Annotated in this window: 58 protein-coding genes and 1 pseudogene (2 of these 59 cut by a window edge); 31 read left to right on the forward strand and 28 right to left on the reverse strand. The window is 56.2% G+C overall.

Translation table 11 applies throughout. The features are described from left to right. The 4 genes from A6F49_RS05800 to A6F49_RS05815 all read right to left on the reverse strand — a co-directional run. Nucleotides 1-39, reverse strand: partial view of a hypothetical protein gene (locus A6F49_RS05800; protein WP_052504813.1) — the 5' end (the start) only. It extends 594 nt beyond the left edge of the window; only the first 39 of its 633 coding nucleotides appear in the window; it begins with the start codon at nt 37-39; the stop codon falls past the left edge of the window. Continuing rightward, nucleotides 29-445 (reverse strand): hypothetical protein, encoded by a 417-nt coding sequence (locus tag A6F49_RS05805; RefSeq protein WP_043057627.1) that lies wholly within the window; start codon nt 443-445, stop codon nt 29-31. Before A6F49_RS05805 ends, A6F49_RS05800 begins: the two co-directional genes overlap by 11 nt. A gap of 93 nt (nt 446-538) precedes the next feature. Further along, nucleotides 539-1,030: an SRPBCC family protein gene (locus tag A6F49_RS05810; protein ID WP_043057626.1), complete on the reverse strand. Its 492-nt coding sequence runs from the start codon at nt 1,028-1,030 to the stop codon at nt 539-541. Nucleotides 1,031-1,133: 103 nt separating this feature from the next. Next, nucleotides 1,134-1,703, reverse strand: coding sequence for a hypothetical protein (locus tag A6F49_RS05815; RefSeq protein WP_043057625.1), 570 nt, complete (start codon nt 1,701-1,703; stop codon nt 1,134-1,136). A gap of 112 nt (nt 1,704-1,815) precedes the next feature. On the opposite strand from A6F49_RS05815, the gene A6F49_RS05820 reads away from it, so the two are divergent. The 4 genes from A6F49_RS05820 (at nt 1,816) to A6F49_RS05835 (ending at nt 4,674) form a co-directional block, all read left to right on the forward strand. After that, a complete protein-coding gene (locus A6F49_RS05820) occupies nt 1,816-2,511 on the forward strand; it encodes a CDP-alcohol phosphatidyltransferase family protein (RefSeq protein WP_162840618.1) in 696 nt (231 codons plus the stop codon). Beyond that, nucleotides 2,508-3,218, forward strand: coding sequence for a lysophospholipid acyltransferase family protein (locus tag A6F49_RS05825; RefSeq protein WP_043057623.1), 711 nt, complete (start codon nt 2,508-2,510; stop codon nt 3,216-3,218). The genes A6F49_RS05820 and A6F49_RS05825 overlap by 4 nt, the downstream gene beginning before the upstream one ends. Next, nucleotides 3,215-4,204 carry a phosphatidate cytidylyltransferase gene (locus A6F49_RS05830; RefSeq protein ID WP_043057622.1) on the forward strand — a complete coding sequence of 330 codons (990 nt, stop codon included), beginning with the start codon at nt 3,215-3,217 and terminating at the stop codon, nt 4,202-4,204. Before A6F49_RS05825 ends, A6F49_RS05830 begins: the two co-directional genes overlap by 4 nt. Nucleotides 4,205-4,362: 158 nt before the next feature. Further along, nucleotides 4,363-4,674 (forward strand): hypothetical protein, encoded by a 312-nt coding sequence (locus A6F49_RS05835; RefSeq protein WP_043057621.1) that lies wholly within the window; start codon nt 4,363-4,365, stop codon nt 4,672-4,674. Between the two features lie 12 nt (nt 4,675-4,686). Here A6F49_RS05835 and A6F49_RS05840 read toward each other — a convergent pair whose 3' ends face one another. The 7 genes from A6F49_RS05840 to A6F49_RS05870 form a co-directional block, all read right to left on the reverse strand. Then, the gene (locus A6F49_RS05840; RefSeq protein ID WP_043057620.1) at nt 4,687-5,115 is read right to left on the reverse strand and encodes a hypothetical protein; all 429 of its coding nucleotides are present in this window, start codon (nt 5,113-5,115) and stop codon (nt 4,687-4,689) included. 188 nt (nt 5,116-5,303) lie between these two features. Further along, nucleotides 5,304-6,056 carry a glucosamine-6-phosphate deaminase gene (locus A6F49_RS05845; RefSeq protein WP_043057619.1) on the reverse strand — a complete coding sequence of 251 codons (753 nt, stop codon included), beginning with the start codon at nt 6,054-6,056 and terminating at the stop codon, nt 5,304-5,306. 141 nt (nt 6,057-6,197) lie between these two features. Then, on the reverse strand, nt 6,198-6,791 hold the full coding sequence (locus A6F49_RS05850) for an energy-coupling factor transporter transmembrane component T family protein (RefSeq protein WP_043057618.1): 594 nt from the start codon (nt 6,789-6,791) through the stop codon (nt 6,198-6,200). Between the two features lies 1 nt (nt 6,792). Beyond that, on the reverse strand, nt 6,793-7,461 hold the full coding sequence (locus tag A6F49_RS05855; RefSeq protein ID WP_043057617.1) for an energy-coupling factor ABC transporter ATP-binding protein: 669 nt from the start codon (nt 7,459-7,461) through the stop codon (nt 6,793-6,795). After that, on the reverse strand, nt 7,458-8,498 hold the full coding sequence (locus A6F49_RS17680; protein ID WP_052504812.1) for a thiolase family protein: 1,041 nt from the start codon (nt 8,496-8,498) through the stop codon (nt 7,458-7,460). The genes A6F49_RS05855 and A6F49_RS17680 overlap by 4 nt, the downstream gene beginning before the upstream one ends. Next, nucleotides 8,495-9,568 carry an AMP-binding enzyme gene (locus A6F49_RS05865; RefSeq protein WP_043057616.1) on the reverse strand — a complete coding sequence of 358 codons (1,074 nt, stop codon included), beginning with the start codon at nt 9,566-9,568 and terminating at the stop codon, nt 8,495-8,497. The genes A6F49_RS17680 and A6F49_RS05865 overlap by 4 nt, the downstream gene beginning before the upstream one ends. Continuing rightward, nucleotides 9,543-10,112, reverse strand: coding sequence for a biotin transporter BioY (locus A6F49_RS05870; protein WP_043057615.1), 570 nt, complete (start codon nt 10,110-10,112; stop codon nt 9,543-9,545). Before A6F49_RS05870 ends, A6F49_RS05865 begins: the two co-directional genes overlap by 26 nt. Nucleotides 10,113-10,248: 136 nt before the next feature. Between A6F49_RS05870 and A6F49_RS05875 the strand changes: the two genes are divergently transcribed. From A6F49_RS05875 to A6F49_RS05890, 4 genes are read left to right on the forward strand one after another with little or no spacing between them, the layout of a single operon-like run. Beyond that, nucleotides 10,249-10,758: a TetR/AcrR family transcriptional regulator gene (locus A6F49_RS05875; protein ID WP_043043972.1), complete on the forward strand. Its 510-nt coding sequence runs from the start codon at nt 10,249-10,251 to the stop codon at nt 10,756-10,758. 41 nt (nt 10,759-10,799) lie between these two features. Continuing rightward, nucleotides 10,800-11,171 carry a hypothetical protein gene (locus A6F49_RS05880; RefSeq protein WP_043057614.1) on the forward strand — a complete coding sequence of 124 codons (372 nt, stop codon included), beginning with the start codon at nt 10,800-10,802 and terminating at the stop codon, nt 11,169-11,171. Beyond that, nucleotides 11,161-12,690 carry a sensor histidine kinase gene (locus A6F49_RS05885; RefSeq protein ID WP_043057613.1) on the forward strand — a complete coding sequence of 510 codons (1,530 nt, stop codon included), beginning with the start codon at nt 11,161-11,163 and terminating at the stop codon, nt 12,688-12,690. Before A6F49_RS05880 ends, A6F49_RS05885 begins: the two co-directional genes overlap by 11 nt. Beyond that, nucleotides 12,683-13,357 carry a response regulator transcription factor gene (locus A6F49_RS05890; RefSeq protein WP_043057612.1) on the forward strand — a complete coding sequence of 225 codons (675 nt, stop codon included), beginning with the start codon at nt 12,683-12,685 and terminating at the stop codon, nt 13,355-13,357. The genes A6F49_RS05885 and A6F49_RS05890 overlap by 8 nt, the downstream gene beginning before the upstream one ends. Nucleotides 13,358-13,461: 104 nt before the next feature. On the opposite strand, the gene A6F49_RS05895 is transcribed toward A6F49_RS05890, so the two are convergent. Beyond that, nucleotides 13,462-14,268, reverse strand: a complete 807-nt coding sequence (locus tag A6F49_RS05895) for a polyphosphate polymerase domain-containing protein (protein WP_082911621.1) — start codon at nt 14,266-14,268, stop codon at nt 13,462-13,464. Between the two features lie 3 nt (nt 14,269-14,271). Then, on the reverse strand, nt 14,272-14,982 hold the full coding sequence (locus A6F49_RS05900) for a DUF4956 domain-containing protein (RefSeq protein WP_082911622.1): 711 nt from the start codon (nt 14,980-14,982) through the stop codon (nt 14,272-14,274). Between the two features lie 402 nt (nt 14,983-15,384). Between A6F49_RS05900 and A6F49_RS05905 the strand changes: the two genes are divergently transcribed. Continuing rightward, a complete protein-coding gene (locus A6F49_RS05905; RefSeq protein ID WP_043057611.1) occupies nt 15,385-15,696 on the forward strand; it encodes a cupin domain-containing protein in 312 nt (103 codons plus the stop codon). 265 nt (nt 15,697-15,961) lie between these two features. After that, nucleotides 15,962-17,371 carry an NAD(P)-binding domain-containing protein gene (locus A6F49_RS05910; RefSeq protein WP_043057610.1) on the forward strand — a complete coding sequence of 470 codons (1,410 nt, stop codon included), beginning with the start codon at nt 15,962-15,964 and terminating at the stop codon, nt 17,369-17,371. 72 nt (nt 17,372-17,443) lie between these two features. On the opposite strand, the gene A6F49_RS05915 is transcribed toward A6F49_RS05910, so the two are convergent. From A6F49_RS05915 to A6F49_RS05925, 3 genes are all read right to left on the reverse strand, one after another. Continuing rightward, nucleotides 17,444-19,153, reverse strand: a complete 1,710-nt coding sequence (locus A6F49_RS05915; RefSeq protein ID WP_043057609.1) for a sulfate adenylyltransferase — start codon at nt 19,151-19,153, stop codon at nt 17,444-17,446. A gap of 312 nt (nt 19,154-19,465) precedes the next feature. Continuing rightward, on the reverse strand, nt 19,466-20,263 hold the full coding sequence (locus tag A6F49_RS05920; protein ID WP_043057608.1) for a carbon-nitrogen hydrolase family protein: 798 nt from the start codon (nt 20,261-20,263) through the stop codon (nt 19,466-19,468). A gap of 69 nt (nt 20,264-20,332) precedes the next feature. Then, nucleotides 20,333-21,118 (reverse strand): IclR family transcriptional regulator, encoded by a 786-nt coding sequence (locus A6F49_RS05925; RefSeq protein WP_043057607.1) that lies wholly within the window; start codon nt 21,116-21,118, stop codon nt 20,333-20,335. A gap of 150 nt (nt 21,119-21,268) precedes the next feature. On the opposite strand from A6F49_RS05925, the gene A6F49_RS05930 reads away from it, so the two are divergent. Genes A6F49_RS05930 through A6F49_RS05940 form a run of 3 tightly spaced genes read left to right on the forward strand, consistent with a single transcriptional unit; the run spans nt 21,269 to nt 23,792 of the window. Next, nucleotides 21,269-21,979 (forward strand): CoA transferase subunit A, encoded by a 711-nt coding sequence (locus A6F49_RS05930; RefSeq protein ID WP_043057606.1) that lies wholly within the window; start codon nt 21,269-21,271, stop codon nt 21,977-21,979. After that, entirely contained in the window at nt 21,976-22,626 is a 651-nt protein-coding gene (locus A6F49_RS05935) for a CoA transferase subunit B (RefSeq protein WP_327019947.1), read from the forward strand. The genes A6F49_RS05930 and A6F49_RS05935 overlap by 4 nt, the downstream gene beginning before the upstream one ends. Then, nucleotides 22,623-23,792 (forward strand): acetyl-CoA C-acyltransferase, encoded by a 1,170-nt coding sequence (locus A6F49_RS05940; protein WP_043057604.1) that lies wholly within the window; start codon nt 22,623-22,625, stop codon nt 23,790-23,792. Before A6F49_RS05935 ends, A6F49_RS05940 begins: the two co-directional genes overlap by 4 nt. A gap of 86 nt (nt 23,793-23,878) precedes the next feature. On the opposite strand, the gene A6F49_RS05945 is transcribed toward A6F49_RS05940, so the two are convergent. After that, nucleotides 23,879-24,262: a DUF2267 domain-containing protein gene (locus A6F49_RS05945; RefSeq protein WP_052504810.1), complete on the reverse strand. Its 384-nt coding sequence runs from the start codon at nt 24,260-24,262 to the stop codon at nt 23,879-23,881. Between the two features lie 195 nt (nt 24,263-24,457). Continuing rightward, a complete protein-coding gene (locus A6F49_RS05950; protein ID WP_043057603.1) occupies nt 24,458-25,768 on the reverse strand; it encodes an MFS transporter in 1,311 nt (436 codons plus the stop codon). Between the two features lie 47 nt (nt 25,769-25,815). Between A6F49_RS05950 and A6F49_RS05955 the strand changes: the two genes are divergently transcribed. The 6 genes from A6F49_RS05955 (at nt 25,816) to A6F49_RS05980 (ending at nt 34,082) form a co-directional block, all read left to right on the forward strand. Next, entirely contained in the window at nt 25,816-26,655 is an 840-nt protein-coding gene (locus A6F49_RS05955; protein ID WP_043057602.1) for an IclR family transcriptional regulator, read from the forward strand. A 209-nt stretch (nt 26,656-26,864) separates the two neighbouring features. Continuing rightward, nucleotides 26,865-28,181, forward strand: a complete 1,317-nt coding sequence (locus tag A6F49_RS05960) for an SLC5/6 family protein (RefSeq protein ID WP_235604881.1) — start codon at nt 26,865-26,867, stop codon at nt 28,179-28,181. A 222-nt stretch (nt 28,182-28,403) separates the two neighbouring features. Beyond that, nucleotides 28,404-29,879 (forward strand): aldehyde dehydrogenase family protein, encoded by a 1,476-nt coding sequence (locus A6F49_RS05965; protein ID WP_235604883.1) that lies wholly within the window; start codon nt 28,404-28,406, stop codon nt 29,877-29,879. A gap of 46 nt (nt 29,880-29,925) precedes the next feature. Continuing rightward, the gene (locus A6F49_RS05970) at nt 29,926-31,182 is read left to right on the forward strand and encodes a D-arabinono-1,4-lactone oxidase (protein WP_043057601.1); all 1,257 of its coding nucleotides are present in this window, start codon (nt 29,926-29,928) and stop codon (nt 31,180-31,182) included. Nucleotides 31,183-31,212: 30 nt separating this feature from the next. Beyond that, nucleotides 31,213-32,445 carry an ethanolamine utilization protein EutH gene (locus A6F49_RS05975; protein WP_043057600.1) on the forward strand — a complete coding sequence of 411 codons (1,233 nt, stop codon included), beginning with the start codon at nt 31,213-31,215 and terminating at the stop codon, nt 32,443-32,445. A 233-nt stretch (nt 32,446-32,678) separates the two neighbouring features. Then, nucleotides 32,679-34,082, forward strand: coding sequence for a GntR family transcriptional regulator (locus A6F49_RS05980; RefSeq protein WP_043057599.1), 1,404 nt, complete (start codon nt 32,679-32,681; stop codon nt 34,080-34,082). Nucleotides 34,083-34,107: 25 nt separating this feature from the next. Here A6F49_RS05980 and A6F49_RS05985 read toward each other — a convergent pair whose 3' ends face one another. Both A6F49_RS05985 and A6F49_RS05990 read right to left on the reverse strand, forming a co-directional pair. Beyond that, entirely contained in the window at nt 34,108-35,598 is a 1,491-nt protein-coding gene (locus A6F49_RS05985; protein WP_043057598.1) for a SulP family inorganic anion transporter, read from the reverse strand. Nucleotides 35,599-35,729: 131 nt separating this feature from the next. Next, nucleotides 35,730-36,111 (reverse strand): annotated as a pseudogene (locus A6F49_RS05990) (DUF2267 domain-containing protein). A 129-nt stretch (nt 36,112-36,240) separates the two neighbouring features. Between A6F49_RS05990 and A6F49_RS05995 the strand changes: the two are divergent. The 4 genes from A6F49_RS05995 (at nt 36,241) to A6F49_RS06010 (ending at nt 41,000) form a co-directional block, all read left to right on the forward strand. Further along, on the forward strand, nt 36,241-36,738 hold the full coding sequence (locus A6F49_RS05995) for an SRPBCC family protein (protein ID WP_043057596.1): 498 nt from the start codon (nt 36,241-36,243) through the stop codon (nt 36,736-36,738). Beyond that, nucleotides 36,731-37,327, forward strand: coding sequence for an LOG family protein (locus A6F49_RS06000; RefSeq protein ID WP_043057595.1), 597 nt, complete (start codon nt 36,731-36,733; stop codon nt 37,325-37,327). The genes A6F49_RS05995 and A6F49_RS06000 overlap by 8 nt, the downstream gene beginning before the upstream one ends. 165 nt (nt 37,328-37,492) lie before the next feature. Further along, nucleotides 37,493-39,217 carry a tannase/feruloyl esterase family alpha/beta hydrolase gene (locus tag A6F49_RS06005; RefSeq protein WP_052504809.1) on the forward strand — a complete coding sequence of 575 codons (1,725 nt, stop codon included), beginning with the start codon at nt 37,493-37,495 and terminating at the stop codon, nt 39,215-39,217. Between the two features lie 127 nt (nt 39,218-39,344). After that, the gene (locus tag A6F49_RS06010) at nt 39,345-41,000 is read left to right on the forward strand and encodes an HNH endonuclease signature motif containing protein (protein WP_043057594.1); all 1,656 of its coding nucleotides are present in this window, start codon (nt 39,345-39,347) and stop codon (nt 40,998-41,000) included. Nucleotides 41,001-41,166: 166 nt separating this feature from the next. Here A6F49_RS06010 and A6F49_RS06015 read toward each other — a convergent pair whose 3' ends face one another. Further along, on the reverse strand, nt 41,167-42,447 hold the full coding sequence (locus tag A6F49_RS06015; protein WP_201120258.1) for an aminomethyltransferase family protein: 1,281 nt from the start codon (nt 42,445-42,447) through the stop codon (nt 41,167-41,169). Nucleotides 42,448-42,475: 28 nt separating this feature from the next. Further along, nucleotides 42,476-43,480 (reverse strand): ABC transporter substrate-binding protein, encoded by a 1,005-nt coding sequence (locus A6F49_RS06020; protein ID WP_043057593.1) that lies wholly within the window; start codon nt 43,478-43,480, stop codon nt 42,476-42,478. A 173-nt stretch (nt 43,481-43,653) separates the two neighbouring features. Here A6F49_RS06020 and A6F49_RS18400 point away from each other — a divergent pair, with 173 nt between their 5' ends. From A6F49_RS18400 to A6F49_RS06060, 8 genes are all read left to right on the forward strand, one after another. After that, nucleotides 43,654-44,592 carry a LysR family transcriptional regulator gene (locus tag A6F49_RS18400; protein ID WP_043057592.1) on the forward strand — a complete coding sequence of 313 codons (939 nt, stop codon included), beginning with the start codon at nt 43,654-43,656 and terminating at the stop codon, nt 44,590-44,592. Between the two features lie 182 nt (nt 44,593-44,774). Next, complete coding sequence (locus tag A6F49_RS06030) at nt 44,775-45,176, forward strand: cupin domain-containing protein (protein WP_052504807.1); 402 nt, start codon at nt 44,775-44,777, stop codon at nt 45,174-45,176. Between the two features lie 28 nt (nt 45,177-45,204). Then, entirely contained in the window at nt 45,205-46,194 is a 990-nt protein-coding gene (gene speB / locus A6F49_RS06035; RefSeq protein WP_043057591.1) for an agmatinase, read from the forward strand. Nucleotides 46,195-46,197: 3 nt separating this feature from the next. Further along, nucleotides 46,198-47,871: a thiamine pyrophosphate-binding protein gene (locus A6F49_RS06040; protein WP_043057590.1), complete on the forward strand. Its 1,674-nt coding sequence runs from the start codon at nt 46,198-46,200 to the stop codon at nt 47,869-47,871. Nucleotides 47,872-47,988: 117 nt separating this feature from the next. After that, nucleotides 47,989-48,588 (forward strand): 3'-5' exonuclease family protein, encoded by a 600-nt coding sequence (locus tag A6F49_RS06045; protein WP_043057677.1) that lies wholly within the window; start codon nt 47,989-47,991, stop codon nt 48,586-48,588. A 63-nt stretch (nt 48,589-48,651) separates the two neighbouring features. Next, the gene (locus tag A6F49_RS06050; RefSeq protein ID WP_043057589.1) at nt 48,652-49,320 is read left to right on the forward strand and encodes a hypothetical protein; all 669 of its coding nucleotides are present in this window, start codon (nt 48,652-48,654) and stop codon (nt 49,318-49,320) included. Further along, on the forward strand, nt 49,317-50,054 hold the full coding sequence (locus A6F49_RS06055) for an RES family NAD+ phosphorylase (RefSeq protein WP_043057588.1): 738 nt from the start codon (nt 49,317-49,319) through the stop codon (nt 50,052-50,054). Before A6F49_RS06050 ends, A6F49_RS06055 begins: the two co-directional genes overlap by 4 nt. A 196-nt stretch (nt 50,055-50,250) precedes the next feature. Then, entirely contained in the window at nt 50,251-50,469 is a 219-nt protein-coding gene (locus A6F49_RS06060) for a hypothetical protein (protein WP_052504806.1), read from the forward strand. Between the two features lie 3 nt (nt 50,470-50,472). On the opposite strand, the gene A6F49_RS06065 is transcribed toward A6F49_RS06060, so the two are convergent. The 6 genes from A6F49_RS06065 to A6F49_RS06090 all read right to left on the reverse strand — a co-directional run. Next, entirely contained in the window at nt 50,473-52,116 is a 1,644-nt protein-coding gene (locus A6F49_RS06065) for a thiamine pyrophosphate-binding protein (protein ID WP_043057587.1), read from the reverse strand. 136 nt (nt 52,117-52,252) lie between these two features. Continuing rightward, the gene (locus tag A6F49_RS06070; protein WP_052504805.1) at nt 52,253-53,737 is read right to left on the reverse strand and encodes a 2-hydroxycarboxylate transporter family protein; all 1,485 of its coding nucleotides are present in this window, start codon (nt 53,735-53,737) and stop codon (nt 52,253-52,255) included. A gap of 11 nt (nt 53,738-53,748) precedes the next feature. Further along, nucleotides 53,749-54,621 (reverse strand): hydroxymethylglutaryl-CoA lyase, encoded by an 873-nt coding sequence (locus tag A6F49_RS06075; protein WP_043057586.1) that lies wholly within the window; start codon nt 54,619-54,621, stop codon nt 53,749-53,751. After that, on the reverse strand, nt 54,618-55,874 hold the full coding sequence (locus tag A6F49_RS06080; RefSeq protein ID WP_043057585.1) for a CaiB/BaiF CoA transferase family protein: 1,257 nt from the start codon (nt 55,872-55,874) through the stop codon (nt 54,618-54,620). Before A6F49_RS06080 ends, A6F49_RS06075 begins: the two co-directional genes overlap by 4 nt. 127 nt (nt 55,875-56,001) lie before the next feature. Beyond that, entirely contained in the window at nt 56,002-56,649 is a 648-nt protein-coding gene (locus A6F49_RS06085) for an IclR family transcriptional regulator (protein WP_043057584.1), read from the reverse strand. A gap of 64 nt (nt 56,650-56,713) precedes the next feature. After that, on the reverse strand, nt 56,714-56,728 hold the end of the coding sequence (locus A6F49_RS06090) for an Lrp/AsnC family transcriptional regulator (RefSeq protein WP_043057674.1). The gene runs 459 nt beyond the window's last position; the window shows 15 of its 474 coding nt (coding positions 460-474); its start codon lies off the right edge, out of view — the gene reads right to left on this strand; the stop codon is at nt 56,714-56,716.

Consider the following 56,728-nt stretch of genomic DNA (forward strand, 5'->3'; position numbering starts at 1 on the left):
GCTGGAGTGCCATAATGCATCGGAGCGTTCAGTCGTCACTGTGGGTTCCTCGATCCTCATCATGCTGTGCCCGTATTGATACCCGCTGAAATCGCTGTTGAGCTGCTTGCGGGGACTTCACGCCAAGCTGCTCGGCGATATCTGACCACGTGAGCCCCTCCGCTCGAGCGATCAGCATGAGTCCAGATTCAAGGCCATCCAGCTCCGCCTTGGCTGATTCAACCAGTCGAAGGGCTGCCCTAATTTCGTCATGAGAAGCTTCACCCACTGAAGAGTTTGCTCGCCACATTGCGAAACGGAGCAGACTCACGTCGTCTGGCGGAATACTTGACGACGCCTGCCATGGACTCCGTGGCAAATCTTCGGCGCCGGCATCGAGCAATCGACGCCGCGCCGAGCCTAACTCCTGGAACTCTTCGAACTCATGTGGGACAGCTGGGAGCATGAAGCCATCCTAGAATTTCAATATTTTGTTGTCAACATAATGTTGAAAGGCAGATGCGTGGCATGACGTCGGGATACCTCTCTTGACTGCGGGTCACCCGTGAACTTCGCGGACGTCAGTTCCGTGCTCGGCAAATGCCTTAAAGTCGCGCATGTGCACCACCGACTGCTTACGGAAGGCACCGCGCATGAACACCGCAGCCATTCGCATCAGAACGCTGCTAAACCGATATTCATTCTCGCTATCCCAAAGCGTCGTCTCCGGACCGACCGCAAGCAAACGTTCTCGTGCGATACTCCACATACCAGGCACAACGAGTTCTCGTTCGTAGTACACCACGCTGTCGGCCGGGATTCCTTCGAGGTTTTCTGGTTCACGCCGCGTGACGATCTCGGTGGCCTCGATAGTCTGCTGATCCATCTGCATGACAACACGCGACTCGGTCCCGTACTGCCCGTGTTCCCCATTGAGTGGTTCGTGAACGACGACGCCGCGTAGCCACATTGGCAGATAGACCGGATCCGAGAGAAGATCCAATACCTTTTCCCGTGGTAAAGCGATTTCGATCGATGCCGTGTATTTCATAAAGGAATGCTCCAGACTCGCTAGCTAAAGGGGTGAAACGCGCATCGACCACCACGGACAGCGTTGGCTGACCATAGGGTAGTTCGTGTGCGCGTCAGGTGGGTTATCGATCGCTCTTGCCGGGTCCGGCTGTAAAATACCAGATGTAGAACGCCGTCCAACCGCCCACGAATATCAAGGACTTGGCCCTAGGGCTGTAGCCCCGTCGATCTGCCAGTTTGCCCAGCGCTGCGACACCACCGGTGACGGCGAGGAAGCGTCCCATTCTGGCAGGCACCGACAGCGCCATGAATTTGGTGAAGGACTCATTGCCGTGGGCCAAGGTGCGCGCGTAAATCTTATATGGCACACCGCGAGTTGGACCTAACACCAAGGCTGACCAGCCCTTCTCGTCGAGTTCGTGTTCGACGTCGGTAATCATCGACTGAGAAATGCCGGGGATCGCCGTCAAAATTTTCTCAGTTTCTTCCGGTGACATGCGCTGCGTGACCAGGTAGTTCGTCGCACCCCCGGCCAATGCGCCGGCGAGCGCTGAGATCGTGGTGGCGAATCCACGGCGTGGGTTGTGGAGTGCTAGCCAGCTGGTCCAGAGATCCGGCACGATGAAAAAGACGGTCGCCTCTGCCGTACCCCAGGCGGCGGCGACGCCGTGATCCAAATATTTACGGAACATCTGGCACCAACTCCCAGGTTGTGAGGTCATCAATATCTAGGTTTAGCCTAACCCACCGCCTACACTGGAGCAGTACTTCCACCGCTGCAACTGACGAGGAACGATGTCGGAAATGAACTCTCCGCAGGGGACTGATCGGCGTGCGATCCCCCAGCGATCAACGACGTGGGCGGCCAAACTTGCCGATGTTATGTATGCCGCAAGACTTACGCCAAATAGAGTATCTGTGGGGTCAGTCCTCTTCGCCACACTTGGTGCCGCAGCGTTAATCGCTTCTGCATTGGTGACCACCGACGGCGCTCGAGCGGTTTGGTTGATCGTGGCAGTGGTGTGCATTCCGCTGCGGTTACTCTTGAACATGCTCGACGGCATGTTGGCCGTGGAGAGGGGCATGCACACACCCACCGGTGATCTATTCAATGAAGTTCCTGACCGGGTGGCTGACCTCATGCTGTTGGCAGCTGCCGGGTATGCCACGCTTGGGATCTGGGCTACCAGCAGTATCGATTGGGGTGTCGTGATTGGATGGGCGGCGGCATCGGCAGCCGTTATGACCGCTTATGTGCGCACTCTGGGTGCTGCGAACGGAGTAGGTAATTTCTTTGGCGGTCCGATGGCTAAGCCCGCACGCATGTGGGTGTTGGTCGTGGCTAGCCTGGCATCGCTTTTCGAACCGCTCTTTGATGGGCGGGGGTTATTTCTTGCCACCGGTTTAGTCATCATTCTGGTGGGTTCGGTTGTCACTGTGATCATGCGGCTCAAACGAATCGCCGCGGCCCTGCAGGTTCGAAAGGCCGATGTGTCATGAGTAAACCATCGAATCTCTTCAAACGTGGCCTGTCGAAAACTATTCTTACGGCCACCGGTGCCAATCTCGTTGCCCAGGGTGACGACGGTTCCGAACCGTATTTCCCCGACCAAGCGATTTACTATGCCAACCACTCATCACACCTGGATTTTTTGATGCTGTGGGCCATTATGCCCGCCGAGCTGCAGCCTCGGGTGCGTCCCATTGCGGCAGATGACTACTGGGGTTCAGGTATTCGACGTTCGATTGCTCGCGGCGTCTTCAACGCGCATCTGGTGCAGCGCTATAAGGATCGCCCGTATACTCGGGCCGATGAGAAATCGACGGTAAAGACCGATTCGGGCAGCTCACCGAAACAGGGTCAGCTTGCCGGGATGACCACGATCCTGGATGAGGGTGATTCACTGATCATCTTCCCTGAAGGCACGCGTGGACCGGCTGATGAGGTCGCGACATTCCATGCGGGGCTGTACCGATTAGCACAACACGCACCACATCTGCCGGTAGTGCCGGTGACGTTGAAAAACCTTGGCAGGGTGCTCCCCAAAGGCGAGCTGATTCCGGTCCCCCACCTGTCAACCGTTGTGGTGCATGATCCGATCTATCTACAAGACCATGAAACCCAAGAAGCGTTTCTCAACCGTGCACGCAGTATTATTGCCGAGGAGCTCAAGGCCAAGGACACTGCTGAAGGAGACACTGCATGATCGGACTCTTCAATGAGACCGTAGTCAACCTATTTCTCGGTATCGGTGGAATCCTTGTTCTCGCCACCATCGTTGCGATCCTGCTGGGACTGCGCCATCGTGGCAATGACAGCGCCACACTAAAGAATCTCAATCAGCGCATCGGTGCCTGGTGGATCATGGCGATCGGGCTGGCGGTCACGTTGCTGATCGGCGAGACCGCCGTCATCGTGTTATTCCTGGTGCTCTCATTCCTGGCGTTGCGTGAATTTCTGACGATTGCCCCAACGCATCGTTCGGATCATAAGACGCTGGTCTGGTTGGTCTACATTATCCCGCTGATCAACTACTGGTTTTTGTGGGAGCACTGGTACGGCGCGTTCTCCGTGCTGATCCCGGTGTATGCGTTCTTGTTCTTACCGATCCGCAATGCGCTGGTTGGCGATACCGACAACTTCTTGCAGCGTGCAGCACTGATTCAATGGGCGCTGATGGTTTGTGTGTATGCCATCAGCCACGTGCCAGCGATCATGCAATTACCAGTCATGATGGACGTGGGACGGCAAACAGCCGAAGGCGCACCCTTGGGCTCTGGTGGTGCTGAAGGCGCGCTGCTGATGCTGTTCCTTGTGGTGGTGGTCCAACTGTCCGATGTGTTCCAGTACATCTGGGGCAAGACGTTGGGCAAACACCCGGTCGCGCCGAAAGTCTCACCAAATAAGACCTGGGAAGGGTTGGTCGGTGGCGTACTGACGGCGACGGCGATTGGTGCCGGCCTATGGTGGATCACACCGTTTACCTGGTGGCAGGCCGCACTGTTAGCCTTCGTCTCGTGTCTAATGGGCTTTTTCGGCGGACTGGTGATGTCGTCGATCAAACGCGACCGCGGGGTCAAAGACTTCGGAGCCACAATTGCCGGTCACGGTGGGATCATGGACCGGCTAGACTCTCTGAGTTTCGCCGCGCCAGTATTCTTCCACTTGGTCCGATTCTTCTTCACCACTTAGTTTTCGCATTCCACAACTTTAGTCAAGGAAGACGGGCCCGCGGTCCTGACCGAACAGACTTGTCCACATCTGGAGACGGCGCAACTGCGGAAGTAGGGATCATCTCCTAGATTTGCTGGAAACAGTTGTTCCCTATGGTGCAGAATAGGAATGTGTATATGTCGGTAGAAACACTTGCGATTATCATTTCCGCCGCCGGCTTGCTCGTCACACTGGGCGGTGGGATTTTTGCTGGCTTCGCATGGATGATCCGACGCACGGACGCCCAATTCACTGAAGTACGGGAACAGTTCCGTGCAGTTCGTGGAGAATTCCGTGCAGACCTACACCAAATACGAGAAGACCTTCATCAGGTACGAGGAGACCTTCACCAGGTACGAGAAGAGCTCACCGAGGTCAAAATCGCGGTAGCGCGTTTGGAAGGTCCTCGCGAACGTCTCATCTGGCCCCGGGGTTCAACCGGCCAGTAAGAAGTCCCGTGCTTAGTTGATTTCGGCTTCACAGATCTCGATGAGGTTGCGTTCGGCTTCCATGACCTCGTTGAGACCGGATGAGCCCATCAGTTCTGTTTTTTCTTCGATCGACACGTCTGGATCTGCCAGGGTGTTGACCATGTCGAACATTGGCAGGGTCTTGGAGGCTTCTTCGACAAACGTGTCGTCTTGGGAACTATCGATCAGTGCGTTGAAGTCGTTGGTGGCATCGTCAATCATGGCACGTACAGCATCGGCGTCATAGGATTCACCGGATCCGACGAGTTGCATCGCTTCACCGATGGCCCCGGCATGGTCCTGATCAAATTCCCAATAGTCTTCACAAGAGTTTGCCAGTGCGTTGCCGCCACAAGCAGTGAGTCCTAAAATGCCTGCCGTAGCGACGGATGCTAGGGCAAGGTGACGACGAATACGCATAAAAAATGGTTCCTTCAGGGTGAGTGATCTGAGCGTGGGGCTGGGCAAGGCCCCGCCCCACGCTACCGATATTTCACTAGGAACCAAAATTTGTTGAAGATGATATCAAGCGGGTTTTTATAACTGTCGCTGACAGTTCATCGAGAATTCATATCCAACGGCGTCTTGTTGTTCACAGTTGACCGGTGCTAGTCCACTTTCAGTGGTTCGCAGTCGACCTTGGCGGCGGCTGCTTCATCCAGATAGAACACGCAATCGCTGTGCAGTTGCAGTCCGGAACCTGGGCGTTCTTCAGCAGGCGGCTCAGCCAACGAGTCACGAATCGCATCTGCTTTTGCTTCACCGAAGGCCATCAGAATGGCTTTGCGTGATTTCAGAATGGTCCCGATGCCCTGGGTGACGGCCAAGGGTGGAACTTCGTCGACGCTGTCAAAAAATCGTGAGTTGTCTTGGCGGGTCATCTCGGTGAGCCGTCCAACGTGGGTTGGCGATTCGAATGGTGTACCGGGCTCGTTGAACCCAATGTGGCCGTTGCGTCCGATGCCAAGTAGCTGGAGGTCGATGCCGCCGGCTGCTTCAATTTGTTCGTCGTAGTAGCGTACTGGGCCTTCGGTTGCGTCATCTGGAGCCTCAGGTACGTGTACCTGAGATGGATCCACACCCAGTGGAACGGTCACGGTGCGGTTGATGACGGCGTGGTACGACTCGGGGTGGTCCCATGGCAGGGCGATGTATTCGTCCAATGCAAAGAACTGCAGCTGGGAAACATCGGTGTTGTTTTCTTTGATTTTTTCTGCCAGCAAATCGTAGGCCAGTTCTGGTGTGGAACCGGTGGCGACGCCGATGACCGCGTTTGGTTTTTCCACGATCAGATCGTGCATCATCTGAGCGACCTCTTCGGAGGCGTTCTCTTTATCGGGCAGAATTTTTACTTTTACCATGCGTTATCCCCGTTCGGATTGTTTTAGGCATTAAGTGTATCGGTGATCAACGGTGTTTCCGCACTGGTTGATCACCTGCGTGCCGATTTTTTCACTTTACACTGGCTACCGGTGCCTACGGCTACATTTGGGGCACGGAAATCAGTCCAGTCCGCGAACGACTAGGGCATCTGCCATATCGTCGGCGTGTTTCAACGACAGCACCAGCACCGGGACCACCCACGCCCAGGGGGCAAGCTTTACACCGCGAGCGCGCTGTGCGTCACGAACCTGACGGATAAACCCCATGATCTGACCCAGGGCGGAGAGCATGAGTGCCACCGCCAGGGCAATCTTGTAGGGATTGGCGCCTAAGGGTTTGAACGGCGTCATGAGTTTTTCTACCGAGGCGACCAGGTGTTTGATCTTGGTGGTGCGGGTGAACAGTTGGGCGCCCAGGATGATCGTGGTGAGCCGGGCGATCACGGTTGCGGCGACTTCGGGTTCGTTGAAGATCAGCTGTGTGATGAGCAAAAAGACGAGCAGAAATGCCATGCGCAACACGTCGGTGACCATGATGCGCAGTGGCAGGCGGGCGAGCAGGTAGCCCAGCAGTGGGACAGCGACCACCAGGATGGACCAGTAGGAGTCGGGCAGAAAGAACAGGGCGGCTGAGCCGATGGCCAGCACTGCGAGTTTGAGTCCGGTGGGGGTCCGGTGGATGAACGACCAGGTGGGATAGTACAGCGAGAGCATATTAGCCGATGTGTTCCAGGTAGGCGCAGATGGCATCTGGGCCGCGGTGGGCGATGGCGGCGTCGTGGATCCAGATGATGTCCTGGCATTTGGCGGCCAGCTGGAGATCGTGGGTGATCAGGATGAGTTGGCGGTTACTCGAGGCAAAGAGTTGCTCGCCCACGAGTTTGGCGTAGCGGGCGTCCAGCATGGTGGTGGGTTCATCGGCGATCAGCACATCCGGGCGGGTGGCTAACACCGAGGCCAGTGCGAGGCGCTGGAGTTGGCCGGAGGACAGCGACAGGGCGGGCCGGTCAGCCAATTCGGTCAGATCGTGCTCGGCTAATACGGCGTCCAGGGTGGCCTGGCGTTGGTCTTTGGGTAGGTGCCGCAGGGAGAGTTCGATGTCTTCAGCAACCGAGGGCATGATGACCTGGGCTGCGGCATTGGCAATGATCATGCCCACGCGGCGGGCCAGTTGTTTGCGGCCGGTGGCGACTTCAATGTCCTGGATTTTGGCCGATCCGGTGTAGTCGAGCAGCCCGGCGAGCACTTTGGCCAGGGTGGATTTACCCGAACCATTTTCGCCAATGATCGCCGTGGTTGGCGCATTCAGCGTGGCGGAGACGTTGTCTAGCAGGACGGCGTCGTCGGGTTTGACCGTGACGGTCACGTTTTCAAGGGTGATCATAGGTTCCTGACCAGCACGGCGACTCCCATGCCACCGGCTATGGCGGCGGCGGTCAGTCCGTAGGTTCCGGCTGGGGCGGTGCGTAGTTGTTGAATGGTGGTGAGTAAGGCGATGACGCCGGATGCGGCCCAGGGGTGGCCGTGGGCCAGGGCGCCGCCGTGTTGATTGACGGTGCTGGGGTCCAGGCCGAGGCGTTGGCAGACGGCGATGACCTGCGCGGCGTAGGCTTCAACGATATCGACCACGCCAATATCGCTGATGTTCAGGCGGTGGGCGGCGAGTACGGCTTCGATTGCGGGGACTGCTGCGATGCCGGGCAGGGCGGGATCGGCACCGACCAGGCGGTAGTCGATGATTTCCACGCCGAGATGATCAGCCTCTGATTCGGGTGCCAGCTGGACTGCGGCGGCGGCATCCACAATGCGTGCTGCTGTCAGCGCGGTGACGGTGGCATTGGGGTGATCGGTGACGGTTTTCAGGCGGCCCACGAGTTTGCGCACATCGCGGGGACCGTCGTCGTCACGGCCTCCGACCAGAAATTCTGACCAGTTGGCCAGTGCGCGGCGGTGACTGGTGACCGCATAGTCCTCCTGGGCCGCACGGGTGATGCCGTAATCGACGGCCAGTTGGTCGGCCGCGTAGGTCATATCCGGGTCGGGGAAGCCCTGCGGGGCGAAGGCCGCCTGGGTGCGTTGGCCATCGGGCCAGGCGGTCGAGGGGGATTCGGTGCCACCGGCGACCACGGTTTGGCCGGTCATCTTGGCGTGGGCGGCGGCTTGTCCGACGGCCAGCAGGCTGGAACCACATTGGGCATTCAAGGTCACCGCACCGGTGGTTTCCCAGCCGGTGCCAAGCGTGGCAATGCGGGCCACGTTGCCGCCGGGTCCCACCGTGTTGCCCAGCATCACCAGATCCGGTTGGCCCGGCATGGCGGACAGGGCGGTGGCGGCGAGTTGGTCGTCGGTCATATCGGATTGGCCTCGGTGCCAGCCGGTGATTGCGGTCCGGGCACCTGCAGTGACAATAATGCGGGTCATAATACCTCCGGGGCTACTCGCCGAATCTTACCTGAAGCCGTGCGCGGCAGGGCCTCCACGCGATGCCATTGCACCGGCCGAGCCGCTTTGGGCAGCCGCGAGCGCACCCAGTGACGCAACTGCCAGATCTCGGGAGTGCCTTCAAACCAGGCGACGACGCGTTGGCCGAGCACCGCATCGGGTTGGCCCAGCACCAGACAGGCCTCAACCTGCGGGTGCGCGGTGATGGTGCGTTCGACGTCGCCGGGGACGACGGTGGCTCCTGCGGTTAGGATTGTCTCGTCACCCCGGCCCAGAAAATCTAAGACGCCGTGGGTTTGGTTGACGCGGTCGCCAACCGTTGCCCAGGCCACGCCGTCAATGGCCTCGGTGCGCAGCGTGCCGCCGATGACATCAAGAGCAATTTGTTGGCTGGCGACCCACAGCTGGCCGTCCACGATGCGTGTTACGACACCCGGAAATGGGCGCATGCCGTTGCCGGTATCCCAGGCGACAAGGCTCAGTTCGGAGGCACCCACGTAGGGCACCACGCGCAGCCCGAGCCCTTGGGCGCGTTTGGTAAGCTCCGCAGGCAGACGATCCCCGCCCACCAACACGCTGTCAATGGTCGACGGGGTGCCGGCTTCCAACAGCTGCACCAGGTGTGCCAACCACTGCGGTGTCACGTGTGCTGCCACCGCACGGTCCAGTCCGGGATCATCAGCTGCAGGAATGACCAACGCCAGTTGCGATTCCTGGGCCCAAGCTGCCGAGAACAGTGCCATCGATGACACCTGATGTACCGGCATCCACAGCCCGTCACCGGGGCGTAGTCCCAGTTGTGTGTCCAGCGGCTCAAAGGCCACCTGCCAACTCTCGGCGGTGCGCACTACGATCTTTGGGGCACCGGTGGTCCCTGAGGTGAGCACCGCCCAGGCCGCTGCATCCGGTAGCGAGACGTTGAGCTTATTGTCGAGCGGAGCTCTGGGGTCCACGATCAGCGGCACCCCGCCGTCGGCACGCACCTGCAGCGCCTGTGCCAAGGCGTCGATCGAGTGCGGCGTGTTAACTAGCGACAGGTTCCGGGGCATGCTTGGCCGTTTCTCTGACGAAGGCTCGCGGATAGGCGCGGTAGAGCCCCATCGTCACCAGGGTGGCGATCACGACTTTGGTCAGGTCACCTGGCAGGAAGACCATCGAGGTGATGATGGTTTCACCGATGCTCAGCTCGGTCAACCAGGCTTGCACCGGAATTCCGAAGAGATAGACCACCAGGATGCCGCCGACAATCGAACCCAGCGCTACGCGCCACCACACCGGACGGGACCCAACGATCAGGCCGATGACGATTGGGGCAACCACCCACCCGATCAGATAGCCGGCCGTGGGTGACATAAACACCCCGATACCCCCGCGGCCACCGGCCAACAGCGGCAGCCCAACTGCAACCCCGAGCAACAGTAACCCCATGGATGCGGCACCGCGCCACGGACCCAGCACGGCCCCGGCCAGCATCACGCCCAGGGTCTGCAGGGTTATGGGCACTGCCCCACCCACGGTGATGGCGCCAATCAGGCCCAGCCCTGCGGTCAGGGCTGCAAATACCGCGATGCGGGCTATATCTCTTGCCGACATCAGCACTCCTTTTTCAAAACTGTTGAACACTGTTCACTGAACGGTGTTCAGTTTAGCGTGAAACTGTCGTGACCGCTACATCGTGAAACGCCATACCCACCACCAATAATCCACCGGCCGACTATGATGGACCCCAATGTCTATGATTACTCGCGATGAACTCAGCCGCGTCGGGCTGCGCCTGTTGGCCGACCACGGGCTGGCTGATGTTTCCATGCGCCGGGTCGCCAAGGAATTCGACGTCGCCGTCTCCGCACTCTACTGGCACGTCAAGGACAAGCAATCGTTGCTCGGTGCCATGGTCGACCAATTGCTCACCGACCTGAATGTTGCACCGCCCACCGACAATTGGCGCGCCGATCTGATCGGCCGTGCCGAACTGCTCTATGCCAAGCTGCTCGATACCCGTGACGCCGCAGAACTGACCGCTTCCGTACTGGCGCTGGGCACCGGTGGGACGCGCATGCGCGAGGTTATCGACGAGGTCTCGCCCAATACTGTCACCACCGATGCGATCATGTCATTGCTCATCGGGCACGCGACCTTAAACCAGCAGCGCATGCAGGCCCAAGCACTGGGCATCGACGTCGCACCAACGACAACCACCACGTTCCGCCAGGCCCTGGACCTGCTGATCGGGGACTAACTTCTCATCTTCGTCTCATCTAGAACCCTCATACTAGAACCATGTCACGTCTGATACTCACCCGGCTCGCATGGGTTGCAGTTGGATTGGTTGCCATCGTCACCGCAGCCTTTGCCATCCAACCCATCATGAGTGGGCCCGAAGACCTCGATCTGGGCCCGGTCGTCTTCAACACGCACGAACCGGTGCCAACTGAGTCAGAAACCCCGGAGCTTGAGCCCTCGGAAACGTCTGCCGAGCCCACCGAAACCTCCGCGCCCGAGAGTCAGCCCGTCGTGCCCGCTCCCCCGGTGATCGTCGAAGATTACGACGATGACTGGGATGACGACGACTGGGACGACGATGACGATGATTGGGACGACGATTGGGACGATGACGACGACGATGACGACTGGGACGACGATGACGACTAACGAGTCCCAGCGTGCTGCCGGCAGTCGCTTGTCGGTTCGGGCTCGACTGCTCATCGGCATGATCCTGCTGGCCGGACTGACCCTGCTGATCACCGGAACCGTCAACTACGTGCTGGAGCGCCAGAATCTGGAATCCACCCTAGATGACACCCTGACCCGCGACGTCGAAGAATTCCGGGTACTGGCCGACACCGGCATCGACCCGGACACCCAGCAGCACTTCACCCGGGCTGCCGATCTGATGTACACGGCGATGCAGTATAACCACATCACCGACACCCAGAGCATGCTGGCCATGCAAGACGGCGAAATCGTTTGGAGTGCACCAACCAACGTCACGATGCGCCTGGAAAACGACTCCCAGTTTGTCCAATGGGCCTCCCAGCTCACCCCGGAATCCGTGTATCTGACCTCATTAGAAACCGACGTCACCCGCTACCGTTCGGCCGTCGTGCCGGTACAACTCGCCGAAGACGAAGCCCCCGCCGTGTTCCTCACCGCCTTCGACGTCGAAGCCGAACTGCACGAACTGCGCATGTCGCTATTCATCTTCACTGCCGCCGGAGCCGGGGCTATGCTCATCGGTGGCGTGGTCGCCTGGTTGTTGCTGGGCCGGATGCTGCAACCGGTTCGTGACCTGCAAGAAAACGCCCAGCGCATCTCCGAACAAGACCTCGACTCGCGCATCCAGGCCCGCGGTCACGACGAATTCGCCGAGCTGACCGAAACCATCAACCACATGCTCGATCGGTTGCAGCTGTCGTTGGAACAACAAAAGCAGTTGCTCGATGACGTCGGCCACGAACTGCGCACCCCGATCACCATTATTCGCGGGCACCTCGAAGTCATGGACGACACCGATCCGGTGGATGTCCGTCAAACCAAAGACATCGCCATTGATGAGCTGCACCGCATGTCGCTGCTGGTCAATGACCTGGTCACACTGGCGCAGTCCAATTCCACGGACTTTATTGCCACCAAACCCACCGATATCGCCGCCCTGATGCACGACATCACAGCCAAAGCCGCAGCGCTGGGTGACCGTGACTGGTCGCTGAAAGCTAATGCCAACGGCGACGTCAACATCGACGGCCCACGTTTGACCCAAGCCATGCTACAACTGTGCGCCAATGCGGTGAAATTCTCGGGACCTGGCAGCCCAATCGAGCTGGGCAGCACGATTCGTCTGAGTATTGCCGGCGATACCGAGCTGTGCCTGTGGGTCGCTGACGCCGGCATCGGCATCAGCCCAGAAGACCAACAAACTATTTTCAAACGCTTCGGGCGTGGCGGCAATGGCCAACGGGCCCAAGGCTCTGGCCTGGGGCTCAACATTGTTGAGGCCATCGCGCTGGCCCACGGCGGCAGTGTGCACGTGGAATCCGCACCCGGTCAGGGCTCGATCTTCATCTTGACCATCCCCTTGGAAAATGACACACAATCGCCCGCACTGACCACTACGACAGGTACACTGGAACCGCCCCGTTTTAGCGATCAGGAGCACGGTATCGGTGAATAGAATCCTCATCATTGAAGATGAACCGCGCATCAGCTCGTTTCTCTCCAAGGGGCTCAAAGCCGCAGGATTTACCACCCAAACCGCCGCCACAGCCGCCGAAGGTCGCGCCCAAGCTGTCAGCGCCACCTTCGACCTGGTCATTCTTGACCTGGGCCTGCCCGATGCCGATGGGTACAGCGTGTTGAACTACATTCGTTCCGTTGGTCTCGACATTCCCGTCATTATTCTCACCGCCCGCAATACGCTGGACGACACGATTGCCGGGCTGCAGTCCGGCGCGGATGATTACATGGCCAAACCGTTTCACTTCGATGAGCTGTTGGCACGCGTACAACTGCGCCTGCGCGCCGAGCCCCAAGAAGCTGAAGTCTCCATCCTGTCGCACAACGGGCTGGAACTCGATCTGCTGCGTCGGGTTGCCAAGGTCAACGGCGTAGAAATCGATCTGTCGACCAGAGAATTTGAGCTCGCCGAAACGTTTCTCCGCCATCCTGGGCAAGCGCTCTCCCGCGAGCAGCTGTTATCCCGCGTGTGGGGCTACGACTTTGATCCCGGCTCCAACGTCGTCGACGTCTATGTGAGATACCTGCGCAATAAACTTGGCGCCGCGCGCTTCGAAACCGTCCGCGGCATCGGCTACCGCCTCGCCTCCCAACCAGGCAACTAAACCCAGCCAACAGGACCTCCACTCGGAGATATCTAAAAAGCACAGGGCCCGCTGATGAGAAAATATCCGCAGAAATTCCCATCAGCGGGCCATATTGGCAAGTGCTATGCAGCCGTGCGCTCCCAGTTGAGCCGACTCAACAGCCGCGACCACTTATTCGCTGGCAACTGAGGGTTCAGTGTTGCCACCCCAAGACAGTACTTCGACATACTCACCGGACGAATATTCAACTCCGCCAGCGCGGCATCGGAAATACCCCGCCCATGAGCAGTCTTGGTCTCCACGATCACCATGTCCGGACCATGCACCACACCATCAGCATCGGCGTAACGCAAATCCACGTCGCAGGTCACGCGCTCCCCATCCACCGGATCCACCAGTGTCGCACGCCGATACGCATTGCGCAATGCCGGAACCAATTTTGGCATCTTGTGCCCATATTCTTCGGCGAGCACCTGGGCTGCAAATTCCAAGTTTTCCGGCGTCAGCACGTGAGCATCGGCTATCGGCTGCTCGCGACGATGCTTGACCGTCGCCCCGCGCAAGCCTTTCGTCTTGATCTCGAACATGCACAGTTCGGATTCCACATACGTTCGCGAACGCACTTTATACCGCCGACGACGCCCTTGGCGGTGAGCGACATACTGTTCAAAGTCTGGGGTGTCGAAGTATGTGGAACGGTATTGGAAAGTGCGCAGCCCATTGATCTGCATGACCGAAAATTCCGGACCCAGCCGATTGGTAAACCGGCGAAATTGTTCGGGAGTCAATAAGAATTTTTTATCCACCCGGGTCTGCAGAGCCGCGTTTTCCACGACGTCGGCCAGGGAAATCCCTGACCGACCATCAACCGCGCACTCCATGGCAATACGGGCTTGACTGAAGCGTTGTTTCTGGTTGGTTTCCTGCATGGACTATCGACCCGTGATCGCATTGACGAGTCGGTTCGCAAACCCAGATGATGTGCGCTGCTGCGCACCGATCGGTTCTTGCAGCGCGATAGTTTGCTGCTGATCCAGGGGTTCTTTGCGGTTCTTGATGCGTTCCAGGATCTTATCGCCGGGCAAGGTCCCGACAGATTCATTAGTGCGATAGCGAACGTCCACAATGGTCATGTCGCGGACCATGTCCAATTCCATGACGACGGTGCGCAAGATTTTGGCATCCAGCAGCTCTTCCAGTGCTGCCACGCGTTCTTGCTGGGATGGGTATGCCCGATCCAAGGTGACCATCTGTCTTTCGGTTTTCGCTCCGATCCAGTGGTGGTCAGCAATAAACATGACACCAACCAAAAACGCGGTAATCAATGGCGAAACCCATGCCGGATCTGGATGCAGTCCGTTGATCAGTCCAATCGCAAGCGAGATGAAGTAGTAGGCCACCTCTTCCTGGGTGAGAGTGTCAGAGCGTAGGCGGATGATCGACAGAATGCCGAACAATCCAAGACCAAGCCCCAGACCGGCTTCGGATTCCGAGAGCAGCAGCGTGACGGCAAAAATGCCCATACTTAACGCGATATAGGCAAGCGCAAGGTCCCGCCGGAAGTGGCGACGGAAATAGACGAGATAAACCAGGATTGCCATCCCGGCGATATTGGCTACCAGGCCAATCCACAATGCCATCATGCTGATGTCTCCTTTTCATTTGCTCTTCATTTCCTATTCACCCTAGGAAGTGTTTATGAAACGAAAAGAAGAAGACGATGAGAAGTTTCTCATTTATCAGTCGCTATTGGGCTGAGCCTAGACATCCCATATGCTGTAGTACCTTAAGCCCTGGAGAAGTGCTGCAACAACTTTCTCTCGTTGCTCCATGAAAACCTCCTGATAAAAAGCTGCAATATATCGTTTGGTCCTTCATCTGCGCCTGTCACAACAATGCTGAAGAGGCTGCACCATATCTCCCACTCTCGTACACCACGTCATAGAGCGCTACACTTCGGCCCCAGCAGGCTGCAAGATTCCGCACCTTATATGCGACACTTGGGCACAAGCACCCACAGGGAAAAACCGAAAGGCAGCATCGCTATGATCTCCACTCCGCGACCACAAGTCACTGCATTAGAAGAGGGCGCAATATTCGACACCAAACAAATGGAGGCTTCTGAGGGCGTCCAGTGGCCTCGACATAAAGCATCTGAAGAATCCGTTTTGGTGGTCACCGAGGGCCAACTTATTGTGGAATTTTCGGACACCAAACCACAACTCATAGCCGGTCAAAGCATCGTGATTCCCGCTGAAGTGTGGCATGAGATTATCCCAGACCCTATGTTCAAGGCCATCCACATCATGCCCAAGGGCATCCGTTTCACATTCGCAGGCGGCCAAGCAACGTTATAGGAGCTCAACTGTCATGCAAGCGACTTCACGGGACCATTATCAACACGCCGATTGAGAGGTTTTAAGTATAAAAGTCGAGAATTCGATACAATGACCCTGTTGAGCATGTCTAGACAAGGCATTCCGCAGGGTCATTATCTGCCCGTTCCCAGGAGAACGGTGCCACCCTGTTACCACGGATTTCGTGGGGTGTAGAGGCTACGCAAAAAGCGCTTGATTTGCTTCCACCGCCTGACCGGCATGCATAGGTTAACGAAAGGACACTGTGCAAAAACAGCGTATTGCGATTATCGGCGCCGGCCCGAGCGGTCTGGCGGCATTGAGAGCCTTTGAGTCGGCAGAACGAGCCGGGGCAGCTATCCCTGAAATCGTTTGCTATGAGAAGCAAGATGATTGGGGAGGGCAGTGGAATTACTCGTGGCGCACTGGTATCGATCAATACGGTGAGCCGGTGCACTCCTCGATGTACCGTAACCTCTGGTCGAACGCTCCAAAAGAGGCTCTCGAGTTCGCAGAATATACGTTTGATAAGCACTTCGGGCGTCCCATCTCCTCATACCCGCCACGCGAAGTGCTGTGGGATTATATTGACGGACGTCTTCGCTCCAGTAATGCCAGAGACAAGGTGCAATTTGCAACCGCAGCGCGCTGGGTGCAATATAACGAGGCCACTGATACCTTCACCGTCACGGTAGAAGATCTCAAAACTCGCACCACCTCATCATCGGAATTCGACCGAGTCATCGTAGCCACCGGTCACTTCGCCTACCCGAACGTCCCAAGTTTTGAGGGCATCGAAACCTTCCCGGGCTCGGTAGAACACGCACACGATTTCCGGGGTGCCGAAATGTTGGCGGACAAACGCGTGCTGATGATCGGCTCGTCATACTCGGCCGAAGATATCGGCGTCCAGGCGTATAAGATGGGCGCGCGCAGTGTCACGCTGAGCTACCGGTCCAAAGCCCTTGGCCACGACTGGCCGCAAGGGATGGAAGAACTGCCTCTGGTCCAGCGCATTGAAGGCAATAGCGTGCACTTTATCAACGGTGAAGTCCGTGAATTTGATTCGATCGTCATGTGCACTGGCTACATCCATAAATACCCATTCTTACCAAGTCAGCTGGCTATCGACTCACCAAACAACGTGTACCCTAGCGGGCTCTACCGCGGCGTCGTCTGGCAAGAAAATCCGAAGCTGTATTATCTGGGCGCACAAGACCAGTGGTTTACCTTCAATATGTTTGATGCCCAAGCCTGGTATGTTCGCGATCTGATCCTTGGCCGCACAGCCCTACCATCTGTGCAAGACCGTGCAGCACATATCGAATCGTGGTCGAAACGCTTCAGCGAATTGTCCTGTGTCGATGACGAAGTTCGTTTCCAAGCCGACTACATTCGAGATCTGATCGAAAACAGCGACTACCCAATGTTCGATCTCGACTCAGTAGTAGAGATTTTCATAGCGTGGCAGCGCGATAAAGCCGAAAACGTGCTTACCTACCGCGATAAGCAATACCGCTCAGTTATGACCGGAACGATGTCGGCACGGCACCACACCCCATGGATGCGCGAATTGGACGACTCGTTGCAGCGTTACCTGTCACAACCTGAAAAAGACGAGATAGCAAAGATGCTCGACGACGAAGACGTCACCGAATCTATCAGAGCAAACTAAGCACTGACGAGTAGAGCTCAGCCTCCAACCAATGATGTGTTGGAGGCTGAGCTCTTTGCTACGAGTCGCGGCTTAGTAATAGAGATCGTAGGGCGCGATATTCCACACCCGGTGTGCTGTTTTGTCTTGGGTGATGGGTTCGCCAGCTTCTGTGAGAATCTTCTTGGCGATATCTAACTCGTTTTGTGCCTCATGGCGGTCCTGATACATGAACTCATCAGAGGCTTCAGCGGACGCATTGGCGACTTTTTCTTCCAAGGTTCGGATAACCAGTTCTTGTTCTTTCAGCACGTCAGCGTGAGCTTTTTCCACCCAGGCTGGCTGTCTGACGCGATTGATATCTGCGGTTCGAGCATACTCTTCAGCGGTCTGTTTATAAATGAGTCCAGCGTTTTCGTGGATGTCGAGCATGATGGCTTCGATATCTTCTCTTGTTAGGTCATCGGGATTCAACGGTTTTTCACGTCGACGGCCACCAATGCCCTTGTAGGTGAGATAGTACGGGAACATGGTCTGAATCAATTTGCCAGCTGGCTTGACCGATTCGCCGTCGTCATTGAGGCCTTTCGGCTGGACTCCTTGGATGCCGATGCGCCCCGATTCTGGGCGAGCAATCTCTTCGGGAGGCATGAAACCGTGGCGCAACAGCTCACGAATTCCCGAGCCTGAAATGTAGATCCGTGTGCTGTCATCGTGTGCGCAGGTTTTCAAGGTCGTGGGCTGAGCACAGCGTACGCAGTAAAACACCTCGTTGAAGAAGCGAATATCAATGCCCAACTCTTCTGGTGTGAACTCATCAAAGATACTTTGACTTTCATAAAGCTCGTAGTAATCCCCCACGCCTGCATAATCACGACCAACGATCTTGTGAGTACACCCAAGATTTTTCAAAATGAGCGCGTGGAGTACTGCTTCGCGAGGCCCAGCAAAAACATAGGTCACCCGCAGCGGAAACATGATGGTTCGATCTGATGGATAATATTCATCCAGCACGCTTCGATACGCCAACATCCGGAACTCATGGCGGGTATATTCACGCTTCGCCATTTCTACCAACGGCAACAACAGCAGTGCATCAACTTCTTCTAAGAGGTTCTTTTGCATGTACTCATGGCCGCGGTGCATTGGGTTTGCCCCGGTCACGAATCCTGCCACACTGGTGTACTTTTGCTCTTCATAGAAAAGCTGCCAGGTTTCTTTGGGCTCCATCCGCATGCCTTCAAACGGTCCCCAGTCAGGTCGATTCAGCAACGTGATTTTCCCGGCCAGTGCAGTATCCCCCATGCGCCGATAGATCGCATCGACACCTGGGTGCTTGCGATCCGTGGTGCCGAAAATATGTTTCGCACGGTGGGCCCTGTCGTAGGAGAAGATATCGTCCAGGTGCAGCAGAGCAATAGGTTTATGGTCTTCGTCGACCAAAACGACGTCCTCACCGACGGACAGGGATTTTACGACGTCGCTATTACGCTCCCCGATTGGCGCAAAGCTCAAGGGAACTGGCCAAGGCAAGCCATTCGTCATGCGCCCGGTTTCTAAACATGAAAGGTATTCTTGCTCATTCATGAAACCTTCGTTGGGCGAGAGGACGCCGGTAGCAATCAGTTCTAAAGTAATGGCGGCTTCAAGATCCACCATGATCTTCGGTACGCTTTGAGCTGTTTCAAGTCCTTGTTTTCGTGCCTCGCCTGTTGCCACGCGGTCCACGAGCTTGCCACCGTGGGGCTGCTGTGGATACGTCGCGAATTTTTCTTGATCCAGTACCAGTGGTTGCTCTACCATTGCTTCCCGTTCTTCACTTGGAGTTCCATCCAGGCTCGGCAAGCCGATGGGGACATCCTTTTGCTAAAAAACTCTTCAGCGCTATGAGTGGAGGAGCATGAACGATGCCGCTGCTCGACGTTGCAAGCAGACACCCAATCGACTGTGACCCTCATCACGAGCGCACATGTATCGGATGCTACTGTGAGGTGCTACAAAAGGGAACTGCCCATACCCCACTGCGGGAAGTGCTGTTCTCACGACGACGATTTGTCACCGCCGGGGCGAGATTTATTCGAATCTGCGACGGAGTCCATGATTGGGGCCTGAATATTAGACTTTCGGTTGGACAGTGAAGCGTCGTCCGGTCAGTGCGGGGTTTATTGTCCGGACGTTTGCTATGCGTTCTGGGCTAAGGTCTGCTCGCGCAATACCGACGTCATCGCCAATCATGGCAATCGTGTTGCCCATCGGATCGATGATTGAGCTATGACCAACACCGGTTGGCGCGGACTGACCGGCGGCTACCACATAGACCGTGTTCTCGATGGCACGAGCACGCAGCAATGTCGTCCAATGGTTTTCTTTTAGCGGTCCTGGAACCCAGGCAGCGGGAAGCGCCAATACGTCTGCCCCAGCATCAACCAACACCCGAGAGACTTCCGGAAAGCGCAGGTCATAACAGGTTTGCAAGCCAACCTTGAGACCGTTGACTTCCAGGAGCTGTGGTTCTTCGATGGCACCAGGTTCGATCCACTTGGATTCATGGGCCCCGAAAGCATCATAAAGGTGCAACTTGCGATAGGTGGATTTGAGTTCACCCTCTTGGACACCAACCAGTGTATTGAACACACGCCCCTGGCCATTGGGCTCATTCATGCCTGCGATGATGACAATATTCTTTTCGGTGCTCAGTGCCCGCAAGGTGGTGACCGTGCGGCCGTCAAGCTCCTCGGCATTTTCAATATACGTCTCGTCGAGATCCGGTTTGGCATAGGTGGCATACTCTGGCAGCACCGCCAGGTCTGCGCCCTGGTCGGCGGCTTTGCCTATGAGTTGTTTGACGAGCTCAAGATTCTCGTCTTTGTCAGTTGTTGGAGCATATTGGATAACTGCAGCATGAAGATTCATATGTTTCCTTCTCCCCCAGTGAAGCGTGCTAGCAGAATAACGCTCTACGTCCTGTGGAAAAAGGTCTCATCACCGTTGATTCCACGCTTGCTGCTGGAGAGCCTGTGACAATTCATGTGCGTGGTGCATCAGCAGCTTGCCTATTTCGTCTCGACGAGGTTGTTTGAATCGTTGCTCAATACCAGTCAGACTCAGTGCTCCAGCAGGAAATCCCGTGACGTCGAAAACGGGAGCCGCTATCCCCCAGCTGCCTTCGACAATCAGGCCTGGGTTGGTCACATATCCCTTATGACGGCCATCGGCAATGCGCTCACGGATTGACGCTGGGCTATGGGCGGCCGAATGCTCGGCGATCAGGTCATGCTCAGCAAGGTAGTCTTCGACCTGGCGTTGCGGCATGAACGCCAGGATTGCTAGGCCGGCAGACGCGACGCCGAGCGGAAATCGCCGTCCCTCATAAAGTACGAAAGACCGGATTGGGAATGCGCCGTCCTCGCGGACCAAACACACCGTCTCGTTGCCGCGCAGAGTGGAGAAGAATGCGGACTCTTCGGTTTGCTGTGCCAGGGCGTGCACATGTTTTTGCGCGGTCTCCGTGACGTCGTAACGGGCGCCGGCGATGTTGCCCAATAAAAAGAGCTCTGGACCCAACAGCCACCGGCCGGATTTGGCATCCTGGTCGCAAAAACCTTCAGCGGCCAAAGAGTCCAGTATGCGATGTGCCGTGGGCCGTGCCATGTCGGACTGGCGGGCAGCATCCGAGGTCGTGACGCCGTTGGGCATAGCACCAGAGACCACTCGCAATAACGCTGCTGCGCGGGACAGCACTTGGACACCGGATCCTTTTTTCGCCATGTCCACATTATGGACACTTTGTGTGCCTCTTGTCACCTTCTGAGCAATTGCCCTCGAAAATATAGGGAACACTTGTTCATTTGCAAGGGCATCAGTAGGTTCATTATCAGATTCAGTAATCACCACATCGTGGACAGATGAGAAAAGAGTATGCACTTGAAGTACCAAGATGATGCGCTGGAGGCACTGGCCTCAGTCATAGAAGATGGAATGACCATCGCCGTCGGTGGATTTGGGCTCTCCGGGAACCCCACACGATTGATCCATGCACTGCGTGACACGGGGGCTAAAGATCTCACCATCGTTTCCAACAACATGGGTGTCGACGGCAAGGGTCTGGGGATCCTGTTAGAAAACCAGCAGGTCTCCAAAGTCATTGCATCCTACGTGGGAGAAAACAGCCTGTTTGCGCAACAGTACCTCTCCGGTGAGCTCGAAGTTGAGTTCTCGCCGCAGGGCACACTGGCCGAGCGACTGCGTGCCGGCGGCGTCGGCATCCCGGCATTTTTTACCGCGACCGGTGTTGGCACCGAAATTGCTCAGGGTAAAGAAGAACAAGTCTTCAATGGTCAGCGCGCCATTATGGAAAAAGGTATCCGCGCTGATATCGCCCTGGTCAAAGCGCACACAGCCGATACAGAAGGCAACCTGCGTTATCGCAAGACCTCCATGAACTTCAATCCACTGGCGGCAATGTCGGGTCAGTTCACGCTGGCCGAAGCCGAGCACATGCTCGACGATTTCATGGATCCAGAACTGGTCCATACCCCGGGCATCTTCGTCCAGGCGCTCGTGGATGCTGATCCGGTCAAGGACATTGAAAACGTTACCGTCCGCTCCCTGCAGGAGGTTGCATCATAATGTGGACCCGCGATGAAATGGCAGCGATTGCCGCCTCAGAACTCACCGATGGCCAGTACGTCAACCTTGGCATTGGGATGCCAACCCTGGTAGCAAATAATCTGCCTGACGGCGTCTCGGTCAAATTGCAATCCGAAAATGGGTTGCTCGGCATGGGACCTTTCCCGTATGAGGGTGAAGAAGATGCCGACCTGATTAATGCCGGCAAACAGACCGTGACGATCGAACCGGGCGGCAGCTTCTTCGATTCGGCCACCTCGTTTGGGATGATCCGCGGCGGCCACGTCAAAACTGCGATCTTGGGAGCCATGCAGGTTGCTTCAAATGGCGACCTGGCCAACTGGCAAATCCCGGGCAAGCTCGTGAAAGGCATGGGTGGCGCCATGGATCTGGTGGCGGGCACTCCGCACGTGGTGGTCATGACCGACCACGTTGCCAAAGATGGCACACCGAAAATCGTGACCGAATGCACCTTGCCGCTGACTGGAGCAGGCGTCGTCGACCGCATTATCACCGACCGGGCAGTGTTCGACGTCGTTGATCACCAACTAGTGCTGCGTCGGATCGCTCCCGGGCACACGGTGGATGAACTGCGAGAGATTACCGATGCTGACTTTGCTGTGGAGCTGGAGGAGGTAGCCGCATGACCGCCTATATTGCAGGATACGCGCGTACCCCATTTACCAAATTCACCGGCCAGTTGGCCACCGAAACAGCCGTTGATCTCGGTGCGCATGCAGTGTCCGCAGCGCTAGAACGCGCGGGCATCTCCGCTGACAAAGTTGATCAGGTGATTGCCGGCCAAGTATTACAGGCCGGAGCGGGGCAGAACCCTGCGCGACAGACCGCAGTGGGTGCCGGAGTTGGATTCAACAAACCCGCCCAGACGCTCAATGTGGTGTGTCTATCGGGTACCGAGGCGATTTCGCAGGCCAACCGACTCATCAACGCTGGCGAAGCGGAAGTCGTTGTCGCCGTCGGGCAAGAATCTATGTCACAGGCGCCGCACGTGGCTCCGCTACGCTCGGCTACCAAATACGGGGCCGCAAATTTTCAAGACACCGTTGATCATGATGGGCTCACTGATGCGTTCGAACGCATCGCGATGGGCACGCTGACTGATCAGGGCAATACTCAGTTAGGACTCAACCGATGCGACCAAGACGCCTACGCGGCACAGTCTCATCAGCGGGCGGCAGCCCACCAAGCGTTTCTCGCCGACGAGATCGCACCCTACACCGTCAAGACCCGTCGCGGGGAAACAGTAATCGAACACGACGACGGAGTGCGTGGTGATGCTACCGCCGAATCGCTAGCCAACCTGCGCCCGGCGTTTAACCCGGATGGCACCGTGACCGCAGGCAATGCCTCGCAAATCACCGACGGCGCTGCAGCCGTTGTGGTGGTGTCCGAGGCAGCTGTCGAGCGCATGGGGTTGAAGCCGCTGGCACGGATTGAATCCACGGCATTCGTTGCCGGGCCAGATGTGCAGCTGCACTCGCAACCGGCCAATGCGATCCGCTGTGCACTGGAGAAAGCCGGTTATGACACTGCCGAGTTGAAGGTCGTGGAAATTAACGAAGCTTTTGCGTCCGTCTCGCTGCAATCGGCCAAGGAGCTGGGCATTGACCTCGACCTGGTAAATCCGCGTGGCGGTGCGATCGCTCTGGGGCATCCGATCGGTGCTTCGGGAACCCGAATTGTTGGAACGTTAGCACGTCAACTGGCTGAAGCAGGCGCTGGATCCGTCGGCGCGGCCGGTATTTGCGGCGGTGGCGGCCAAGGCAGTGCCATCATCCTCCGTGCCGTCTAGAGCCAGCACTCTAGGGACGAAAAGCGCTGGTGACCGAGCGGGTCACCAGCGCTTTTGCTACTCACTACTTCTTTCGTTGTGCCACATTAGACGTTCCACGTGGCATACGGCGTGAAATCAGTGGGAAGCGCATTGAGCATATCTGTGCGTTCACCATCAGAAACGCCTTCCAGCATGGCAGACAGCGCAGCATGCGTACGTTTCCGACTTTGGGATTCGCTGAGCTCCAGTCTGCTGCCAACCCTGGTGACAAACTCTTCCGCATCGAATTTCACCTGGTTTTTAGCGTCACCCATATTGACCACCGAACTAAGTTCTTGCGGTAACTGCGCGGCGAAATTCGCCTGTGCGCCGTCAATATCTCGTTCGGCCAGCGTCTCAGCAACTGCAAGCAACGTGTCATTGGCTGCCTGAGTGGAGTTTATGTCTGCTCGTTGTTGGACAAGATCAATCATCTCTGTCATTTGCATAGTGTGCTCCTTTCGGAATACTGCTGCAGTGTGCCCGCCCTGCGGTTGTGTGGACAGACACCACACCGTCTTTGAGCATTGAGTTATTGAATCGGTGTGCTTTGTCCTTCTATTGTCTGCAGAAATCAGTGGACGATCGCAAGGGGTCGAGCAAAGTTCTGCGTAGATCCTCAGAAAATTACCAGCTGCCGTTACCTATGGCCGGAGAACAGGTTCCAAGCGCTTCTGTTGTGCTGCGTGTACAGCAACCATCATCAGCAAGATCCCAGCCAATAGTGCGGCAAGGGCAAAGGCCAAGAAGTTTGCGTTGGTTCCCAACCCCATAGCCAATAGCAGACCTCCGACCTGAGGGGCGGCGACAGCACCGAAACGGCCAATACCCAATGCCCACCCCAGTGCGGTGCCACGGAGGTGATCTGGATAGTAATTCGAGACAGCTGCGATCACGAGGCACTGTGTCCCGTGGGTGCCCACACCGGCAAGCACGAGCACAACGTAGACGACCCAAACTGGCGGTGAGGACAACAGTACGAGCAGGGCGGTTCCTGCCAATCCAGCTGCAGCAGCACCTGCAGGAACAGGGCCCCAGCGGTCACCAGCCCATGCGGTGACCGCTGAACCAACAACGGCACCTATGTTCAGTGACAACGCGAAGGTCAGTGCTGATCCCAGATCATAACCGGCCCGTTCCATGAGGTTTGGTAGCCAGGTGCCTAGACCGTACCAGGCAAAGAGTGTGAACAAGGTGATCAGAGCGAAGACGACCGAGATACCCAAATACGGGGCACGAAGCAGCGAGGAAAATCCGGTCGCGGCTGATTTCGTGTTCCCGGTTCCGCCAACATTATCGGTAGTTGGGGATGTCTCATGGCTTGGGAGGGTTTCCGGAAGATATTTGAACCCCAGTGGTACAACGACGAAGAGGGCTACGGCGGCTACCAAGAACATGGCAGGCCAACCAAAGGCTGGGATCAATGGGATGCCTAGCAGCGCGGCGAGCGAGCCACCAATCGGCACACCAGACATCATCAGTGTTGCGATCGAGGAGCGCCATTTGGGTGGTACGAGTTCTGCCACCATCGCATTTGCCGATGGCACGAGGCCACCCAAACCAATACCAGCGAGCAGCCGTAGTGCGCCAAAGACCCAGGCGTTAGGGGCGAAGGCACAGGCGATCGTAAGGACTGAGAAAGTGATGGAACAGGCCAGAATGGTCCGACGTCGCCCTAGGCTATCTGCAATTCGACCGGCAAACAGGGCACCGATCATCATGCCGATGAAAGCCATGGATCCGACCGTACCCAAGGATGCAGCACTGAGGCCCCAGCCAGGTTCTGCAAGCAGAGAGGATTGGACCGTGCCATAGACGATGAGGTCATAGCCGTCGAACACCACCAGCAGCCAACACACCAGAACCGCCATAGTGGCCTGTCGTCGCGAAATTGGGGGCTTGGTATCACCGGTGCTGCGCTGTGCGCTGGATCGCTGTCGTGTATTCAAGGTCATAGTCACATTGTGTCGGCGATAACACTGATGTGCAAAAATGTTCTGCCATGCAGAAACCTCAAACTTTCCGAAAGCCTCCACAGTATCCCGTAGAGTCGGTGGACCACGCGCTGGCGCTTCTGGAAATGGTGCGCGATTTTGGCCGAGTACGAATCAGCGTCGCAGCGAAACTGCTGGGCATATCAACGTCAACTGCGCATCGACTCATGGCAATGCTGGTGTATCGCGGATACGCCGAACAAGATGCCTCGCGCCGGTATGTGCCGGGGCCGTCAATGGGCCTAACTCCCGCTGGCTTGTCCTGGACGGCGGAATTGCGGCACCGGGCCCGACCTCACTTAGAAACACTGACTGAACAAGTACAGGAGACTTCAAACTTGGTGGTGTTAGCCGGCGACGCCGTGCGATTCTTGCTGTCCGTGGAATACAGTTCTGTGCCACCCCCCGCCGCACCTGTAGTGGGCGACAGTATTTCAGAACCTGGTGTCATTGGCGACCGGCGCGGCGTTGTCTTGCCCGCTGACAAAGCATCGGGCGGCAAAGCCATCTTGGCTCAGCTGACACGGGAGCAAATCCAACGGATCTTTCAGAAGGATCTTCGCCAACGAGATGGGACCTTGGATACCTCACGATTAGATCAGCTGCTGAACAAGGCGGCGATCATTCGAGCGCGAGGATTTGCCACCAACATCGAAGACACCGAAGCTGGCGTCAGCGCTCTAGGCGTAGCTATTCACGACGGAGAAGGCGCCGCCATAGCGGGCTTGAGCGTGTCGGTTCCACATCATCGTTTCAGCAAGGTAGTCGATGCCGGATTAGTTGGTCGCATCCAACAGACCAAACTTGAACTCGAAGAAGCCCTCCTCGACTTCTCCGCGCACGGGTAAAGACTCTTCTGACCACCAGAAACCATTATCTGTCACGTTATGGTGATGACCCGCTGGTCCAACGCTGCTGTCAACGTTGTCGCAGTGGCGAGGTTTGATCGACTACCCGTTCCAACTGTTCTCATCGTCAGGCATTATGGAGAGCAACCGGTAGTTTCCCTCCACCGGGGAACAGGTGTTCAACGACCCTGAGAAAGTCGAGCGTCTATATGTCATATGAACCTACTGATCCCGTCTTCAAGCCGAACGCCAGCGACGAGGCTATCCATGACGATAAACGAGCCTCCAGAAAGCGTCGTCGTTTCGAAAATAGTTGGGCGATTTCACTCTTTGGTACGGCCGTCGGCGCTGGCATCCTGTTTCTTCCAATGAACGCCGGGGCCGGAGGGGTCTGGCCACTGATTATCGCTACCTTGCTCATTGGGCCGATGACGTTTTTCGCGCATCGTGGGCTGTCGCGATTCGTGTCCGCCTCAGAGAATCCCGGTGCTGATATCACCGTGGTTGCCCGTGAGCTTTTCGGCCCGGTCGGCGGACAAGTTGTCACGATCCTCTACTTCCTGGCCATCTTCCCCATCGTCATGATCTATGGCATTGCCATTACCAATACCGTCGATAGCCTGCTGGTTGAGCAGTTGAATTGGGGTTCTCCTCCACGCTGGTTACTTTCCGGGGTGTTGATTGCACTGATGATGCTCGTGATGATCCGAGGTCAACGCGTCATGCTCGTGGCCATGCAATGGTTGGTATATCCGCTCATTGCAGCCTTGCTCGGCGTCACCCTGTTCCTCATTCCTTCGTGGCAACTGAGCTTCATTACTGAGACGACGCATTCATGGGGTGAGATGGGCCAAGCGCTCTTATTGGTTATCCCCGTGCTGATCTTTGCCTTCAACTTCTCGCCGGCGGTTTCTCAATACACCTTGGCCATGCAACGACGCTATGGTCCCGAGTCTGATGCCCGTGGCAATGTGGTGCTGCGTCGGACCACGATTTTGCTGGTCATTTTCACCATGGGGTTCGTCTGGTCCACCATATTGGCGCTGGGGGCAGATGGACTTCAGCAAGCCCGGGAATCGAACCTGCCGGTCTTGTCCTACCTGGCTCAGGTGATGGATGCCCCCTTCATTGAATACCTCGGCCCGGCAGTCGCCATTGCGGCAATTGGTTCCTCATTCTTTGGACATTATCTCGGCGCCGCTGAAGGAGCTGCCGGCATCGTCCGCTCAGTGGTGACGGCAGCAGGGAAAGAGCCCGCCGAGAAAACCATCAGTTTCGGGGTGGCAGTTTTTATTTTCCTTTCCACCTGGGGAGTCGCCATTCTCGACGTCGGTATTTTAGACATGATCGAAACCCTGGCAGGCCCAATTATTGCTGTGGTGCTCTATTTGATGCCGATGTATGCGATTCATCGGTTCGACGCGTTGGAAAAATATCGGGGCAAGGCCTCCAACGTTTTCACAACCGTCGCCGGTATCGCCGCGGTGGCCTGCATTATCTACCGAATCTTCGTCGTGGGGCTTTAGTCGATCCAGCGATAATGATTCACGCTGACCAGAGAACCTAGGGTGCGCTGCGCTCTGCGTAGTGGTCATTGGTCAAGCGCCAATGATGTAATTCGATCTAGTGAGAAAGCATGGCGTTACCCCCAGTAGATGCCTAACCTGAAAAAAGTCATTGAAACATATAAAACTTAAGGTTATGGTTTTTACACCTAAGTGATCTACCTAACTTTTTCAGGAGTCTTCATGGTTTTGTCAGCGGATGTCTCACGCTCCGACACTTCTTTTGCACCTCGTCTGCCTCAGTGCAGCCACTTCATTGATGGTCAGCACGTCGACCCATCAGGTTCAGAAACCACTGAAGTTGTTGACCCAGCCCGAGGTAAGGCCATAGTGTCGCTCCGGCTCGGCAACGAGAAGGATGTCGATACTGCGGTTTGCGCAGCTCGAGCTGCGCTTCCCACGTGGGCAGCAAAAACACCACAGGCCCGTTCAGAGCTGCTCCTTGCTTTGGCAGAGGCAATCGCTACAGATCGGGAGAATTTAGAAAAGCTCGAAGCCATCAACTGTGGGAAACCACTCGCGGTAACCGCCGATGACGTCGACAGCACCATAGACGTTTTTCGCTTTATGGCCGGGGCTGGGCGTACCGGCTCAACTATTCCGGCTGGTGACTACGTTGCAGACACCATGTCGCTAGTACTAAGAGAACCCATTGGCGTGATTGGACTAGTTACACCCTGGAATTACCCATTGCTGATGGGCGCATGGAAAATCTCGGCAGCACTGATGGCAGGCAATACGGTCGTGTATAAACCCAGCGAAGTCACTCCTCTAACCTCGCTGCGGCTCGCAGAACTTGCTAAAGACATACTTCCCGCCGGGGTACTGAATCTAGTCCTGGGTACCGGGCCAGAAGTTGGTCAATCCCTGAGCAAGCATCCGCAAGTCGATATGATGGCATTAACCGGTAGTGTGCGCGCTGGAATGGCTGTTGCGTCTACCATCGCATCGGATCTCAAGCGTGGCCATTTTGAGCTCGGCGGTAAGGCTCCAGTAATTATCTGCGATGACGCCGACCTTGAGAATGCAGCCAACACCGTTACTGAAGCGGGTTACTGGAACTCTGGACAAGAGTGTGGCGCTGCAACTCGCGTCATCATTCATGAGTCTGTAGCTGACGAATTCACCCAACTACTGGCGCAGAAAGTTGGATCCTATGTCCTCGCCGATCCAGAAATACCCGGCGAGGAAAACCTCGGACCCATGATTTACCAGGGTCACTACGCCAAAGTCATGGACATGATCGGTGAAGCCGTAGAGCGTGGCGCCGAAATCGTGCTCGGTGGCAACGGCGATGACTCTGCCGGATTCTGGGTAGAGCCAACGATTCTTAAAGTCTCGATCGGGGACCCGATCACGGAAAACGAAGTCTTTGGTCCAGTGGTCACCATCGAAACGTTTAGCGATCTCACTGAAGCGGTCGAACGCGCCAACGCCGTGGAATATGGGCTCACCGGCTCCGTCTTTACGGCAGATGTCTCAACCGCCCTCGAGGTCTCAAAAGCTCTGGACTTCGGAAGCGTCAATGTCAATACGCATTTAGCCTTGCCGACTGAAATGCCCTGGTCAGGTTTCAAACATAGTGGTTACGGGCGCGACCTCTCAGCATATGCCTTAGACGATTTCTCTCGCACCAAACATATCGCCATTCGTCACTAACCCCACTTATCAACTTCCACATCAACTCTGAATAACGGAGAGACTCATGACCGCACAAAGCATTTCGAATGCCAAAGTCAACCAACCATGGAAAAACTGGGGAGGCAACCAAGAATTCACACCAGCGCTCACAGTTCGTCCAACAACCGAAGCCGAGATAGTAGCTGCAGTTCGGCATGCTATTCAAGAAAAGATGACCGTTCGGGTAGCCGGGGCCGGTCACTCATTCACACCGGTTGTTGCTACCAACGGCTTGCTGCTCGATCTTTCGGACATGCAACAAGTCACCGGGGTCGACTCCGAAACCCGACGTGTCAGGGCACTCGGCGGCACACAAATCGACAAGTTCGGCGACCCCCTTTGGAAAGCTGGACTATCTCTCGGTAACCAAGGCGACATTGACAAACAAGCCATCGCCGGTGCAATTTCGACTGCAACCCACGGCTCGGGAATCGAGTCAGGGTGTTTCTCCTCCATGATCACCTGGGTTCGCCTAATCAATGGCCACGGTGAAATCATTGAAATCGACGAAGGCGATATGAAACGCCTGCGTGCCGCCCAGGTTGCCGTCGGGACCCTCGGCGTTATCCTCGAAGTCGAACTTCAAGCGGTACCGGCGTACCATCTTCGCGAAGAAATCACTTATGAAACGACCGACGAACTGTTAGATGGATGGGACCAAAACCCACACAACGCTCGTCATTTCTCGTTCCTATGGTGCCAGGCTCCAGAATCTGCCGGACTCTACGAACTCCCAACCCCACCTGGCTTAGATATGGTCGGGCGGGCATATACCAAGAGATATTGGGCCGAAGATCTCGACGACGTCAATAACCCGATCACCGAAGAAGGACGACGACACGACCGCGCTTACAGAATCTATCCAGGTGGTTTCGGGATACCCTTCCACGAGCTGGAATATTATGTCGGTGTCGATCGAGCTAAAGACGCCTGGATTGCGCTGAAAGATTTAATCTTCGAACAACACCCAGAGCAGAAATATCCAATTGAAACCCGCTGGACACAAGCTGACCAGGGTTATATCTCACCGTTTTATAGAGAAGACAAAGTTTCGCTTTCTGTTTCGGGGGCTCCCGGCACTAACTACGAACCGTACTTGCGCGACGTCGACAAGTTGCTGCAGCAATTTGATGCCACAGTGCACTGGGGCAAGATTCATTATTTGACCAGGGAGCGAGCTGACAAGCTCTTTCCTGAAATTGAAACATTCCGTCAGGTCCGTCGCGAGCTTGACCCCAACGGAGTGTTCCTGAATAAGCACACCGAGGAACTCTTTTCCTAGTTTCCTAGGATGAAGTGAGCGGAGGCTCTCATGGAATTTGTAGGGACAGCCGTTATTTGGCTGATGATGTTATTCGTCGTCATTGGTGCGATCGGTGCGATCAAGGACGATACCAAGGGTATAGGCCTCGAATTCAAAGAAGGTATTTATTCAATTGGTCCAATCTTCTTACCGGTCGCTGGCATCATGGCGTCCATTCCGTATCTGTCACAGTTCGTGGAAGCGATTACGGGCCGAATCTTTGCATTCATGGGTGCCGATCAAGCCATGGCAGCTGGAGCTCTAATCGCCGGTGACATGGGCGGATACAATCTTGCGAACGTCCTGGCGGAATCGCACGGCGCCTGGATCATGGCGAGCGCAACAGCTTTCATGTCGGGTTCCACTATTGTGTTCTCGATTCCAGTTGGTTTGGCCATGCTGGAGAAACGACATCACCGCTACCTTGCTCTCGGCGTGATGTCCGGGGTGTTGACGATTCCAATCGGAGTCTTTTTCACCACCCTAATCTTGAAGGTCACCCAGACGCGGTTACGCAGTGAAATCAATACAACCGGTGAATCAGACCAGGTTTTTGAACTCTCGTGGGGCGAGATTATCGCCAACCTCATCCCGATCGTTATTTTTGTTGTCGCTCTTGCACTTCTACTCAGACTGGCAACTGACTTTATGATCAAAGCGTTCCTAATCTTTGGCAAAGTTCTTGATACCGCGCTGAAGGTGGTGTTAGCCCTAGTCATTGTCGAATACTTCACCGGCATCCTTTCCACCATTTTGGGCGGCTGGGGTTTCGATCCGATCATTGCAGATGAAGAAGACCAATTCCGTGCGCTCGAAATCGCAGGTGCTATCGGCATCATGCTTGCCGGAGCGTTCCCACTGGTTTATGTCATTCGTAAATACCTCGCCGTGCCTCTGGATGGGGTCGGCAAGCGGATAGGGATGAGCTCAGAAGGCATGGCCGGAGTCTTAGCGGCATCGGCAAATATTCTAGCTATGTTCCGGTTAATTCCCACTATGCCACCAAGAGATCGCGTCATAGCTATCGCTTTTTCCGTTTGTGCAGCCTTCACATTTGGTGATCACCTGGCATTCATGGCGAACTTCCAACCCAACATGGTGGTTCCGCTGGTAGTTTCCAAGCTGGTAGCCGGTGTTATAGCAATGCTCTTGGCACTGTGGTTAGCCGTACCAAAAGCGTTGAAGCTGGCCGAACAGTACAAACATGAAGAAGAGGAAGCGAAAAAGAAAGTCGAAGCCTAATAACGATGCGGTGGCCAGTTCCTGTTTACGCACTCAGAGGCAGGAACTGGCCACTACCTAGTTAATAACTACTTGTTGCCCACATTCCGAATGATCGTCTCAAGAATCTGTGAAGGTATGGTACCGGTATGAGCCCTTCAAAAAAGCTTCATTCGGAAGTTGCTACCTCTGGCAATTTGGCAATCGTGAGCCAATTGCACGTCCCCATGAAGCCATCTTCAAGATCGAGCGCAGTGGAACACCAACTCCGCACCGGCATTGGTATCGGCGTTCTTGAAGCGGGAACCCGGTTACCGAACGAGCAGATAATGGCTCGGCACATGGGTGTTTCGGCCCTTACGTTCCGTCAAGCCCTGGATAGATTACGTGAAGCAAGGCTCGTCAGTACCCGTCCCGGACGCGGCGGCGGTACCTTTATCAGCGCCTCATTATCCGCCTTGGAACAACTATCCCAACAAGCTCTATCTGATATTTCCTTAGCAAAAATCGCAGACCTGGGCCATTCAGTTTCCGAACTGCACGCATCAGCTGCACGCCTAGCTGCTCAGCGTCGCGATGACATCGATATCAATGAACTCCGGCTGAGCGCTGATCGTTTGCTTGAACCAATGACCGCGATTGAACGTCGTCGGGCCAGCACGCTTTATGTCATCACGATCGCCCGCATTGCGCGATCAGAGACGCTTTTAGCAGCTCTGGTTCCATTGATAGGAGAGTTCCAACTTTTGGCATGGACCGATGAAGCCAACGGTCTCATTGCCGAATTGAATCATGCAGCCCAGCAAACAGTAGATGCTATCCTTCGTGCCGCACATGACGAGGCTGCGGAAGCCGCCAGGAAACACCTACAACTTATAGCCCGACAGATTGTCCGAGAACGCTCCCTGTTATTTGCCACTCGTGTCACCCAAGATGATTTATCTCCTCAAGCAGCGTTTCATGAATTGCTGGGACATATTCAACAGATACGAGCCAGCCTCCAGAACGGCTGCCAGCGACTGATCGAACTTGAAGCGCCCAGATACGCCAGAGCAGAACCCTCCGACGAGATTGATGCGATTCTCAAAAATATCGCAAGCCAGAACAACACGCTGCTTCGGGGCGCCGGTATAGCCTACGCGCCGGGGATGTTGGAAGATAGCCGTTTGTGGATGGACTGGTGGGATAGCGATTACGGCCTCGACCTCACATTTAAATCTCACGACTTTAATGCGCGTTCGCTGCAGTACTACGACTACGAACACATGCGTTGGTTTACCGAACCACTTCGCACTGGCAAATTTTCAGTAATAGGACCGTACCTTGATCGAGGCGGTATCGAGACTTCTACGATTACCGTCTCACTTCCAATTACCGAAGGAGCCTATGCCGGGTGCGTGCTCGGCGCAGATCTGCATATACCCGGGATCGAAGAAATCTTGCTGAGCAAGAGCAAAGCCACTGCTCATGACCATATTTTGGTTACCGATGCCAAGCGCGTGCTTGTATCAACCAGCCCTGTAGCAATGCACGGGGCACTGCTCGAGCCATCCTGTACTGGCCAGCTGACAGTCGTAGCTCAGGAAAATGGTCACCCGCTAACGCACTGGCAATTACTCACTGCTGCAGGGAACGACAATCAAACTCCGAGACAATAACTCAATTGCCCGTGCAACGTCGTCGTTATTTTTCCTTTGACTCGGCTGTTGGACGGCCCAGCGGGAATTTGCCGCGCAGGCCCAGGAATTCCACGGTTTTGCCGCGTTGGGTGTAGCGTTCGTTAATTGCATCCAGAGTGGCGGCGGTCGAGTGGTCCCAGATGTTGGCTTGGCGCAGATCGATGACGACGTGGATGGGGTCCAGGGCGTATTCGAACTGGTTGGCCAGGTCGTGAGATGAGGCGAAGAACAACTGGCCGGTGACCAGGTAGGTGGCTTTGGTTTCGGCCTCATCGATGCTGCGAGAGACCTTGGCGAAGTGGGACACGCGACGGACGAAGGCGATCATGGCGGCCAGCACTCCCAGACCCACGCCGACGGCCAGGTTGCCGGTGACGACGGTTGGGACCACGGTGATGAGCATGACCAGGGTTTCGGATTTTGGCATGTTCTTCAGGGTGCGCGGGGCGATTGAGTGCCATTCGAAGGTTGCATACGAGACGTAGACCATGACGGCGACGAGCACAGCCATGGGCATCAGACCGACGATGTCACCTAAGCCGATGGCCAGGATGAGCAGGAAGACGCCGGCGACGAAGGTCGAGATGCGGGTGCGGGCTCCGGAGGCGCGCACGTTGATCATGGTTTGGCCGATCATCGCGCAGCCGCCCATGCCGCCGAAGAATCCGGCCAGCATGTTGGAGGCACCCTGGCCAATGGATTCGCGGGTTTTATTCGAACCGGTGTCGGTGATGTTGTCGACCAGTTGCGCCGTCATCAACGATTCCAGCAGGCCGACCACGGCCATGGCCAGTGCTGCCGGGAAGATGATTTCCAGGGTTTCCAGGTTGAAGGGGACATCCGGGATGAAGAAGAATGGCAGTTCGCTGGGCAGTTCGCCTTTATCTGCCACGGTGGGGACATTGATGTTGAAGATGATGACGATCAGGGTGACGACGACGATGGCAACCAGTGCCGACGGGACGACTTCGGTGACTTTGGGCCACAGGAAGATGATGGCCAAGCCGAGGGCGAATAGCGGGTAGACGGCCCAGGGCACGTCGATCAGATCGGGTAGTTGGGCGATAAAGATGAGGATTGCCAGGGCGTTGACGAAGCCGGTCATGACCGATTGCGGGATGAACTTCATGAGTTTGGCAACGCCGACGACGCCGAGCACAATCTGTAAGATGCCGGCCAGAATTACGGTGGCAAACAGGTATTGGATCCCGTGCGATGCCACAATTGGTGCGATGACGAGGGCGGTCGCGGCGGTGGCCGCGGAGATCATTGCGGGGCGTCCGCCGAGAAACGAGATCGAGATGGCCATGATGCCGGCCGCGTAGAGTCCGACTTTGGGATCGACGTCGGCGATGAGGGCAAACGCGATGGCCTCGGGAATCAATGCGAGCGCGACCACCAGACCGGCCAGGATTTCCGTGCGCATCCAGGCTGGTCGTTTGAAGGTTTCGCGAACGGATTGGCGTAAGGCAGGCGTAACCGTCGCCGCGGACATAAAGCACCTCTGGAGTAGATTCTTGGATCAGACCACACATCGACACGCGTGGTAGGGGAACATCCGCATTCTACCGAGGTTTAGGGTGGGGTGGCACTGCGTCCTACCCGCTTGGCTCTGGAGGTGGCTGGTTAAGCATCCCAGGTGGCATAAGGTGCGTAGTCGTCAGATAACGCATTGAGTAAGTTTTCAACCTGGCCTTCGGAGACCGCTTCCATCAACACCGAAAACGCTGCGTGCATGCGGGTTTGGCTTTCCTGCAGGGAGCAGCCCAAATGTTTGGCAACCCGGGACCATGTCTGCTGTGTCGAAGCGTTCTTTGGTCGCTGGTACATCGGTGGTTAGCACCTGGCCCAGCTCTTTGGCTAATTGGGTGGCAAAGTCCTCGCGTTCATCTTTGAGATCCCGTAGTGCAAGCGTTTCCAGTAGTGCGATAACGGTGTCGTGGGCTTCCTGGAATGAATCCAGTTCGGCACGTTCTTGCACCCGTTCGACAATTTCGGTGGTCTGCATGGTGTTGCTCCTTGAAAATGCGATTGGGTGGATGGACGTTACGATTCCATGGTGAGCAGATGCTGTCACCTATTGGTAACAGGTGCTGATTTCTGGTGAGACCGATGTGGAAACGCGTAGTCTGAGCAGATGACCGAACAAACGCAATACCCCCAGCGGGTCCACGAAATCGATACCGGGCCTTTCACTATCAGTTACCGGGTGCACGTCGATGCATCCGTTGATCAATTGTGGTCGCTGGCTGTAAATCCACACCGACATCACGAGTTGGACGGCGGCGGATCGCTGACGAACCAGGTCAGCGGCCCCGAAACCCTCACCGAAGGGGACACGTTTAACATCTGGATGCGACAATTCGGGGTGCCCTACACCCTGAAGATGCGAGTCCTCATCGCTGACCCGCACCGTGAGATTGCGTGGCAGCATCCCGCCAAACTCGTGTGGGCTTGGACATTTGAACCCACCGACGACGGCACCTGGGTCACCGAAACCTTCGACTATCGGCAGGTCAGCCCGCTGATGCTGCGGTTGTGGAAAGCAGTGGACCTGTTCAATCACAATGCGCACAATATCCGTGCAACACTGCAGGGTCTACAAGGCCACTACGCCAAGGGTTCACATGACTGAGCCACGGCAAATCCGTCGCATCACGGTGTTCACCGGATCACGCCACGGCAACAGTGACGCTTATGTTCAAGCCGTGGAAGCCTTCGCAACCACACTTGCTGATCACGGGTACGGCGTCGTATTTGGCGGCGGCAACGTGGGGTTAATGGGTGTGTTGGCCGATACGGTCCTAGCATCTGGTGGCGAAGTCACCGGTATTATGCCCAAATCGTTGACGACCGTGGAGATTCCACACCCGAAGCTGACCACGCTGGAGATTGTGCCGAATATGCACATCCGCAAAGAGCGCATGGCCAACCTCGGTGATGCGTTCGTTGCCCTACCGGGCGGAGCCGGCACGCTCGAGGAACTCTTCGAAGCCTGGACCTGGCAACAGTTAGGCATCCACACAAAACCGGTCGCGCTGCTCAATGTAGCAGGGTTCTGGGATCCACTCCTTGCCATGATCGATCACATGGCCGCTCAAGGCTTCATGCGCACAGAATTTACCGACGCGCTCATCGTAGAAAGTGAACCAGCGGCACTGCTTGCTGCGCTGGCATCCTGGAAACCTCCCAAGCATCCGTGGAAAGACCCACAAATGAGTTAATTTCGCTACACCCGGTACCGCTATGTGATTCCGAAGGCGTTAAAGAAAGGTACCTCAATGGACCGTTGCGCTTCCTCGCCTCATGACAGAACACTGCCGCAATCGGCTGATACAAAGCCTCGTCTTCTACACAATGTCGTGCGCTGTGGTGTGGCAGCGCTTAGCATGCTGTGTATTGGACTCAGTTTCCCCGCGCACACCGACGTGGCCACAGGCATCGTTCCGATCGTCACAGATTGTGCGGAGCTCTCCGAGTTTGAACACCCCTCCACAGCGATCACCTCCGCTACGACAGTGCCCAGCGGAACATTGTCACACCGCGGCAAAGCTATCGCAGAACATTGCCTGGTCACCGGGACGATGAATAAGCGCCTCAGCCATGTTGATGGCCAAGAATATGCCATCAGTTTTGAGATGCGGCTGCCGAAAAACTGGAGCGGGCAATACCTCTACCAGGGCAACGGGGGACTCAATGGCAAAGTCACCACCGCCATCGGTGCTGCAGGCGGCAGTGAAACTGCTTTAGAAATGGGCATGGCTGTCATCAGTTCTGACGCCGGACACACCGTGAGTCAAAACCCTACCTTCGGTCTTGATCCCCAGGCTCGCCTCGACTACGGATACCAGGCAACAGCAACTCTGACGCCGATGGCCAAGGCACTGATCAAAACGACGTATGGTTCCAAGCCCGAGTTTTCCTACATGGCTGGCAGTTCAAATGGTGGACGCCACACCATGGTGGGCGCATCACGCTATACCAAGGAATACGACGGATTCTTAGCAGTCGCGCCGGGCTTTAATGCTCCCCAAGCGGCTCTGGCACAACTATGGGGTGCTCAGCAATGGGATACGGTGGCTACAAGCGACCTCAAATCGGCGCTCACTCGCAAGGAACGCCGCCTCATAGCCGACGCGATCCTTCAACAGTGTGATGCGCTTGACGGCCTTGCTGACGGTATGGTCTTTGCCAGCGCGCGTTGCCAGGACACTTTCGATGTCACAGAACATGTTCCCACATGTACATCTGATCGCGACGGCAGTTGTTTGACGCAAAAACAACAGCGCGTAATCACAGACGTTTTCAACGGTGCCACCACCAGCGACGGCTCTGCAATCTACTCATCGTTTCCCTACGACCCTGGCATGGTCTCTGATGATTGGGCATCATGGAAATTCAGTGCTTCCATCAAACGGCACTCCGTAGCAGTCGGCTATGTTTATTCCTCGCCGCCGTATGCTCCTAATCTCAATTCCCTGCGAGACTTCGTACTGGACCTAGACGTTGATGAAGCAAACAAATCAATCTACGCAGCCTTTGGACAGTATGGCCTCAGCGCGATGGATTTTATGACTCCACCGGATTTGAATTACCACAATTTGAAGAGCAGCGGCGGCAAAATGATTGTGCTGCACGGCGCATCCGACGGCCTCTTTTCTATGGAGGCCACGTCTTCGTGGTACCGCGCACTGCATACCGCTCATGGCGAGGATGTTTCGGACTTCGTTCAATACTACGAGGTGCCCGGCATGACCAACACCCGAGGTGGACCAGCCACAGATCAACATAACTCATTAACTGCACTGATCAATTGGGTAGAACATGGCATCCAACCCGAGTCGCTGCATGCGTGGGTGAATCCAGCCAATAAATGGTTACCCCCTGATTGGGCCCGGAATCGGAGCCGTCCGCTGTGTCCTTATCCGGAGCTTGCCTTCTACACCGCCGGCGACCCAGAAGATGCAACAAGCTTCGAATGCCAAGCCGCTAAAGAGCCGGCGCTCAACACTCAGCTGCCGTCAAAGAAATCCCTGTCGGGGCTGAAGGAACATGCACTACCGTCTGGCAGCTTCACCATAAACCACGGGCCGGCAACGTTACATTCACGGTGACCAACGATACGGATGCGAGCGCAGCAAAAGCAGCGGCACATTTCCTCAGGCGAGAGTGCAGACGGCGGTTATCCACATTCTGTAACTGTTGCTCCACTGGAGTTCAATGCAATGGTGGAGTTTCGGTATGACACAACATATAGGTACCGAGACAAATCCCGCAGGGCTCATCAGCCAAGCCCAAGGACTCCTGGCCCAAGCGCTGGCACGCTATCGTGCACCTGACGCCTATGCCAAGCTTGAACGCTTCACGGTGGAACAAGCGTCAATCGATTGGGGCACCGTGTGGGGAACGCACGATCCACCGCCTAGCGGTTCGGCGCGCCCTCCAGATGTACCGTTTCCCGTCTTGATAGGAGGCATCGAACAGCTGGGTCGCCAGGTTGCAGCGCTGCAAACCCTCATGGCCGGATTCGCCTCAAATGCCTACTATTCGGATGCGGAACGAGTCGAGGTCTTTGGCATGCCCGCCGGCAAAGCGGCCTTCCGTAATATCGCAGAGTACCTCCGCGATACCCTCAGAATTCCACTTCGGCAGGCCAAGGCCCGAGTTAAACTTGCTGCCGAACTGGCACCGGCTCCAAGTCTGGACGGCGGTCATATGCCGCAGTCCCGCTATCCGCAAGTGGCACAGCACTTTTTCGATGCGGCCATCGATACAGCCGCAGCCGAGATTGTCGTGGACACTGTCAATCAGGTACAGCGCGAAGCGGCCCAAGCAAAAGTACTCACACCGGAAGTACAAGACCGTCTCGACACTGGCCAGCAGCATCTCACGGCACAGGCTACGCAGTTAGATCCTGATGGATTGCGCCAGGTAGCCAAGCGATGGTTACAGCACACAACCTATTGGTTCAACCAAGACGGGACGCTCGACGACCACAGCTTAGACAGAAAGCGGGGCGCTTCTTATCGCGGCCACGTCCGAGGTCTACACAACTGGGTCCTACGCGTCGATGACCTCTTCCACGAACGCCTACGCGTTCTGGCCTCCGTCGTCAATAATCCCAACACCAGTTTTGATCCGCTCAAAACTCTGCTCGAACAACTCTTTGGTACGACCTTGCCGAACTTCACTACACCAGTCATTCGTAAAAAGCCCGACGATCACGGACAACAGCCACTGTTTAGCGAAGACGAAGTCGGCCACCCCGTCACGGCAGCTGACGAACGAACCCGAGAGCAAAAGCTACTCGATGGCATCACCGCGGTCATTGACACCGGCATGTCGCTAGCGTCGACGACCTTCCCGGTCGTGGGTGGCTTGCCACCGCAGTTGAGCGTGATCATGGACTATCAAACGCTCTATGACCAATTTACTCACGAGTGCCCAGTGACCGGTCCGTCTCAACCCAAGGCCACCACCTTCATCTCGCAGGCACTCTTTACAGGTCCTATCTCACCGTCGTCGATCAGACCGTTGTCGTGTGAAGCGGAACTGATACCGGCTGTCCTTGGCTCCCATGGGGCTCTACTGGATCTGGGTCGCACAGCCCGTCAATTCTCTGCGGATCAACGGCGAGCGTTGATCGCTCGAGATCGCGGGTGTGCTGCACCCAATTGTAAAATTCCGGCACCGTGGTGCGATGCTCACCATGTCGAACCATGGAAAGACGGCGGCGGTACCTCTGTTACCAACGCCGTACTGTTATGTTCGCACCATCATCACGCAGTGCACGCCGGGATGTGGTCAGTCAATATGCGAAACGGTATCGCTTGGTTCATCCCTGCACCCTATCTCGATCCCGATCGTCGACCACGGCGCAACCGCTTCTGGCGATGAGTTCAAATCGAGTGGAGATGAACCGTCTATCGGCAGGTAAATATCCGCAACTGAACCTTCGCAAGGAATACCGGATTCAGGCAGTTATTTCCACTAACTATTACATAGGAATGGGAGGGCTGCTAAGTTCTCCAGACATCGTAACCTTCCCAATCTATGACATGTGTTATCCCAGTTGTCCTCGCGAGCGATCCTCTTTATAGGGTGCTGGACAAACTACAGCGCGTATGGCTTTCTGTCGTTGACCGGGAGCTCCCCAAAGGACTTCAACTTCCGTGCCGACATCAGCATGATCGACATTGATTGTTGCAAGCGAAAGCATCTTCCTGAAGTAGTAGCTATAGCCACGCGAAGTTGCTACACCTACCAACTCTCCATCGACCTCTACACGGTCAGCCCACATGTACCCACGTTGGTCTCGCGGCATCTCCATATATGCAAAATGTTCTCCAGGTTCGAATAAGGACCGTTGTACTTCCAAAACGTCGTCCCCGTTCCATTCAAGGGTCCTAAGGACGCGCTTTGGTGATTGTTTTTCTGCAGCGAGTGCTTCGGCCCCTAAGTAATCATTTCTTTTTGTTGTCACTACTTTTGCCCAGCCAAGTTCAATGGGGCTTCGGTAATACTCGCTGATGTCTTTGCCGTCATAGCTGCCGTTGATATAGGCGGGTTTCGCAAATGGTGGCATAGAACTCAGAAAGTATTCGCGGTAGCCGCTCATGTCCTCATCAAAAATTGCGGGAATATAGTCAGTTGCGATGGTTGGGAATGATGCCTCAAGATGATTGATCATAGCGATACGACCACCCATTTTCCGGATTCCGAAGTCTCGTCCTGCTTCAAGTACAGCCTGGTAAATCTCGGCACCTATGGAGCTTGGACCTTGGAGTTCGAAGCCAATTTCTCCTGCCATCCCCTGACGTAGGGCGAAGATCTCATGTCCAGCGACCGTTATGGTTACTGCACGCATGTACCTCGCGTCGGCTAGATCTTGTGAGCCACTGAGCTTTTGCAACAGCGCTAGTGCGTTCGGTCCTGAAACTTGATACATGAACCAGTCCTCATTGGTTACTGAGGCGTCATAGTTTCCCTTTTCAAGGTTGTAAGCTAGCCAAAATCCACCCCGACCGTGCACCATAAAGTCTTCGTCGCCAAACCGGGTCAAGACACCTTCGTGAATGACTTTGCCATCCTTATTGGTATGCACAGCGTGCTTCGACTGATAGAGGTCGAATACCTCAAAGTTGTTGACGGTGAAATCCGAGATGAGTTTCAAGGCGTCAGGTCCTGTAAACCGATGCTGCCAGAGGAATGACCAATCTCCGATATAGCAGGTTTCTTTCCATGACATGCTCTCATCTAGCCAGTTTGTATACTCAGGTTGCCCGAACCGGCTCCACGCGTATCCTTCGGGCTCTTGGCGCATCTCTTCTACTGTAAAATCCACTACTTTTCCTTCCAACGTGTGATTGCGATCAGTTCTGAAGCACGAGGTCTTCGAGCTGGACGTCTTCCTCAAGCAGACCGTCTTCAATTGAAATTTCAATGAGACGATCCAATGACTCTTGGTCGACGGAGTCAACCCACCGAGGAAGGCGCATGGTCTCAGTAATCTCTTCGGGAATCTCGGTGTAACTGGTGATGATGTTTCGGGTTTCCTCGGGGTGTTCCTCAGCGTATTGGGCCGATTCGGCCATCGCGTTTTGGAATTTCTCTACAAGCTCTGGCTGTTCGTCCGCTAGCTCTTGGGTCGTAAAATACGACGATGCCATCAAGTCAGGTGAAACCTCTATCCAGTTCCATGCAATAGGCTCAAAGCCAGCGTTGAGGCCCATTGTCAAAAAAGGTTCAACCAGGAAGGCCGCATCAACGGTGCCTTGTTCGACGCCCGGAACCATGTCAGGGAACGCAAGCTCGACCATTTCAACTTCGTTTGGGTCTCCACCAGCGTTACGTACGGCCTCTTTGACTGTGGAGTCAGAGATATTATTCAGTGTATTAACAGCAACGCGCTTACCTTCAAGATCAGCTGCCGTTTCAATTCCGCTATCTGGTAAGACTACTGTCGCACCGTAGTCGGTCTCTTCGTCTCCGGTGCTGGTTCCACCTGGCGCCACTACTACGACGTCCAATCCCTGGGACTTCGCGATAATAACGCTTGTCGGATTACTGAATCCAAATTCATATTGACCACTTGTGACCGCTGGGATAATCGCAGCACCGCCTTGGGCTGTTACTAGTTCAACTTCAAGGCCGTGTTCTTCAAAGATTCCTTGGTCGACGCCTAAGTGAAGTGGCGCTAAATCTACAAGTGGCATGACACCAAGCGTGATCTTTTCCATCTCACCGTTCGTCGAAGCCGCCTGGTCTCCTTCAGTTGAAGGCCCAGCTCCGTTCCCACAAGCAGCTAGTGACAACGCACTCAAGGCAATGAAGGAAACTATGGCGTTTCTTTTAGGGCTCGATTTTAAAGGTCTCATATTTTCCTCAGTTCATGATCGCAGGAGGCAATTGCCTCAACTACTCAGGTATCTCCTGTAAGATGCATCACTTCCAGGCTAGAATCAAGAAAGATATTTATCCAATAGAAAATGCCTATGAGATTATTAGCGCCCTCTATAATGCGGGATAGTGATTCAGGCAAGGAGAACCTGTGAGTGAGCCCTGGACCCACTATGACATCAATTTGCTTCGAACATTTTTGACTGTCTATGAGACACGAAGCGTGACCGTGGCCGCTGAGAGACTGTTCGTGAGTCAGCCGTCTGTCAGCTACAACTTATCCAAACTGCGAAAACTCTTTTCAGATCCCCTGTTCCTACGCAGACAAGGAACTCTAGAGTCCACGGCACGTGCAGATGCGTTATACCCAGAAATATCGCATGGGATACGAGTCCTTAATTCAGTCGTCAGAAACGCGAGACAGTTTGAGCCCAAAGAAACGACGAGGACTTTCAAATTAATGATGACCGACCTAGGCCTCATGGCGTTATTCTCATACATTGTGCGAGCTATGCAGGAACGCGCACCAGAGGCCAGGATTCAGGTGAGCCTCATTGACGTTGCCAAAGCCGAGGAACTCTTGCGGCGTGGAGAAGCGGACGCTGCAATAGCAATTCCAGAATTCTCACCAGATCTTGTAGTCCGAGACCATCTTATGGATATGCCGTATGTTGGGGTCTGTTCTTCACACCACCCCCGACTAACAGATTCTCCTTCAGTAGAAGATTTAATCGGCGAGCAACGCATACATGTATCGAATACTTTGGGTCATCAAAAAGTCGAAGAAACTTTGGTGAGCATTGGACTAGATGCGCTGCCCACCATCGCGCTTCCAACCTATTCTGTAGTTGATGAGACCCTCATGGCTACAGAATGCTTTTGCATTGTGCCCCTGTTCCTTGGCGACATGTTTGCAAAGAGAAGCAGCATCAAGAAGTTCCGGGTTCCGTTTCATCTTGAACCTGGGCATGTAGGGCTTCACACCCTGCGCCAATTAGCCCCCTCACCAGCAATAAATTGGCTCCGCGAAGTGATCATCGAGTCGCTTGAAGCGTATCCGTACCCAAAATATGTACCTGCTCAAGCCTAGGTGCAGAACGCCTCAGTGATTCTTAAGAACAGGCGACTCTGTTTATACCGCACGCTATCAGATACTATTTGCTGCAAAGTCGGCCTATCAGGTCGACTTTGATCTCCCTTTGAACTTCGAAATTACACAAACAACATACATAAATAATGAGGCTAGAAGCCATGGCTAGGAAACCGTTCAACATGCCGCCGAAAGCATTCGGGCCTGCAGAAGCTGATCCGAATGCTGACGTCCACGTGTTTCGGGCAGCGGATGCGCCAGAACCTCGCACCGGCACTCCCCCGGCAATGACGCGCAAGCTGGAAGGCGACGGTGCGAATCTTATTTTCTTGACGTTCACCCCGGGCCAGGTCCTCCGTGCCCACACCACCGCGCATCCTATTACCTTGCAAACCCTACAGGGGACACTCAAAGTCGTCACCGATCAGGGCGAAGTTGATCTCGTTGTTGGCACCGTTATGCACTTGCGCGCCATGGTCGTCCATGAGGTGTCTGCACCAGAAGATGCCCCGGAACGCAACGTGTTGTTATTGACGATGCTCACCGGCGAACGACACTCAACGGACCCAACAGCAGCAGCATAGATCGACACCATCTGAACAGGCGGACGGCATGCGTGAGATCCCAAGAATCATCGATAATGGCAACATCGGCCCGGTCAACTCCACCCTGGTTCCGCGATATAGCGGCGAATCGACCTTCGCGCTCCTACCGCGCCTCCGGGATCTGGAAACTGCAGGACGCAGTGCTGACATCAAAATCGTTGGCGCACCATTTGATACGGGAGTTTCCTATCGTCCCGGTGCACGCTTTGGTCCCGCCCATATTCGTCAGGCCTCACGACTGCTTCGCCCCTACAACCCGGCAACAGATACTTCACCATTTGCCCAAGTCCAAGTCGCCGACGCCGGCGATATGGCACTGAATCCGTTCCACATTGAAGAAGCCATCGCCACGGTAGAACACGATGCGTTGGAGCTCACCGCCGACGGCGCCTCGTTGCTGACCATTGGCGGGGACCACACCATCGCGCTGCCCTTATTACGTGCAGCCTCACAACGCGCAGGACAACCGGTGGCACTATTGCACTTCGATGCGCACCTCGACACCTGGGATACCTATTTCGGTGCCGACTATACCCACGGCACACCATTTCGACGGGCCGCCGAAGAAGGACTGCTCGATCCTTCGGCCCTGTGCCACGTCGGCACTCGCGGACCGGTATACAGCAAAAATGATCTGGACGACGACGCGCGATTCGGCTTCGGCATCATCACCAGCGCAGACCTGTACTACAAGGGCGTCGAAGCCGTGGTGACCATCTTGCGCGAACGCATCGGAGACAAACCGGTCTATATCTCCCTGGATATTGACGTCCTTGACCCAGCCCATGCGCCGGGAACCGGTACACCCGAGGCCGGTGGGCTGACCAGCCGCGAACTGTTAGAAATGCTGCGCGGTCTCCGAGGGCTAAATATTCTTGGTGCCGATGTCGTCGAAGTACTGCCCAGCTATGACCATGCAGAGGTCACCGGGATTGCGGCGGCTCACGCATGCTATGACCTGCTGTCGTTGATGGCCGATCTGCGCGCCGCTAAGTAAATAATGACCCACGCACAGGAGGTAGGCATGCGAACCGGTGGCGATCTGGTGATCGAAACACTGTCCGCACTGGGAGCGACCACGGTATTTGGTATCCCCGGCCAACATGCCCTGGGGCTTTTCGATGCCCTGGGTCGCAGCCCGTTGCAGTACATCTCATCCCGGGTGGAAAATAATGCGGCCTTTGCAGCTGATGGTTTTGCGCGTGTGACAAATCAGCCCGGTGTACTGATCGTCTCAACCGGTCCCGGAGCATTGACCGCGTTAGCAGGAATCCAGGAAGCATACGCCAGTAGTGTCCCGATGATCGTTATCGCCTCCCAAATACCGCAAGCGGGTCTGGGCGGGCGCCGAAAGGGCATGCTGCACGAGCTTGATGACCAAAAAGCCGCGGCACGCAACGTGACAAAAACCCAACATACGATTCATCATGCTTCTGCAATTCCCGCTGTCGTAGAGGACGCCTGGCGGACTGCGCTCAGTGCTCCCCAGGGGCCGGTCTGGGTCGAGATTCCACAAGACGTCCTATTGCACCCAGCTCCAATACCGCCGCCCTGCGACCTGAGTATCACGCTTGCCCAGCTGACACCCCATCACAGCAGCGTGGCTCGGGCCGCCCAGTTACTCAGTGCTGCCCGACGTCCTGCCATCATTGCCGGTGGAGGTGTTCGTCGATCCGGCATGGCAGCCCAACAAGCACTGGCCATGCTTGCTGAGCTGCTCGATGCACCGGTCGTGTGCACTCCGGGCGGCAATACCGCGTTTCCTTATGACCATCCGCTGTCACTGGGCGGGTGGGTTGAAGACCGGTATGTCACCGAAGTATTCGAAGACGCGGATGTCCTGCTGGCGGTTGGCACTGCGTTGGGAGAAGTTAGTTCGAACTACTACTCGATGCAGCCGCGCGGTCAGCTCATCCACATCGACGCCGAACCGCGCGTATTGGAAGCCAATTATCCCGGCCTGGGAATCCGCGCCGATGCAGAACTGGCACTCGAGGCGATCCTCTCGGCAATACAGCACGGTCCGAAGCCCACCGTGAGCAACTGGCATGGTCTCACCGCTGCCAAGCTCGTCGCCAAAGTGCGCAGGCAGATCACCGATCGTATTGCCCACCAGGATCTCGAGCATGAACAGTCCATCATGCGATCCATCCGCAACGCGGTGCCCGATGACGCACACACGTACTGGGACATGACCATTGCCGGCTACTGGGCGTGGAACACCTGGGACACCAAACACGGAGCTTTCCATTCCGCACAGGGCGCCGGCGGGATCGGTTACGCGTTTCCCAGTGCGCTTGGTGGAGCCGTTGGTTTACAACAACGCGTCCTGGCCGTCTCCGGCGATGGCTCAGCGATGTATTCGATTGCCGAACTCGCCGCTGCAAAACAGCATAATGTTCCCGTGACCTGGCTCATCATTGACGACGGCGGCTACGGCATCCTGCGCGAATATATGCATGACGCCTTCGGACAAACCGTTGGTACCGAACTAACCCGCCCGGACTTTGTCGCTCTGGCGCAATCATTCGGCGTCTCGGCCACCTTGACCGATCCTGCCTCCCTGGTGGATGATCTGCAAGCAGCCTGGCTCGCCACCGGCCCCAATGTGTTGGTTCTGCCAACCACGCTGAAAATGTGGACGCCCACGCACCAGACCTTCGACCGTGCCTAGAGCAGGCCAGAGCCTGTCGGTGGTTTCCCCTGAAACCACCCACATCCCATAAGAAGTGCCACTGTGTCCACTGGCACTGCACAAGCCGCTGCCACACAAAACCGGCATGATGTAGATATGACTACTTCCACACCTCACGGTGGCGAGACCTACTTCTCTATCGATATCGAAGCCGATGGCCCCATCCCCGGACCATACTCCATGTCCTCCATCGGAGTTGCCGTCGCCGGACGTCGAAACGCAGAGGGCGCCTTTGAGGACCTGCGCAACCAAGACCTCGGACTGCACCTGCAGCTCAAACCCATCTCATCAGACTACATTCCCGAAGCCGCCGCTGTGGCTGGCCTGGACCGTGATGAACTCATCCGAGATGGACTCGCCCCCAAGGATGCCATGCGAACGCTGGTCGACTGGATTAGCGAACAGGCAGGAAATGACCGTCCAGTCATGGCTGCCTACCCGCTGTCCTACGACTGGATGTGGGTGTACTGGTATCTGATGCGTTACGCCGGCACCAGCCCCTTTGGCCATTCCTCCGCTATCGACATCAAAACGCTGTTCGCCACCAAGTCCAATCGGATGATCCGCAAGGTTGGCAAACGTTCCATGCCTAAGAAACTTCTATCCAAGCGCCCGCACACCCACCATGCCCTGGATGATGCGTGGGAGCAGGCCGACCTCTTGGTCAACCTGCTGCATTGGGATCCTTCCATTTGAGGCAATGCAACACTTATCCTCTCAACGCTGCATTGCTATAATGCTATGTAGAAGGAGGTCGTTATGACTGCTCCAGTTCCAGATAGAACTAGTAAATCACCACGCAGACCTTCACGCATTACAAGGCGATACAAGGTCAGCGAACTTAAGGGTCGCGTTGTCGTTGAGGGCGTAAGCGTTGGTGACGTAGAGGAAGCTCTACGTCTTGCCCAACGCGTTTCTGAAATACGTCACGATGCGCGGGGCTCGTTCGAAGATTTCGTAAATTCCTCGCTCCTGGAGACCAATGAGGAGCTCGTCCCCAGTGCATCACAGCGTCAGATTCAGCGCACTGCTGCACTGCGCCAAAAGTTGCTGACTAAATACGGTGCGGAAACCCATGAAACCTTGGCACAAATTCGCGATAGCCAACCCGGATCAGTGAGGGCCTGGGTGACCAGGGCCCGCGAGCAAGGCGAATTATTCACCGTCAAATTTAAAGGCCGGGTCCTGATTCCCAAAGTGCAGCTAGACGACGAAGGGAAACTTGACCCAGCTATTAGCGCTCTGGTCCGTCCATTGTTGGAGGCTGATCTGGATGGGTGGTCGCTATGGACATGGTTGACCCACCCGACAGGGCATCTCAGCGGCAAAATACCAGCAGAGCTTGCCCACGTTGATCTAGAACGTGCACAACGAGCTGCCGATCTTTACGCGCTTGATCTCCGGAATGAACGCGGCGAGGTGGCGTGACGCATAGTTTTCCGGCACAACAACTCACCTGCCCCGTCCCTGACGAATGTACCGTTGCGATTTCGGAACTATCCCAACACGCTCGTGGTGGAAACCTGCCCACGTTCAAGTTTTCTAAGGATCGCGTATGGTTTCGCGTTTACGATGCGCGTGACGGGTACGGGGTGCCGAACCCCGGCTGGGGCAACACCCGTTTTGCCCCCTTTGATGATCTACTGTCGGGCAGTCGCGTCCCCACCATGTATCTGGCGGAAAGTCTCGAGGCGGCACTATTGGAGACACGTTTCCACACCATCTACGAGCTTGAGCCAGAATCACGAATCGTAGCGGAACGTTCACTACATGGTTATCTACATGCTCAAGTTGTCCCGCCTACCAACATGACCGTCGTGGACCTAAGAGATCCACAACTGCAGGCTCTGGGCTTGACCCGGGAGAACCTGGCGAATAGTTCCTTCGAGCATTACCCCTGCACTCGGAAGGTCGCACAAGCTATCCATGGAGGTCCGCAGGGGCCTGACGGGATTATCTGGCATTCACGTCAGGCAGAATTCTCAAGGCAAGCCCAGTACGAGGTCATGGTGGTCTTCGCTGACCGTGTTCGCCATGACCGGGATGCCTGGACGCTCAGCCCCGCCCGGAATGCCAACGGCGCGTTACTGGAAGGCGCGGGCAGGGAGTTATTCGACGAAGTTGCCGACGCTCTCGGTGTAACGGTCATCGCTGATTACTAGCCACCACCTGCTGTAGCGTGCTTCTCGTAACTACTCGAGGGGCCGTAGTCGCGCTGGTCGGACTACTTGATGCTTCCCTGGGCTTCCGGCACCTCGAAAGCCTTCTCGATCTGGTCCATCGGAACGTTAATGACCAGCTCTCGAAGCCTGCTCCGGATCGTCCTATATTGAACTGGTCGACGAGGGCACTGCACTCTTGATCACCACCGAGGGCACCGAATCATATGGGGCGTCTGGCGATGAAGTTGCCTGCGTGCTCGACGAGCTGGCTATGCCATCGAATATCGTCAATCGCCTCGAAGCAACTCGCGCCCTCGATGGAACCCAAACCGGCACATGGGACGGTTATGAAGCCACCTGGAATTATCACCCCAATAGCGGGATGAACCTGACGATCACGCTCGTCGACGCCTAACCGCTAGCGTTTGATCGTCAATTCGATGATCTCCAGAATGTAGGGCGCCACGATGGTGCGCGAAATGCGCAGATCAACGACCAGCGTGCCGCGTGCGCCGTCGTCCACCCAGGTTTGTACCTGGTCTAAGTCATCCATGGCGTGAATGACGACGCCCTGGGCTCCGAAGCCTTTGGCGACCGTGGCGAAATCGATCTGTTCAATTTCCATGATCTGCTCATCGAGACCTTGGGAACCGTACTGGTGGATTTCCGCGCCATAGCAGGCGTCGTTGAAGACCAGTACGACCGCACTGGTGGCGGTATGCACGAGCGCATGCAGATCGGGCAGGCCCATGGAGCCACCGCCGTCGCCGGTTGCCACGATGGTAGTGGCATCGGGTCTGCCCAGGGCTACACCGGGTGCCGATGGCAATCCGAGGCCGATGGATTGGTATTGGGTGCCGACCATGGTCAGGCTGTCGGGGGCTGGCAGATCCAGGTAGTAGCTGGACCAACCGATGAAGTGGCCGCCGTCTGAGACGACCTGACGGTTGGCTGGCAGGATCGTATTGAGGCGGTGCATCGCGCTGCGCGGATCCAATAGTCCATCTTCGGCCTGGCCGGTGCCGGTGTCGCGGTCAAAGTTCAGCATCGACTCCCGGGCGTGTTCGGCCTGGCCCTGCCACGGGAGGGGCGGCGTCGTGGAGGTTTCTAGCCGGGTGGCCAGTGCCTCGACGGTTGCTGTGGCCTCGCCGTGCAAGAACACATCGACGCGCTCATTGGTCTTGTCGTGTGCCAGGTCGATCTGAATCAGCTGAGCCTCAGTGTTGAACTGCGTGTTGAATGCCGTGGTGAACTGGTTGAGTCCTGCACCCACGACCAGTACGACGTCTGCAGCGCGGATCAATTCAGAAGAAGGTTCGGAAGCAAAGCCACCGCATACGCCAAGATCATAGGGTCGGCCCGCAAAGGTTCCCCGAGCCGGTGCTGATGAGGCGGTCAGGGCGCCGAGCTGATAGGCCAGTTCGCCTAAGGCGCTTGCGGCTTCGCGCGCTCCACGACCCGCAACGATCAATGGCCGCTTGGCGTTTGCCAACAATTGGGCTGCATCATCCAGGACACTGCCGGGAACTTCGGGCGCAGCAGGTACGGCAGCCGCGACGACGTCTGGTTCTGGTTCGGCGTGTGTGGCGCCAATATCGTGCGGGATAAACAGCACCACCGGAACGCGCTGGGCCCAAGCCGTGGCAAAGGCGTCGGTCGTCGCCTGAGCGGGGTTCGCCGTCGTAAGAGTGATGGTTGGTGCCCCAACGCTGGTGGCGATGGCCACCTGGTCAACATCCCAGGGCCGTGGTCCAGTGGTGGGTTGGCCTCCGACAATAAACACCATCGGGGTCCGGGACTGCACGGCCTCGGCTAGCGGGGTGATGGTGTTGGTGTAGCCGGGGCCGAAGGTCGTCGTCGCCACTGCGATGTTGCGGCTGACCCGGTAGTAGGCATCCGCTGAGGCCACGGTGCCGGCTTCGTGCCGCAGTCCGGTCATGCGGACTTTATTCTCGCGTGCCAGGGCATCGGTGAAATAGGCATTGCCGTTGCCCATCAGGGCGAAAACTTGTGTCGTGTGTTCGGCAACGACACGGGCGACAACTTCAGAAACGGTACTCACGGTGAAAACTCCTAGGTGAGCGAACTGCTGGAACGGTTGGATCAAGAATACTTCGGGGTACTGATACCGCGCAGCGGGGTCTTTCCCACTGGCATAGGAAAGACCCCGCTGTTATTGCGGTAGTGGGTATTTGGGATTAGAGGAATGGCACCAGAATGGTCGCTAAGAACAGGGTCAGGGTACCGCCCAGCCGGGTGGCCATGGCCGCAAATGGCATCAGGTGCATCCGGTCGGCCGCAGAGAGGACGGCGACGTCGCCGGAACCGCCCGAGTCGGCCATAATCAGTCCGGGGATGACGGTGGCTTCCACGAAGTTAAACTTCACTAGCCAACCGACCACGCCACCAATCAGCGCAGACAACAGGACTGCACCCATGGTCATGAGCAAGAAGTGCAGGCTGGTGACGGCCTCGAGGACCTCATTGAGGTCGATGTAGGTCAGGCTGACGCCGACTAACAGGGCTGACACCAGGGTGGTGTTGACGAAGTCGCCCCACTGGGTGGCTGCGTTTTCGAGTTCTTTTGGCAGCAGCTTGAAGATCTTTAGGATGGCGGTGACAACAATGGCCCAGGCGTACATGTGCAGTCCGCCGATGGCCGCGTTGAGCATGCCACCGATCATGAGAATAATGCTGGCCATCATCAGGCCCTGGAACAGTGCCACGTAGTTGGTGTGGGCTTTCTTGCGAGGCTGTTCCAGGTCTTTCTTATTGCCCTTGATCCGCATCAGTTCACCATTGCCGTTGAATCCAACGAACCATTGTTTACCATTGCTGGTGACACCACGCAGGATGCCAGCAAATACCACGCAGAACACGTTGGCTAGCGTGGTGACGGCGACCAGGCTGCCCATGAATGCAGAAGGATCGGTGCCCAACTGCTCGGCATACATTTCCGCCATGGGGACCGCACCCAGGCCGATACCACCGGCCATGACTGGGCCGGCGAAGAACAGCATGCCTTCGAAAAAACCCTCACCCACCAGTGCGGAAATAGCGCCCATCAGGGCAAAGACGCCAACGATGGCGGCAATCAGCGGGATGAAGAAGCGCAGACCGGCTTTGACCAACAGGGCTCGCGGCATACCCAGCAGGGCACCGACGATGATCGCCGAGACGAAGAAGTCCAGGAAGCCCTGATCCGTGAGAAAAATCGAGACGGCGGCTTGAATGTTCTCCGGGATAATCCCACCGAAGTACAAGATCGACGGGACGAACGTACACAATAAGGTGGGCAGACCGTAATCTCGTACCTTGGGGATGCGGTTGCCGATCCACATCAGCATGCCACCCAGCAGACCGGTGATCGCAAAGCCGATCACCATGGACGGTGGGAGGGCATCGAAATAGGAAGCCAGGATCAAGAAACCGAAGGCGATAACGAAGTACGGGATCGGGATAAATCCGACTCGCCATTTGGGATCGGTCATCATCGTTGACCAGGCTAGCCACCATTTGGAGTGTTTCTTTTCCAGCACTACTGTCTCTGGATAGATATTGGTTCCCCAGTGCAGGTCCTGGCCGACGGCGTCGATTTCGGGTGCGTTGATGGGGTCAGCGGTGTCGTGTTGGGTGCCGTTTTTGGCGGCAGATCTTCTGGTGCTGTATGACTGCTCTACCATGGTGTTCTCCGTTATCCTGCGACTTTCGCGCTGGCGTCAACAGTTTCAATTGCTGCGGCACTGACCGCGTCGAGTTTGGCATCATCGATGCCCGTGTCGAAGCCTTGTCGATGCAGATGGGCAACTAAGTCTGCGGTGGACAAGTTGCCGGCTGCACCCGGGGCGAATGGGCAGCCGCCGAAACCGCCCAGGGCTGCATCGAACATGGTCACGCCGCGTTCAATGGCCAGATCCACGCTTTCCAGTGCGCGTCCGTGGGCGTTGTGCAGGTGCAGGCTGTAGTTTGCTTCCGGGAATTGAGTCATGACCGTATCCAGCGAGTCGGCCAAATAGTCGGGCTCGGTGGTGCCCAGCGTATCCGCCAAACCAATGGTGGTGACGCCGGCTGCAAGTAGTTTGCCGACAATCCGCACCAGGCGTTCTGCGGGGATATAGCCTTCAAATGGGCACCGGAATGCGGTGGAGACGCCGGCGAAGAATGCTACATCGGGGTAGTTTTTTGTGGCACCGATCAACCCGTCCAGTGCTTCATCCACCGTCTGGCCCGCATTGGCTTTGGAGTGTTCTTCGGATGCTGACAGCACCAGTTGGATGGCATGTTCGCCTGCTGCCCGCGCACGGTCAACACCTTTGCCATTGAGTACTAGCGAGGTGATCTTGGCTTCGAATGCAGGATCGTTAAGCAGCTGTGCCACGATCTCTTCTGCTCCGGCCATTTGCGGTACTCGTTTGGGGTTGACGAAGGAGGCGACTTCCATTCGGCGGACGCCGGCATCGGCCAGTTGGTAGGCAATCTTGAGACGGTCTTCAACACTGACCATGACCGGCTCATCTTGCAGGCCGTCGCGTAGAAAGACGTCGGTAACGACAATGTGCTTGGTCATGACTGGTTCACAACTTCCTGGGACAGGGCGTCGATTTGTTCGTCGGAGTAGCCGGCGACGTCGCGCAGGACCTGATCGGTGTCGGCACCAAGATCAGGGCCGACCCAGCGGATCTTGCCGTCGTGAGAGGCAATCTTGGGCACAATGCCTGGGAAGCGAACCAGTTCTGGTTGATCTTCGACGACGACTTCCATGGGCTGGACCATGTCGCGGGCAATGTAGTGCTCATCTTCGGCCAGAGATTTGGCGTCGAAGACCGGAGCGGCCGGTACGCCGGCTTCGCTCAAGATTTCTAGGGCGGCATCGAGGTCGTGAGCCGAGGTCCACTCGCGAATGGCGGCGTTCAGCTCTTGTTCTCGAGCGCTACGCGCTGAGGTCGAGGTCAACGACTCATCGTTGGCTAGATCCGCACGGCCGATGGCCACCATCAGGCGTTGGAACACCGAATTGGAGTTACCACCAATGACCACTTCCAGATCATCGGCGGTCGGGTAGGCGCCGGCTGGGACAACGCCAGGCAGGACCGCACCTTGCCGCTGACGGATCACACCATAGGCGTCGTAGTCTGGTACCAGCGATTCTAGAATCGAGAACACGCTTTCATACAGCGCGACATCGGCAACGTTATCGGCTTTGTCACCCGAAGCTTCCAGCCCGGCGGACTTGAGGCGCTGGCGTTTCATCATCAGCATCAGCGCGCCAATCACACCGTAGAGCCCGGCAACCGAGTCACCGATTGGTGCGGCCGCTCGGCCAGCTGGACGATCTGGTTCACCGGTGATGTAGCGCAGCCCGGCAAAGGATTCGGCCGCAGAACCAAAGCCCGCACGATCGCGGTATGGTCCGGTCTGGCCGTAGCCCGATATCCGGACCAGCACAATATCTGGGTTGACCGCGGTGAGTTGATCCGGGCCGATGCCCCAGCGTTCCAGGGTCCCGGGACGGAAGTTTTCAATGACGACGTCGGTGGATTTGGCCAGTTCCAAAATCGCTTCACGTCCACGTTCGTCCCGCAGGTCGAGTTCAACGGATTTTTTATTGCGACCCAGCGTACGGAAGATCATCGAAGTTTTTCCGCGGGGAGTCCGCCAGTCCCGGACTTCGTCGCCGCTGCCGGGTTTTTCGATTTTGATGACCTCGGCTCCGAAATCCGCAAAAATTCGTGCGGCGAATGGCGCAGCGATGAAGTTGCCCAGTTCCAGAACACGCACCCCGTCAAGTGGGAGTGCGTTGACGTTTGCTAGTGGTTGCATTTCCTACCTCAAATCTCAGTGAGTGGGACCACAGTCCCGATAGATAGGACTTAGTGTAACCACAAGTGAGTCACCTCACAAGTCTTTGTGGGGAAATCTTGAACTTTCGGGTAATAATGCTGAAACGTTAGAAGGTTGCAGCAATGCTTTGCGCGGTGCGGACGACGGCTGAACCATGGTCTTGACCAGGAGACTTATCGATACGTGCCATCGGTATGGCCAGACAAACTGCTGCAATCACTGCCCCATGACGCATGACGGGCGCACTGACTGATGACAGCCCGGGTGTGCGTTCTTCGATGGATTCAACCCACCCACGATCACCGAGTGTCTCGGCAATATTCTCACTGGCGAGGACTTTGCCCGCCGAGCCATGAAGCGGATAGATCAATCCTGGTTCGGCTGTGATGCGAAGACGGTGATGGCTATCAAAGGAGTCGATGCACAGGCGCTTGTCACCCTGGCGGACCCATAATTGGGCGGTTTCCCCGGTTTCTTCGCGCAATGCCGATAAGTAGGGACCTGCCAGTGATTGCAAGGGCAACGATAGGAGACGACGACCCATGGAGTACCCGCCGCCGGGGTGTTTGGACAGAAATCCGTAGGCTTCCATGGATTGAGCAACCCGGTGCGCCGTAGATTTTGATAATCCGGTGCGCTGAGCAATTTCGGTGGCGGTTAGGGTTTCAGAGCCCACGGCATCCAGGATTGCGGTCACGCGCTCCAACATCTGATTTTTGACGCCCTCGCCAGGCTGGGTTGCTTTCGAAGCCATGGTCTCCCTTGGTGGTTGCAGTGGTCTCGGCATTGATTGTAGCCCCGACCCACCGCCACGCTGGCTAGTGCAGTGCGCT

Origin of the sequence: Enteractinococcus helveticum (assembly GCF_001657475.1) — a bacterium.
GTDB classification, from domain to species: Bacteria; Actinomycetota; Actinomycetes; order Actinomycetales; family Micrococcaceae; genus Yaniella; species Yaniella helvetica.

Excerpts from the sequence above, each read along its gene's own strand:
- A6F49_RS05805 (WP_043057627.1), bottom strand. The coding sequence starts at position 445 with ATGCTCCCAGCTGTCCCACATGAGTTCGAAGAGTTCCAGGAGTTAGGC.
- A6F49_RS05810 (WP_043057626.1), bottom strand. The coding sequence starts at position 1,030 with ATGAAATACACGGCATCGATCGAAATCGCTTTACCACGGGAAAAGGTA.
- A6F49_RS05815 (WP_043057625.1), bottom strand. The coding sequence starts at position 1,703 with ATGTTCCGTAAATATTTGGATCACGGCGTCGCCGCCGCCTGGGGTACG.
- A6F49_RS05820 (WP_162840618.1), top strand. The coding sequence starts at position 1,816 with ATGAACTCTCCGCAGGGGACTGATCGGCGTGCGATCCCCCAGCGATCA.
- A6F49_RS05825 (WP_043057623.1), top strand. The coding sequence starts at position 2,508 with ATGAGTAAACCATCGAATCTCTTCAAACGTGGCCTGTCGAAAACTATT.
- A6F49_RS05830 (WP_043057622.1), top strand. The coding sequence starts at position 3,215 with ATGATCGGACTCTTCAATGAGACCGTAGTCAACCTATTTCTCGGTATC.
- A6F49_RS05835 (WP_043057621.1), top strand. The coding sequence starts at position 4,363 with ATGTCGGTAGAAACACTTGCGATTATCATTTCCGCCGCCGGCTTGCTC.
- A6F49_RS05840 (WP_043057620.1), bottom strand. The coding sequence starts at position 5,115 with ATGCGTATTCGTCGTCACCTTGCCCTAGCATCCGTCGCTACGGCAGGC.
- A6F49_RS05845 (WP_043057619.1), bottom strand. The coding sequence starts at position 6,056 with ATGGTAAAAGTAAAAATTCTGCCCGATAAAGAGAACGCCTCCGAAGAG.
- A6F49_RS05850 (WP_043057618.1), bottom strand. The coding sequence starts at position 6,791 with ATGCTCTCGCTGTACTATCCCACCTGGTCGTTCATCCACCGGACCCCC.
- A6F49_RS05855 (WP_043057617.1), bottom strand. The coding sequence starts at position 7,461 with ATGATCACCCTTGAAAACGTGACCGTCACGGTCAAACCCGACGACGCC.
- A6F49_RS17680 (WP_052504812.1), bottom strand. The coding sequence starts at position 8,498 with ATGACCCGCATTATTGTCACTGCAGGTGCCCGGACCGCAATCACCGGC.
- A6F49_RS05865 (WP_043057616.1), bottom strand. The coding sequence starts at position 9,568 with ATGCCCCGGAACCTGTCGCTAGTTAACACGCCGCACTCGATCGACGCC.
- A6F49_RS05870 (WP_043057615.1), bottom strand. The coding sequence starts at position 10,112 with ATGTCGGCAAGAGATATAGCCCGCATCGCGGTATTTGCAGCCCTGACC.
- A6F49_RS05875 (WP_043043972.1), top strand. The coding sequence starts at position 10,249 with ATGTCTATGATTACTCGCGATGAACTCAGCCGCGTCGGGCTGCGCCTG.
- A6F49_RS05880 (WP_043057614.1), top strand. The coding sequence starts at position 10,800 with ATGTCACGTCTGATACTCACCCGGCTCGCATGGGTTGCAGTTGGATTG.
- A6F49_RS05885 (WP_043057613.1), top strand. The coding sequence starts at position 11,161 with ATGACGACTAACGAGTCCCAGCGTGCTGCCGGCAGTCGCTTGTCGGTT.
- A6F49_RS05895 (WP_082911621.1), bottom strand. The coding sequence starts at position 14,268 with ATGCAGGAAACCAACCAGAAACAACGCTTCAGTCAAGCCCGTATTGCC.
- A6F49_RS05900 (WP_082911622.1), bottom strand. The coding sequence starts at position 14,982 with ATGATGGCATTGTGGATTGGCCTGGTAGCCAATATCGCCGGGATGGCA.
- A6F49_RS05905 (WP_043057611.1), top strand. The coding sequence starts at position 15,385 with ATGATCTCCACTCCGCGACCACAAGTCACTGCATTAGAAGAGGGCGCA.
- A6F49_RS05915 (WP_043057609.1), bottom strand. The coding sequence starts at position 19,153 with ATGGTAGAGCAACCACTGGTACTGGATCAAGAAAAATTCGCGACGTAT.
- A6F49_RS05920 (WP_043057608.1), bottom strand. The coding sequence starts at position 20,263 with ATGAATCTTCATGCTGCAGTTATCCAATATGCTCCAACAACTGACAAA.
- A6F49_RS05925 (WP_043057607.1), bottom strand. The coding sequence starts at position 21,118 with ATGGCGAAAAAAGGATCCGGTGTCCAAGTGCTGTCCCGCGCAGCAGCG.
- A6F49_RS05930 (WP_043057606.1), top strand. The coding sequence starts at position 21,269 with ATGCACTTGAAGTACCAAGATGATGCGCTGGAGGCACTGGCCTCAGTC.
- A6F49_RS05940 (WP_043057604.1), top strand. The coding sequence starts at position 22,623 with ATGACCGCCTATATTGCAGGATACGCGCGTACCCCATTTACCAAATTC.
- A6F49_RS05945 (WP_052504810.1), bottom strand. The coding sequence starts at position 24,262 with ATGCAAATGACAGAGATGATTGATCTTGTCCAACAACGAGCAGACATA.
- A6F49_RS05950 (WP_043057603.1), bottom strand. The coding sequence starts at position 25,768 with ATGACCTTGAATACACGACAGCGATCCAGCGCACAGCGCAGCACCGGT.
- A6F49_RS05955 (WP_043057602.1), top strand. The coding sequence starts at position 25,816 with ATGCAGAAACCTCAAACTTTCCGAAAGCCTCCACAGTATCCCGTAGAG.
- A6F49_RS05960 (WP_235604881.1), top strand. The coding sequence starts at position 26,865 with ATGTCATATGAACCTACTGATCCCGTCTTCAAGCCGAACGCCAGCGAC.
- A6F49_RS05965 (WP_235604883.1), top strand. The coding sequence starts at position 28,404 with ATGGTTTTGTCAGCGGATGTCTCACGCTCCGACACTTCTTTTGCACCT.
- A6F49_RS05970 (WP_043057601.1), top strand. The coding sequence starts at position 29,926 with ATGACCGCACAAAGCATTTCGAATGCCAAAGTCAACCAACCATGGAAA.
- A6F49_RS05975 (WP_043057600.1), top strand. The coding sequence starts at position 31,213 with ATGGAATTTGTAGGGACAGCCGTTATTTGGCTGATGATGTTATTCGTC.
- A6F49_RS05985 (WP_043057598.1), bottom strand. The coding sequence starts at position 35,598 with ATGTCCGCGGCGACGGTTACGCCTGCCTTACGCCAATCCGTTCGCGAA.
- A6F49_RS05995 (WP_043057596.1), top strand. The coding sequence starts at position 36,241 with ATGACCGAACAAACGCAATACCCCCAGCGGGTCCACGAAATCGATACC.
- A6F49_RS06000 (WP_043057595.1), top strand. The coding sequence starts at position 36,731 with ATGACTGAGCCACGGCAAATCCGTCGCATCACGGTGTTCACCGGATCA.
- A6F49_RS06005 (WP_052504809.1), top strand. The coding sequence starts at position 37,493 with ATGCTGTGTATTGGACTCAGTTTCCCCGCGCACACCGACGTGGCCACA.
- A6F49_RS06010 (WP_043057594.1), top strand. The coding sequence starts at position 39,345 with ATGACACAACATATAGGTACCGAGACAAATCCCGCAGGGCTCATCAGC.
- A6F49_RS06020 (WP_043057593.1), bottom strand. The coding sequence starts at position 43,480 with ATGAGACCTTTAAAATCGAGCCCTAAAAGAAACGCCATAGTTTCCTTC.
- A6F49_RS06030 (WP_052504807.1), top strand. The coding sequence starts at position 44,775 with ATGCCGCCGAAAGCATTCGGGCCTGCAGAAGCTGATCCGAATGCTGAC.
- speB (WP_043057591.1), top strand. The coding sequence starts at position 45,205 with ATGCGTGAGATCCCAAGAATCATCGATAATGGCAACATCGGCCCGGTC.
- A6F49_RS06040 (WP_043057590.1), top strand. The coding sequence starts at position 46,198 with ATGACCCACGCACAGGAGGTAGGCATGCGAACCGGTGGCGATCTGGTG.
- A6F49_RS06045 (WP_043057677.1), top strand. The coding sequence starts at position 47,989 with ATGACTACTTCCACACCTCACGGTGGCGAGACCTACTTCTCTATCGAT.
- A6F49_RS06050 (WP_043057589.1), top strand. The coding sequence starts at position 48,652 with ATGACTGCTCCAGTTCCAGATAGAACTAGTAAATCACCACGCAGACCT.
- A6F49_RS06070 (WP_052504805.1), bottom strand. The coding sequence starts at position 53,737 with ATGGTAGAGCAGTCATACAGCACCAGAAGATCTGCCGCCAAAAACGGC.
- A6F49_RS06075 (WP_043057586.1), bottom strand. The coding sequence starts at position 54,621 with ATGACCAAGCACATTGTCGTTACCGACGTCTTTCTACGCGACGGCCTG.
- A6F49_RS06080 (WP_043057585.1), bottom strand. The coding sequence starts at position 55,874 with ATGCAACCACTAGCAAACGTCAACGCACTCCCACTTGACGGGGTGCGT.
- A6F49_RS06085 (WP_043057584.1), bottom strand. The coding sequence starts at position 56,649 with ATGGCTTCGAAAGCAACCCAGCCTGGCGAGGGCGTCAAAAATCAGATG.